The organism is Rhodovulum bhavnagarense, assembly GCF_004343505.1.
Lineage (GTDB): Bacteria > Pseudomonadota > Alphaproteobacteria > Rhodobacterales > Rhodobacteraceae > Rhodovulum > Rhodovulum bhavnagarense.
Genome location: NZ_SLXU01000016.1, coordinates 1 through 54,463 on the forward strand (window position 1 = coordinate 1; position 54,463 = coordinate 54,463).

At 64.3% G+C, this 54,463-nt stretch carries 58 protein-coding genes and 1 tRNA gene (1 of these 59 cut by a window edge); 28 read left to right on the forward strand and 31 right to left on the reverse strand.

Annotated features, from left to right (window positions below; translation table 11 throughout):
• The 3 genes from EV663_RS12925 to EV663_RS12935 all read right to left on the reverse strand — a co-directional run.
• Window positions 1-94: GTP-binding protein (locus EV663_RS12925; RefSeq protein ID WP_018590913.1), on the reverse strand; the 94-nt coding region annotated here is incomplete at its 3' end.
• 80 nt (window positions 95-174) lie between these two features.
• Window positions 175-825, reverse strand: coding sequence for a hypothetical protein (locus EV663_RS12930; RefSeq protein ID WP_165910197.1), 651 nt, complete (start codon window positions 823-825; stop codon window positions 175-177).
• 61 nt (window positions 826-886) lie between these two features.
• Entirely contained in the window at window positions 887-3,193 is a 2,307-nt protein-coding gene (locus tag EV663_RS12935; protein ID WP_132952529.1) for a DNA topoisomerase IV subunit A, read from the reverse strand.
• Between the two features lie 51 nt (window positions 3,194-3,244).
• On the opposite strand from EV663_RS12935, the gene EV663_RS12940 reads away from it, so the two are divergent.
• From EV663_RS12940 to EV663_RS12955, 4 genes are all read left to right on the forward strand, one after another.
• Complete coding sequence (locus tag EV663_RS12940) at window positions 3,245-4,075, forward strand: SDR family oxidoreductase (protein ID WP_132952531.1); 831 nt, start codon at window positions 3,245-3,247, stop codon at window positions 4,073-4,075.
• A gap of 82 nt (window positions 4,076-4,157) precedes the next feature.
• The gene (locus tag EV663_RS12945) at window positions 4,158-4,730 is read left to right on the forward strand and encodes a cob(I)yrinic acid a,c-diamide adenosyltransferase (RefSeq protein ID WP_132952534.1); all 573 of its coding nucleotides are present in this window, start codon (window positions 4,158-4,160) and stop codon (window positions 4,728-4,730) included.
• 186 nt (window positions 4,731-4,916) lie between these two features.
• Complete coding sequence (locus EV663_RS12950; protein WP_132952536.1) at window positions 4,917-5,678, forward strand: electron transfer flavoprotein subunit beta/FixA family protein; 762 nt, start codon at window positions 4,917-4,919, stop codon at window positions 5,676-5,678.
• Window position 5,679: 1 nt separating this feature from the next.
• Window positions 5,680-6,606, forward strand: coding sequence for an electron transfer flavoprotein subunit alpha/FixB family protein (locus tag EV663_RS12955; protein ID WP_132952538.1), 927 nt, complete (start codon window positions 5,680-5,682; stop codon window positions 6,604-6,606).
• Here EV663_RS12955 and EV663_RS12960 read toward each other — a convergent pair.
• Complete coding sequence (locus tag EV663_RS12960) at window positions 6,549-7,484, reverse strand: DUF6473 family protein (protein WP_207904432.1); 936 nt, start codon at window positions 7,482-7,484, stop codon at window positions 6,549-6,551. The two genes, EV663_RS12955 and EV663_RS12960, sit on opposite strands and share 58 nt — an antisense overlap.
• A gap of 151 nt (window positions 7,485-7,635) precedes the next feature.
• Here EV663_RS12960 and EV663_RS12965 point away from each other — a divergent pair, with 151 nt between their 5' ends.
• Complete coding sequence (locus EV663_RS12965) at window positions 7,636-8,511, forward strand: 3-hydroxybutyryl-CoA dehydrogenase (RefSeq protein WP_132952540.1); 876 nt, start codon at window positions 7,636-7,638, stop codon at window positions 8,509-8,511.
• Window positions 8,512-8,662: 151 nt separating this feature from the next.
• Here EV663_RS12965 and EV663_RS12970 read toward each other — a convergent pair whose 3' ends face one another.
• From EV663_RS12970 to EV663_RS13000, 7 genes are read right to left on the reverse strand one after another with little or no spacing between them, the layout of a single operon-like run.
• Window positions 8,663-9,565 carry a lysophospholipid acyltransferase family protein gene (locus EV663_RS12970; protein WP_425057142.1) on the reverse strand — a complete coding sequence of 301 codons (903 nt, stop codon included), beginning with the start codon at window positions 9,563-9,565 and terminating at the stop codon, window positions 8,663-8,665.
• 27 nt (window positions 9,566-9,592) lie between these two features.
• Window positions 9,593-9,871 carry an HPr family phosphocarrier protein gene (locus EV663_RS12975; RefSeq protein WP_132952542.1) on the reverse strand — a complete coding sequence of 93 codons (279 nt, stop codon included), beginning with the start codon at window positions 9,869-9,871 and terminating at the stop codon, window positions 9,593-9,595.
• 9 nt (window positions 9,872-9,880) lie between these two features.
• The gene (locus EV663_RS12980; RefSeq protein ID WP_132952544.1) at window positions 9,881-10,273 is read right to left on the reverse strand and encodes a PTS sugar transporter subunit IIA; all 393 of its coding nucleotides are present in this window, start codon (window positions 10,271-10,273) and stop codon (window positions 9,881-9,883) included.
• A complete protein-coding gene (rapZ, locus tag EV663_RS12985) occupies window positions 10,270-11,196 on the reverse strand; it encodes an RNase adapter RapZ (protein WP_132952545.1) in 927 nt (308 codons plus the stop codon). The genes EV663_RS12980 and rapZ overlap by 4 nt, the downstream gene beginning before the upstream one ends.
• Complete coding sequence (locus EV663_RS12990; protein ID WP_132952547.1) at window positions 11,196-11,627, reverse strand: HPr kinase/phosphorylase; 432 nt, start codon at window positions 11,625-11,627, stop codon at window positions 11,196-11,198. The genes rapZ and EV663_RS12990 overlap by 1 nt, the downstream gene beginning before the upstream one ends.
• A 15-nt stretch (window positions 11,628-11,642) precedes the next feature.
• Window positions 11,643-13,346: a sensor histidine kinase gene (locus EV663_RS12995; RefSeq protein ID WP_132952549.1), complete on the reverse strand. Its 1,704-nt coding sequence runs from the start codon at window positions 13,344-13,346 to the stop codon at window positions 11,643-11,645.
• A 23-nt stretch (window positions 13,347-13,369) separates the two neighbouring features.
• A complete protein-coding gene (locus EV663_RS13000; RefSeq protein ID WP_132952551.1) occupies window positions 13,370-14,071 on the reverse strand; it encodes a response regulator transcription factor in 702 nt (233 codons plus the stop codon).
• A gap of 295 nt (window positions 14,072-14,366) precedes the next feature.
• On the opposite strand from EV663_RS13000, the gene EV663_RS13005 reads away from it, so the two are divergent.
• Window positions 14,367-15,965: a phosphoenolpyruvate carboxykinase gene (locus EV663_RS13005; protein ID WP_132952553.1), complete on the forward strand. Its 1,599-nt coding sequence runs from the start codon at window positions 14,367-14,369 to the stop codon at window positions 15,963-15,965.
• Between the two features lie 100 nt (window positions 15,966-16,065).
• On the opposite strand, the gene EV663_RS13010 is transcribed toward EV663_RS13005, so the two are convergent.
• The 4 genes from EV663_RS13010 to EV663_RS13025 form a co-directional block, all read right to left on the reverse strand.
• The gene (locus EV663_RS13010; protein WP_132952555.1) at window positions 16,066-16,542 is read right to left on the reverse strand and encodes an Lrp/AsnC family transcriptional regulator; all 477 of its coding nucleotides are present in this window, start codon (window positions 16,540-16,542) and stop codon (window positions 16,066-16,068) included.
• A 90-nt stretch (window positions 16,543-16,632) separates the two neighbouring features.
• Complete coding sequence (locus tag EV663_RS13015; RefSeq protein ID WP_132952557.1) at window positions 16,633-17,592, reverse strand: acetyl-CoA carboxylase carboxyltransferase subunit alpha; 960 nt, start codon at window positions 17,590-17,592, stop codon at window positions 16,633-16,635.
• Window positions 17,593-17,707: 115 nt separating this feature from the next.
• Window positions 17,708-18,799, reverse strand: coding sequence for a cysteine synthase A (cysK, locus tag EV663_RS13020; protein WP_132952559.1), 1,092 nt, complete (start codon window positions 18,797-18,799; stop codon window positions 17,708-17,710).
• A 221-nt stretch (window positions 18,800-19,020) separates the two neighbouring features.
• Window positions 19,021-19,980 (reverse strand): L-malyl-CoA/beta-methylmalyl-CoA lyase, encoded by a 960-nt coding sequence (locus EV663_RS13025; protein ID WP_132952561.1) that lies wholly within the window; start codon window positions 19,978-19,980, stop codon window positions 19,021-19,023.
• 287 nt (window positions 19,981-20,267) lie between these two features.
• Between EV663_RS13025 and dgcN the strand changes: the two genes are divergently transcribed.
• The 4 genes from dgcN to EV663_RS13045 all read left to right on the forward strand — a co-directional run bounded on the left by dgcN (window position 20,268) and on the right by EV663_RS13045 (window position 23,876).
• Window positions 20,268-21,269: an N-acetyltransferase DgcN gene (gene dgcN, locus EV663_RS13030; protein ID WP_132952563.1), complete on the forward strand. Its 1,002-nt coding sequence runs from the start codon at window positions 20,268-20,270 to the stop codon at window positions 21,267-21,269.
• A 9-nt stretch (window positions 21,270-21,278) separates the two neighbouring features.
• Window positions 21,279-22,244, forward strand: coding sequence for an N-acetyl-D-Glu racemase DgcA (gene dgcA / locus EV663_RS13035; protein ID WP_132952565.1), 966 nt, complete (start codon window positions 21,279-21,281; stop codon window positions 22,242-22,244).
• 23 nt (window positions 22,245-22,267) lie between these two features.
• Window positions 22,268-23,128, forward strand: coding sequence for a D-amino-acid transaminase (locus EV663_RS13040; RefSeq protein WP_132952567.1), 861 nt, complete (start codon window positions 22,268-22,270; stop codon window positions 23,126-23,128).
• Between the two features lie 133 nt (window positions 23,129-23,261).
• On the forward strand, window positions 23,262-23,876 hold the full coding sequence (locus tag EV663_RS13045; RefSeq protein ID WP_132952569.1) for an exopolysaccharide biosynthesis protein: 615 nt from the start codon (window positions 23,262-23,264) through the stop codon (window positions 23,874-23,876).
• Window positions 23,877-23,886: 10 nt separating this feature from the next.
• Here EV663_RS13045 and EV663_RS13050 read toward each other — a convergent pair whose 3' ends face one another.
• The 3 genes from EV663_RS13050 to EV663_RS13060 form a co-directional block, all read right to left on the reverse strand.
• Entirely contained in the window at window positions 23,887-25,527 is a 1,641-nt protein-coding gene (locus EV663_RS13050) for a SulP family inorganic anion transporter (RefSeq protein WP_132952571.1), read from the reverse strand.
• Between the two features lie 253 nt (window positions 25,528-25,780).
• The gene (locus EV663_RS13055) at window positions 25,781-26,098 is read right to left on the reverse strand and encodes a DUF1244 domain-containing protein (RefSeq protein ID WP_132952573.1); all 318 of its coding nucleotides are present in this window, start codon (window positions 26,096-26,098) and stop codon (window positions 25,781-25,783) included.
• Window positions 26,099-26,121: 23 nt separating this feature from the next.
• Window positions 26,122-26,862 carry an N-formylglutamate amidohydrolase gene (locus tag EV663_RS13060; protein WP_132952575.1) on the reverse strand — a complete coding sequence of 247 codons (741 nt, stop codon included), beginning with the start codon at window positions 26,860-26,862 and terminating at the stop codon, window positions 26,122-26,124.
• Between the two features lie 138 nt (window positions 26,863-27,000).
• On the opposite strand from EV663_RS13060, the gene pyk reads away from it, so the two are divergent.
• From pyk to EV663_RS13100, 8 genes are all read left to right on the forward strand, one after another.
• Window positions 27,001-28,446: a pyruvate kinase gene (gene pyk, locus EV663_RS13065; RefSeq protein ID WP_132952577.1), complete on the forward strand. Its 1,446-nt coding sequence runs from the start codon at window positions 27,001-27,003 to the stop codon at window positions 28,444-28,446.
• A 152-nt stretch (window positions 28,447-28,598) separates the two neighbouring features.
• The gene (locus EV663_RS13070; protein WP_132952579.1) at window positions 28,599-28,823 is read left to right on the forward strand and encodes a hypothetical protein; all 225 of its coding nucleotides are present in this window, start codon (window positions 28,599-28,601) and stop codon (window positions 28,821-28,823) included.
• 116 nt (window positions 28,824-28,939) lie between these two features.
• A complete protein-coding gene (rpmI, locus tag EV663_RS13075) occupies window positions 28,940-29,140 on the forward strand; it encodes a 50S ribosomal protein L35 (protein ID WP_132952581.1) in 201 nt (66 codons plus the stop codon).
• A gap of 12 nt (window positions 29,141-29,152) precedes the next feature.
• Window positions 29,153-29,512 carry a 50S ribosomal protein L20 gene (gene rplT / locus EV663_RS13080; RefSeq protein WP_132952583.1) on the forward strand — a complete coding sequence of 120 codons (360 nt, stop codon included), beginning with the start codon at window positions 29,153-29,155 and terminating at the stop codon, window positions 29,510-29,512.
• 71 nt (window positions 29,513-29,583) lie between these two features.
• Entirely contained in the window at window positions 29,584-30,312 is a 729-nt protein-coding gene (locus EV663_RS13085) for a class I SAM-dependent methyltransferase (protein WP_132952585.1), read from the forward strand.
• A gap of 146 nt (window positions 30,313-30,458) precedes the next feature.
• Window positions 30,459-31,532, forward strand: a complete 1,074-nt coding sequence (gene pheS, locus EV663_RS13090) for a phenylalanine--tRNA ligase subunit alpha (RefSeq protein WP_132952587.1) — start codon at window positions 30,459-30,461, stop codon at window positions 31,530-31,532.
• Between the two features lie 243 nt (window positions 31,533-31,775).
• Complete coding sequence (locus tag EV663_RS13095; protein WP_132952589.1) at window positions 31,776-32,015, forward strand: hypothetical protein; 240 nt, start codon at window positions 31,776-31,778, stop codon at window positions 32,013-32,015.
• Between the two features lie 40 nt (window positions 32,016-32,055).
• Window positions 32,056-33,906 (forward strand): SLC13 family permease, encoded by a 1,851-nt coding sequence (locus EV663_RS13100; protein ID WP_132952591.1) that lies wholly within the window; start codon window positions 32,056-32,058, stop codon window positions 33,904-33,906.
• 28 nt (window positions 33,907-33,934) lie between these two features.
• On the opposite strand, the gene EV663_RS13105 is transcribed toward EV663_RS13100, so the two are convergent.
• The 4 genes from EV663_RS13105 to EV663_RS15655 form a co-directional block, all read right to left on the reverse strand.
• Window positions 33,935-35,245, reverse strand: coding sequence for a Glu/Leu/Phe/Val family dehydrogenase (locus EV663_RS13105; protein WP_243697964.1), 1,311 nt, complete (start codon window positions 35,243-35,245; stop codon window positions 33,935-33,937).
• 145 nt (window positions 35,246-35,390) lie between these two features.
• Window positions 35,391-36,839, reverse strand: coding sequence for an IMP dehydrogenase (guaB, locus tag EV663_RS13110; protein WP_132952593.1), 1,449 nt, complete (start codon window positions 36,837-36,839; stop codon window positions 35,391-35,393).
• 137 nt (window positions 36,840-36,976) lie between these two features.
• A complete protein-coding gene (gene cowN / locus EV663_RS13115) occupies window positions 36,977-37,255 on the reverse strand; it encodes a N(2)-fixation sustaining protein CowN (protein WP_132952595.1) in 279 nt (92 codons plus the stop codon).
• Window positions 37,256-37,372: 117 nt separating this feature from the next.
• Window positions 37,373-37,516 carry a hypothetical protein gene (locus EV663_RS15655; RefSeq protein WP_165910198.1) on the reverse strand — a complete coding sequence of 48 codons (144 nt, stop codon included), beginning with the start codon at window positions 37,514-37,516 and terminating at the stop codon, window positions 37,373-37,375.
• Between EV663_RS15655 and dctP the strand changes: the two genes are divergently transcribed.
• The 3 genes from dctP to EV663_RS13130 all read left to right on the forward strand — a co-directional run bounded on the left by dctP (window position 37,515) and on the right by EV663_RS13130 (window position 40,647).
• On the forward strand, window positions 37,515-38,519 hold the full coding sequence (gene dctP / locus EV663_RS13120) for a TRAP transporter substrate-binding protein DctP (RefSeq protein WP_132952597.1): 1,005 nt from the start codon (window positions 37,515-37,517) through the stop codon (window positions 38,517-38,519). The two genes, EV663_RS15655 and dctP, sit on opposite strands and share 2 nt — an antisense overlap.
• An 85-nt stretch (window positions 38,520-38,604) precedes the next feature.
• Complete coding sequence (locus EV663_RS13125) at window positions 38,605-39,237, forward strand: TRAP transporter small permease subunit (RefSeq protein WP_132952599.1); 633 nt, start codon at window positions 38,605-38,607, stop codon at window positions 39,235-39,237.
• Window positions 39,238-39,246: 9 nt separating this feature from the next.
• Entirely contained in the window at window positions 39,247-40,647 is a 1,401-nt protein-coding gene (locus EV663_RS13130) for a TRAP transporter large permease (RefSeq protein ID WP_132952601.1), read from the forward strand.
• A 62-nt stretch (window positions 40,648-40,709) separates the two neighbouring features.
• On the opposite strand, the gene EV663_RS13135 is transcribed toward EV663_RS13130, so the two are convergent.
• From EV663_RS13135 to EV663_RS13150, 4 genes are all read right to left on the reverse strand, one after another.
• On the reverse strand, window positions 40,710-41,804 hold the full coding sequence (locus tag EV663_RS13135; RefSeq protein ID WP_132952603.1) for an ABC transporter ATP-binding protein: 1,095 nt from the start codon (window positions 41,802-41,804) through the stop codon (window positions 40,710-40,712).
• Window positions 41,805-41,865: 61 nt separating this feature from the next.
• Complete coding sequence (locus EV663_RS13140) at window positions 41,866-43,014, reverse strand: carbohydrate ABC transporter permease (protein ID WP_132952605.1); 1,149 nt, start codon at window positions 43,012-43,014, stop codon at window positions 41,866-41,868.
• Complete coding sequence (locus tag EV663_RS13145; protein ID WP_132952607.1) at window positions 43,014-43,994, reverse strand: carbohydrate ABC transporter permease; 981 nt, start codon at window positions 43,992-43,994, stop codon at window positions 43,014-43,016. Before EV663_RS13145 ends, EV663_RS13140 begins: the two co-directional genes overlap by 1 nt.
• 8 nt (window positions 43,995-44,002) lie before the next feature.
• Window positions 44,003-45,355, reverse strand: coding sequence for an ABC transporter substrate-binding protein (locus tag EV663_RS13150; RefSeq protein ID WP_132952609.1), 1,353 nt, complete (start codon window positions 45,353-45,355; stop codon window positions 44,003-44,005).
• Window positions 45,356-45,585: 230 nt separating this feature from the next.
• Between EV663_RS13150 and EV663_RS13155 the strand changes: the two genes are divergently transcribed.
• From EV663_RS13155 to mtnA, 3 genes are all read left to right on the forward strand, one after another.
• Window positions 45,586-46,629, forward strand: coding sequence for a LacI family DNA-binding transcriptional regulator (locus tag EV663_RS13155; RefSeq protein WP_132952611.1), 1,044 nt, complete (start codon window positions 45,586-45,588; stop codon window positions 46,627-46,629).
• Window positions 46,630-46,720: 91 nt separating this feature from the next.
• Entirely contained in the window at window positions 46,721-47,671 is a 951-nt protein-coding gene (locus EV663_RS13160) for a glucokinase (protein ID WP_132952613.1), read from the forward strand.
• Window positions 47,672-47,743: 72 nt separating this feature from the next.
• Window positions 47,744-48,835 (forward strand): S-methyl-5-thioribose-1-phosphate isomerase, encoded by a 1,092-nt coding sequence (gene mtnA / locus EV663_RS13165; protein ID WP_132952615.1) that lies wholly within the window; start codon window positions 47,744-47,746, stop codon window positions 48,833-48,835.
• Here mtnA and aroQ read toward each other — a convergent pair.
• Window positions 48,832-49,269, reverse strand: a complete 438-nt coding sequence (gene aroQ, locus EV663_RS13170) for a type II 3-dehydroquinate dehydratase (protein ID WP_132952617.1) — start codon at window positions 49,267-49,269, stop codon at window positions 48,832-48,834. The genes mtnA and aroQ overlap by 4 nt on opposite strands.
• Window positions 49,270-49,458: 189 nt before the next feature.
• Between aroQ and EV663_RS13175 the strand changes: the two genes are divergently transcribed.
• A complete protein-coding gene (locus EV663_RS13175; protein WP_132952619.1) occupies window positions 49,459-49,941 on the forward strand; it encodes an NUDIX hydrolase in 483 nt (160 codons plus the stop codon).
• A 52-nt stretch (window positions 49,942-49,993) separates the two neighbouring features.
• Here EV663_RS13175 and EV663_RS13180 read toward each other — a convergent pair whose 3' ends face one another.
• Entirely contained in the window at window positions 49,994-51,316 is a 1,323-nt protein-coding gene (locus EV663_RS13180; protein WP_132952621.1) for an ATP-binding protein, read from the reverse strand.
• A gap of 43 nt (window positions 51,317-51,359) precedes the next feature.
• Between EV663_RS13180 and EV663_RS13185 the strand changes: the two genes are divergently transcribed.
• On the forward strand, window positions 51,360-52,250 hold the full coding sequence (locus tag EV663_RS13185) for an MBL fold metallo-hydrolase (RefSeq protein ID WP_132952623.1): 891 nt from the start codon (window positions 51,360-51,362) through the stop codon (window positions 52,248-52,250).
• A 70-nt stretch (window positions 52,251-52,320) separates the two neighbouring features.
• A tRNA-Asn gene (locus EV663_RS13190) sits at window positions 52,321-52,395 on the forward strand.
• A 219-nt stretch (window positions 52,396-52,614) separates the two neighbouring features.
• On the opposite strand, the gene EV663_RS13195 is transcribed toward EV663_RS13190, so the two are convergent.
• Window positions 52,615-52,893, reverse strand: a complete 279-nt coding sequence (locus EV663_RS13195; protein ID WP_132952625.1) for a hypothetical protein — start codon at window positions 52,891-52,893, stop codon at window positions 52,615-52,617.
• Between the two features lie 41 nt (window positions 52,894-52,934).
• On the opposite strand from EV663_RS13195, the gene EV663_RS13200 reads away from it, so the two are divergent.
• Window positions 52,935-53,381: a hypothetical protein gene (locus EV663_RS13200; protein ID WP_132952627.1), complete on the forward strand. Its 447-nt coding sequence runs from the start codon at window positions 52,935-52,937 to the stop codon at window positions 53,379-53,381.
• Here EV663_RS13200 and EV663_RS13205 read toward each other — a convergent pair.
• Both EV663_RS13205 and EV663_RS13210 read right to left on the reverse strand, forming a co-directional pair.
• A complete protein-coding gene (locus EV663_RS13205; RefSeq protein ID WP_132952629.1) occupies window positions 53,371-54,117 on the reverse strand; it encodes a hypothetical protein in 747 nt (248 codons plus the stop codon). The genes EV663_RS13200 and EV663_RS13205 overlap by 11 nt on opposite strands.
• 10 nt (window positions 54,118-54,127) lie before the next feature.
• A protein-coding gene (locus tag EV663_RS13210; RefSeq protein WP_132952631.1) for a hypothetical protein crosses the window boundary here: on the reverse strand, window positions 54,128-54,463 show its 3' portion. Its footprint extends 273 nt past the window's final position; only the last 336 of its 609 coding nucleotides appear in the window; the start codon falls outside the window, past its right edge — the gene reads right to left on this strand; the stop codon is at window positions 54,128-54,130.

A 54,463-nucleotide genomic window follows, 5' to 3' on the forward strand; every position in this document is an offset into this window, starting at 1 on the left:
TCGCCGCAGTCAGCGTCGTCTTGCCGTGGTCAACGTGACCAATCGTGCCGATGTTAACATGCGGTTTGTTGCGTTCAAACTTTGCCTTCGCCATGTCCGGGCGCCTCATGGATTAGGGGGCCCCACGGGCCCGATTCAACATCGCGCGCTCTCTAAGCCGCGCTGGGGGAGAAATCAAGCGTCTGTTGGCGCGGCCCCGGCTTCGGCGGCGCCCGTCTGAACGTCAGCCCCGACCGAGGGCCGGGCGGGTGGTGCAATCGCCGTTTCAGGATCGTGGGCAAACCAGTCCTCGCGGTTTTTCGCCAGCCAGGTCTCGACCCGCTTGGCCATGTTCTCGGCCAGGCTTTTCATCTGCTCTTCGCGGGTGCGGGTCAGGCCAGAGCCGACAACGGTATCGCCAGTCAATTCCTCGAACACGGCAAGCTGTTCGGCTTCCTGGTTCAGCTTGCCGCCCGCCGCGTCATCCCACAGGTTTGCCGAGACCACGAGGATGGATTTCGGCGCAAGAACGACCGGGATACCCGGCACGGCAAGCGCATAACCGTCCACGTTAAGGGCGATATGATAAAGCTTTTCGCCCTCGTAGCGCCCGAACCGATCCCGAAGCGCGGTTTCCAACGCAATCTGCCACTCGCCGACCTCGGCCTTGCGGCTGGGGGGCACCATCTGGGCGTTCTTGTCGACGACGATCGCATAACCAAGACGAAAATCGCCCAAGGGCTTGGGCGCCTCGTCCAGATCGCGTGCCCCCGCGCCGCAACCGGCAAGAACCGCAACCGCGGCCATGACGCCCGTGATGCGGGCGGCGGATCGGAAATTCACCATGATCCCCCCGTCAGGTTCCGCACCGGGATAGCGCAGCCCCGAATGCAGCGCAACGCCCGGCTCAGGTAAAGTGGTTGTCGCGGGGAAAGCCGCGCGGGGCCATGCGGCCCGCGCCGGCACGCTTGCCCAACCATTCGGCAAGATCGGTCTCGGTGCGGGTTCGCCCGGCCGGGTCGCGCCAGCTCAGCCCTTCCGACAAGGTAAAGGTGGTCGCATCGGACAGTCCGCCATCCTTGTATTTCTGCAACCGCACCCCCTTGCCACGCGACATTTCGGGCAGTTCCTCCAGCGCAAAGACCAGCACCTTGCGGTTCTCGCCCACGCAGGCGACGTGATCGCCCGATACAGGCTTGCACAGCCGCGCCACGGTTTCGCCGCGCACGTTCAGCACCTGCTTGCCGGCGCGGGTCTGGGCCAGAACCTCGTCGGCGAGCACCACGAACCCGTCACCCGCGCTGGAGGCTACCAGCAAGCGCGCGCCGGGGCGGTGGATCATCAGCGCCACGATCTCGGATTCGTTCGGCAGATCGACCATCAGGCGCACGGGTTCCCCCATGCCACGCCCGCCGGGCAGTTGCGCCACGGAAAGGGTATAGAACCGTCCGTTCGCGCCGAACAGGATCAGCCTGTCGGTGGTCTCGGCATGGATCAGGAACCGGCCCTCGTCGCCATCCTTGAATTTAAGCGCCGCAGCATCGGCCACGTGGCCCTTCATCGCGCGGATCCAGCCCATTTTCGAACAGACCACGGTGACCGGTTCGCGCTCGATCATCGCCTCGATCGGCACCTCTTCCACCTCGGCCGCCTCGGCAAAGCGGGTGCGGCGCGCGCCACCCGGTGCCTTGCGGCCGAATGTCTCGCGCACCTCTTTCAGTTCTTCGGCGATCTTGTCCCACTGGACTCGATCATTGGCCAGAAGGTCCTCAAGCCCGGCACGTTCTGCCATCAACCGGTCACGCTCGGCGGTCAGTTCCATCTCTTCCAGCCGCCGCAAGGAGCGCAGGCGCATGTTCAGGATCGCCTCGGCCTGAACCTCGGTCAGTTGACCCTCGCCCGAGGCAGGAAGCGGCGAGACATAGTCCTTTTCGGACATCGCCCTGACATGGTCACGGCCCCAGTCCTCGGCCATCAGCGCGGCCTTGGGATCATCGTCGTAACGGATGATGTCGATCACCCGGTCGAGGTTGAGAAAGGCGATCAGGAGCCCTTCCAGCACCTCCAGCCGGTGGTCGATCTTGTCCATCCGGTGGCGCGAGCGGCGCAGCAGCACCTCGCGACGGTGGTCGAGGAAGGCGCACAACACCTCCTTGAGGCTGCACACCCTGGGCGTGCGCCCGTCGATCAGCACGTTCATGTTCAGGCTGAACCGGATTTCCAGGTCGGAATTGCGGAACAACATGTTCATCAGGACGTCCGGGTCGACGTTACGCGAACGCGGTTCCAGCACCATGCGAACGTCATCCGCACTTTCGTCGCGGACATCGCCGAGGATCGGGATCTTCTTGGTCTGGATCAGGTCGGCGATACGCTCGATCAGCTTGGACTTCTGCACCTGGTAGGGAATCTCGGTGACAACGATCTGCCACTGGCCACGGCCCAGATCCTCGATATCGTACTTTGCCCTCAGCCGGAAACTGCCACGCCCGGTGCGATAGGCCTGCGCGATGCTCTCGGGCGGCTCGACGATCACGCCGCCGGTCGGGAAATCGGGGCCGGGAACGTATTGCAACAGCGTGTCGTCGCGCGCATCCGGCGTCTTGATCAGGTGCAGGCAGGCGCCCACCAGTTCGTCGATATTGTGCGGCGGGATGTTGGTCGCCATCCCGACCGCGATGCCACTCGACCCGTTGGCCAGCAGGTTCGGGAACGCCGCGGGCAGCACCACGGGCTCTTCCAGCGTGCCGTCGTAGTTGGGACGGAAATCGACCGCGTTCTCGGCCAGCCCCTCCATCAGCGCCTCGGCGGCGGCAGTCAGGCGCGCCTCGGTATAGCGGCTGGCCGCGGGGTTGTCGCCGTCGATATTGCCGAAATTGCCCTGCCCGTCCACCAGCGGGTACCGGACGTTGAAATCCTGCGCCAGCCGCGCCATCGCGTCATAGATCGCCGCATCCCCGTGCGGGTGATAGTTGCCCATCACGTCGCCCGAGATCTTGGCCGACTTGCGGAAACCGCCCGACGAGGCAAGCCTGAGTTCCCGCATGGCGAACAGAATCCGCCGATGCACCGGCTTCAGCCCATCGCGCGCGTCGGGCAAGGCCCGGTCCATGATCGTGGACAGCGCATAGGTCAGGTATCGCTCACCGATCGCGCGGCGCAACGGTTCGGCCAGGGGGGCGTGCATCTTGGGGCTGTCGGTAGCGTCTGTCATGGATATTGTGTAAAGCGGGGGCAAATCACGGTCCAGAGGCGAATGTGGGACATGGCGCAAAGATCGATCCTGATCACCGGGTGTTCGTCGGGCATCGGCCATGACGCGGCGCGCAGGTTGGCCGGGCGCGGCTGGCGGGTCTTCGCCACCTGCCGACAGGAAAAGGACTGCGACAGGCTTCGCGCCGAGGGATTGGAAAGCGTCCGCCTGGATTATGCCGACGAGGCCAGCATCGCGGCAGCATTAGACGAGGTGCTGTCGCGCACCGGAGGCAGGCTTGACGCGCTGTACAACAACGGCGCCTTTGCCAGCCCCGGCGCGGTCGAGGACCTGCCGCGCGGTGCGCTTCGCGAGATTTTCGAAACCAACCTCTTTGGCGTTCACGACCTGACAACGCGCGTAATCCCGGTGATGCGCGCACAAGGACATGGGCGCATCGTCAATTGTTCCTCTGTGCTGGGCTTCGTGCCCGCGAAATGGCGCGGCGCCTATGTGGCGACCAAATACGCCCTCGAAGGGCTGACCGACACGTTGCGGCTGGAAATGGCGGACACGCCGCTGCGGATCATCCTGATCGAACCTGGCCCGATCACCTCGCGCATACGGATCAACTCGATCCCGCATTTCGAGAAATGGATCGACTGGGAAAGCTCGCCCCGCGCCGAGCAATACCGCACATCCCTGCGCAGGCGGCTTTACCACGATCGCGCGCCCGACCGGTTCGAGTTGCCGCCCTCGGCGGTCAGCGCCAAGCTCGTTCACGCCCTCGAATCGCCACGCCCGAGGCCGCGCTATTTCGTGACGACACCAACCCATGTCGCCGCCGCGCTGAAACGGATTCTACCAACCCGGCTACTGGACCGGGCGACAGGCAAGGCGTGAGATCCCGGCCGGGGGTCGCCTTGTCATCCGTTCCCGCTATGTCTCGCGCAAAGACGATGACCAAGACCGAAAGGGAGACATCATGGTCGTGTTGAACAAGATATACACCAAGACCGGCGACCACGGAGAAACCACGCTTGGCGATGGTTCTCGCGTGGCCAAGCACGGGATGCGCGTGACCTCTTATGGCTCGGTAGACGAGGTCAACGCGACCGTCGGGCTGGCAAGGCTGCATGCATCCGACGAGATGGACGCCCGCCTTGCCGCGATCCAGAACGACCTATTCGATCTCGGCGCCGATCTGTGCCGCCCTGATCTGCACAAGGATGCAGAGGCGGAATACCCCCCGCTCAGGATGATCGAAACGCAGGTCAAAAGGTTGGAAACAGAAATCGACGCGATGAATGCCGGCCTGGAACCGCTGCGCAGTTTCATCCTGCCCGGCGGCTCCGCGCTGGCCGCGCATCTGCACCTGTGCCGCACCGTGTCGCGCCGGGCCGAACGTGAAACGGTGGAACTGGCCACGATGGAATCGGTAAACCCGCAAGCCGTGAAATACCTCAACCGCCTGTCCGACTGGTTCTTCGTCGCGGCCCGCGTCGCCAATGAAAATGGCACCGCCGATGTACTTTGGGTACCCGGAGCCAACCGGTAGGACAACAGGGGCGCCAAGGCACCCGGAACAAACCGCGCAACAATCGCAAAGCGGCAAAACGTGGCGTCGAAATATCCTGTCGTGTCGATTTTGGTCTGTTGTCCGGTTTCGAGACCCGCTAACACGTCGCAAACGACTGACCTGCCCCGGCCTCGCCGGGGCGCGCTAGCCTGAGGAGACACGCCGATGAAGGTTCTTGTGCCTGTAAAACGCGTGATCGACTACAACGTGAAGGTCCGCGTCAAGGCGGATGGCACGGGGGTCGATCTCGCCAACGTCAAGATGTCGATGAACCCCTTCGACGAAATCGCCGTCGAAGAGGCGATCCGCCTGAAAGAGGCCGGCAAGGCCGACGAGATCGTCGCCGTGTCGATCGGCGTGAAACAGGCGCAGGAAACCCTGCGCACGGCGCTGGCCATGGGCGCGGATCGCGCGATCCTGGTGATCGCCGCCGAGGACATCCACGACGATATCGAGCCTCTGGCGGTCGCCAAGATCCTCAAAGGTGTGATCGACGCCGAACAGCCCGGCCTGGTTCTGGCTGGCAAGCAGGCGATCGACAACGACATGAACGCCACCGGCCAGATGCTGGCCGCCCTTCTGGGCTGGAGCCAGGGCACCTTCGCCTCGGGTCTGGACATCGACGGTGATGCCGCCGTGGTGACGCGCGAGGTCGACGGCGGCCTGCAAACCATCAAGGTCAAGATGCCCGCCATCGTCACCGTGGACCTGCGCCTGAACGAACCGCGCTATGCCTCGCTGCCCAACATCATGAAGGCCAAGAAAAAGCCGCTGGAGGAAAAGACCGCCGCCGATTACGGCGTCGACACCACCCCGCGGCTGACCGTGCTGAAGACCGCCGAACCGCGCGAACGCCAGGCCGGCGTCAAGGTGGGCTCGGTCGACGAGCTGATCGCGAAACTGAAAGACGAAGCGGGGGTGATCTGAGATGGCTGTTCTGCTGCTTGCCGAAGTCACCAATGGTGAACTGCAACTCGATGCCACCGCCAAGGCCGTGACGGCCGTCAAGGGGCTGGGCGATGTCACCGCGCTGTGCGTTGGCAGTTCGGCCAAGGCCGCGGGCGACGCCGCCGCCAAGATCGACGGCGTGGCGAAAGTGCTGGTCGCCGAGGATGCGATCTATGGCCACCGCCTGGCCGAACCCACCGCCGACCTGATCGTGTCGCTGGCGGGCGACTACGACCACATCGCCGCCCCCGCCACCACGGACGCCAAGAACATCATGCCGCGCGTCGCCGCGCTGCTGGATGTCATGGTGATCTCCGACCTGGTGGGCGTGGTCGATGCCGACACGTTCGAACGCCCGATCTACGCGGGCAACGCGATCCAGACGGTGAAATCGTCCGATGGCAAGAAAGTGCTGACGATCCGCACCTCGACCTTCGAGGCCGCCGGCGAAGGCGATGCCGCCCCGGTCGAGGACCTGGCCGCCGCCGGCAACCCGGGCCTCAGCGAATGGATCGAGGACAGCGCCGCCGAAAGCGACCGCCCCGAGCTGACCTCGGCCGGGGTCATCGTGTCGGGCGGGCGCGGCGTGGGGTCCGAGGAAGACTTCGCCATGATCGAGAAACTGGCCGACAAGCTGGGCGCCGCGGTCGGCGCCTCGCGCGCCGCGGTCGATTCGGGCTTTGCGCCGAACGACTGGCAGGTGGGCCAGACCGGCAAGGTCGTGGCACCGGAACTGTACATCGCCGTCGGCATCTCGGGCGCGATCCAGCACCTTGCGGGGATGAAGGATTCCAAGGTCATCGTCGCCATTAACAAGGACGAAGAGGCCCCGATCTTCCAAGTGGCCGATTACGGGCTGGTCGCCGACCTCTTCGACGCCGTGCCGGAACTGATCGAAAAGCTCTGATTGTTCCATCCTCCACCAGCCTGGGGGCCCGCATCGTGCGGGCCCTTCTGTTTTCGCGTTGCTACAGCCAGATCGTTCACCAGCGAGGCCAGCGCCCGTGCGATCTCTTCATGCGCGGCCGGGCCAGGCATGGCCGCGGCGACCTGCGCCTCCGACTCCGGGAACACCATCCCCACCGTGCCCTGCCTCCGCGCGGCCGCGCTGACCGTGACCCGCAATACCCGGTCAAAAACGGGCGCCACCCCAGCGATCACCTCTTCTGTCACGAAAACCGGCGACGGACCCAGCACCGGATCGTCGGCCACCGCGCCACGCACCACCAACAGTACCTTGGGGCCCGGAATACGCGATGCAAGCGTCCGCATCCGGGACTGCCACGCGATCCGCAATTCCCCCTCGATCAGCGGGAAAAGCGCGGGCGCCTCGGCCTTGAGCACCCCCAGCATGTGACCGGTAAAGCTGAAGGCAGTAAAATCCACTTGTGGAAACAGTGCCTTGAGCATGGCCGAGGCACGCAGGAACCGGTCGTTGCGTCGCGGATGTACCACGTAGAACCGGTTCGACAGGTTCTGTGCCCCCATCGCCTGGATCACGCTCAGCCGCGCACCCGCCGCCACCTCCAGAACCGCGGCCTCGTTGACAAAGACATCAACCCCCGCATTCACACATCCAAGATTGACAACCGGCCAGCCAATACGCGCCTCAAGACGGGCGGCAAAGGGATTTTCCACATATTTTCCATAGGTTTCGTTACCGCCGACCACGGCGCAATAAGGGCTGTCCAACGCCCGCCTCGGCCCGCGAAACGCCAACCGCGACGCGCCGTAGCGGCAAGTTCCGTAATCCAGGGCACCAAGACCCGTATCGGCATATCCCATCTTTTCCACCCTCAGTGACACCTTACCCGGCCACCAGCGTCGGGTATGCGGGTTTCCAGGACACTAACAGGCGCATTTTACCGATCCCTTGCCCCTTGCGCGGTGACGCGCGCGGGCCTTAAGGTCGCGCCAACAGCGCGGGGGAATCTGCATGCAAATCCATAAGGTCGGAGTGATCGGCGCAGGCCAGATGGGCAACGGCATCGCCCACGTCTTCGCACTGGCAGGTTACGATGTACTGCTCAACGACATATCGCAAGATGCACTGACAAGGGCCCTCGCGCTCATCGATCGCAATCTCGGTCGCCAGGTGGTGCGCGAAAAGATCACCGAGGCAGAAAAGGCGAATGCGATCGGACGCATCTCGACCACGACGACGCTGACCGATCTCGGTGCCTCGGACCTTGTCATAGAGGCCGCAACCGAACGCGAAACCGTCAAGACCGCGATTTTCGAGGATCTCCAGCCGCATCTCAAGCCCGATACGATCCTGACTTCGAATACTTCTTCGATCTCGATCACCCGGCTGGCCAGCCGGACCGACCGGCCCGAGAAATTCATGGGACTTCATTTCATGAACCCGGTGCCGGTGATGCAACTGGTCGAACTGATCCGAGGCATCGCCACGGACGAACCTACCTACAAGACCATGCTCGGCGTGGTCGAATCGCTGGGCAAGACCGCCGCCTCGGCAGAGGATTTTCCCGCTTTCATCGTCAACCGTATTCTGATGCCGATGATAAATGAGGCTGTATACACGCTCTACGAGGGCGTGGGAAACGTGCGATCCATCGACGAATCGATGAAACTGGGGGCCAACCACCCGATGGGACCGCTGGAACTGGCCGATTTCATCGGGCTCGACACCTGCCTCGCAATCATGAACGTGCTGCATGACGGCCTGGCCGACACCAAGTACCGCCCTTGCCCGCTGCTCACGAAATACGTCGAGGCCGGTTGGCTCGGCCGAAAGACCAGCCGCGGATTTTACGACTACCGCGGTGAAACGCCTGTCCCCACGCGCTGACCTGCACCGGCGGGAGGACGGCACCGCCGGACCATGGGTATTTCAGCCAAGAAGAAGGGCGCGACGGTCTCTTCTTCTTGGTTAAAATACCCAATTCGCCCGAAGGGCGCAAAAGACGTGGTCGGCCAGGCACGCGGTTGGCTTGCCGTTTTCATGACAGCGTCAGGGTAAGCTCGCGCAGCCACGCCACGAACCCGCGCGGATTGCTTGTCCAGCCCTTGATCACGTCACGCGAGATCCGCTCCCCAATGATAGGGGCCTGCGGACGGTTCAGCGCGTGACGCACTTCGTAGAGCAGCAAGCCCTGCCGCAATGTCGGCGACAGGCGGTTGGCCATCTGGTACCATCTCGAGTTCGCGCCGGGAAACCGGACCGGCACCACCTCGGCGCCCGAGCGCAGGATCATCTTGGCGGTGAAGGGGTTCCACTCGCGCTCGATCGCAGGGCCGAACATGGTTTCCGAGGCCGCCACCACCCCCGAGGGGAACAATGCGATCACGCCGCCATCCTCGAGATGCGCCATCGCGCGGCGGCGCATTTCGAGATTTTGTTCCAGCGCGCCCTGTTCGTGCGGGAAGGGCACGGGGATCATGAAGCGTTCGATTTCGCCCACACCGGTCAGAAGCGACCGTGTCAGGATCTTGTAATCTGTTCGCACCCGCCCGATCAGTTCGGCCAGAACCATGCCGTCAACCAGCCCGTGCGGATGGTTGGCCACGATGACCAGCGGACCACGGGCGGGGATGCGGGCGATCTGCTCTTGCGGGGTGACAAGGTCGATTCCCATCACCCCAAGCGCCTGCTGCCAGAAGGCCTGTCCATCGGGGACACCCATCGCCTCGAACCGGCGGATCAGGCGCAGAAGATGCAGCTTGCCTGTCAGCAGTTCCATGGCCTGGATGGTGCGCATCTGGATCGGGTTGGAAAAGCTGTGCGCGTAGGAGAGCCGGCGCCGATCATAGCCGGTATCGGCCAGACGCGTCCCATCACCCTGCCCGACCGCTGGGGATGTACGATGCAACAAGACGGGCTGAGCTTCGGAACTGTCGACCACGCGCGCCGTCTCCTCGGGACGGTTTCGTTACATGCTTTCGCCGAAACGGCCCGCAACCAGCCGTTCCAGCGCATCCGCGAGTTCCAATGCCTGCGGACCCGCCGTTTCGACCTGAATAGTGGTTCCCTTGAAGGCTGCCAACATCAAAAGCCCCATGATCGAATCGCCCGAGGCGGTCTCGCCGTCCCGGCTTACCTCGGCGCGGGCGTCATGGGCCTCGACACATTCGACGAATTTGGCCGAAGCGCGGGCATGCAGGCCCTTCTCGTTCACGATTTCCAGGCGGCGGATCACGCGGTCATTCATTTATGGGCCCTACCTTCCGCCCGCATCAAAGCTGTCGATATATTTCCGGCCGGCCAGCAGGGCATTGGCGGTGGCCTCGGTGACGTTCAAGCGGCGCGACTTGGCCAGCTTGATCAGCATCGGCAGGTTTGCCCCGTAAAGGATACGCCGGTCCGAGGGCACGCAGGCCCGGATCGACAGGTTGGAGGGCGAGCCGCCGAACATGTCGACCACCACCACCACGCCGTCGCCTTCGTCCACCGCGTCCGCGGCAGCGCAGATCTCGGCCTGCTTGGCGAGGCGGTCGTCATCGGGGCCGATGGAAATGGCACGAATACCGGGCTGGTGGCCAACCACGTGCTCGACCGCCGCGAGATACTCGCGCGCCAAACCCCCATGTGCGACGATCACGATACCGATCACGCACCTTTCCCCGATGCCAGGGCGGGCGCGGCTTGCGTCCGCCGTTCCAGTTCTCGATGCCTTATTGACACCTGCCAACCGGCCTCTGCAAGCGTCTTTCCAAGGGCCTCTGCCACCGCGACCGAGCGGTGTTGCCCGCCCGTGCAGCCGAACCCGATGGCGATATGGCTGCGCCCCTCGTCGCGATGTCCGGGCAGAACGAACGCGGCCAGGTCCGAAAGGCGATCCACAAATCCGCAATACCGGGCGTCCCCGGCGATATGATCAAGCACCGCCGCATCGCGCCCATCAAGAGCGCGCAGATCCGGCTGCCAGTAGGGGTTGCGCAGGAACCGGCAGTCAAAGGCCATGTCCAGCCCGTGCGGCATCCCGCGCTTGTAGGAAAAGGAATTGAGCGAGACCGCAAGCGGGGCGTGACCGCCCGCGGCAAAGCGCGCCGTCATCTTGGCGCGGAAGTCATGGATCGTCAGGTCCGAACTGTCGATCAGGATGGTGGCGAGTTCGCGGATCGGCTCGAGCAGGTCCAGTTCACGTGCGACGCCGATCTCCGGGCTTTCGGCGGGCGCCATGGGATGGCGGCGGCGGGTTTCGGAAAAGCGGCGTAGCAGAACCTCGGGGCGGCAGTCGAGATAGAGCACATCCGCCTCAGTGGCCGGATCGCCAGCGAGTTGCCGGATCAGTTCGGCCAGCGCCGCGGCCGAGAAGTCGCGCGTGCGCGTGTCGACGCCCAGGGCCAGCGGCGGCGCGGCATCCGGGCCATCCATCAGGCGGGGGATCATCGACAGAGGCAGGTTGTCAATCGCCTCGAAACCCAGATCCTCAAGAACGTTCAGCGCCGTGGACCTGCCCGCACCCGAGGCGCCAGTCACCAGGACGACGCGGCGAGCGGCGGGGGGCGGGACGGTCTGGGCGGGGTCGGACATCAGTCGCTTCGGCCAAAGGTCAGTTGGTGCAGGATCGCTGAGGCGAAATATGGCTGATCCACCCGCCGAAGCAAGGGCACGGGCCGATCAAGAAACCGCGCCTCGCGCCGGGGCGGCAGGCGCTGGTCCTCGAGGCTGTCAAGATCCACGGCCAGCGCAACAGGCGCACGCGGCAGGCGCGGCGCATTCAGGATGCCGATGAACCGCGCCTCTATCCGGCCGGCAATCGTGTCGTGGGCACAGGCAACCAGCCCGCCGGTCGCAGGATCGACCGACACCACCGTTCGGTCGTCGGCCACGAGCATTGCACCCAGCGCCATCAGTTGCAGCGCAAGCCCCGACTTGCCACTACCCGAAGCGCCCAGGATCAGAACAGCCCGCCCCGCAAGCGCAACACAGCTTGAATGCAGCGTTACAGCAGTTTGCGGCATCCTCGCCTCCTCGCATCAGAGCGGCAAGCCTACGACAAAACGCGCGCCCAGCGGTTCAGAGGTCACATCGGCCTCTGTCGGGCGGATGTTCTCGGCCCAGATCACGCCGCCATGAGCTTCGACAATCTGCTTGGAAATCGCAAGCCCCAGGCCGGAATGATCGCCGAACTGGCCAGCGGGACGTTCAGAGTAGAAGCGGTTGAAGATCTTGGTCAGGGCCTGTTCGGGAATGCCGGGGCCTGTATCCTCGACCACCACGAGCACGCGGTTGTCACGGGTGCGCAACCAGACGCGCACCGCGTCGCCCTCGTCGCAGAACGACATCGCGTTGGTGATCAGGTTGACAAAAACCTGCGCCAACCGGGCCTCCAGGCCGTTCACGACGATTGCGCTCTCCGGCAGGTCCGAGATGAAATCTATCCCCTTTGCGCGGGCCTCGCCGCCCAGGTGTTCCGTCAGGCTTGCCAGCAGACGAACAAGGTCAAAGGCCTCCTCCTCTTCCTTGACCAGTTCGCTGTCCAGCCGCGAGGCGTTCGAGATATCGCTGACCAGCCGGTCCAGCCGACGCACATCATGTTCGATTACGTCCAGCAGCTTTTCACGCTGATCCGCACGCTGCGTCATACGCAGGGTACCGGTGGCCGAACGCAGGCTGGCCAGCGGGTTCTTGATTTCATGCGCGACATCCGCCGCGAACTGTTCATTCGAATCGATCCGGTCATAGAGAGCGGTCACCATCCCGCGCAACGCACCGGACAGGCGCCCGATCTCGTCGGGCCGCGCAGTCAGGTCGGGGATGCGCACGCGTGCGGGGCTCATCTTGCGGGCATTGCGCTCGCGCCCGATCTCGGCCGCGGCGGCAAGATCGGCCAGCGGGTTGGCGATGGTCGATGCCAGAACAAGGCTCAAGCCGATCGATACGAGGATCGCGATCACGAATATCTGGAGAACCTGTTCGCGTTCGGTCCGAACCAGCCAGTCGATTTCACCATTGGCCGAGGCCAGTGCCACCACGCCTACCACCTGCGTGCCTTGCAGGATCGGCGTGGTCACCGCAAAGGCGGTGTTACCGGAACCGTCCACCCCGGTCCGAAGCCGGGCGCCATCGATGAGGGTTTCGGCCACCTGGCCCTGAAGACGCTGTTCGAGTGGCGGTGTGACGGCCGGATCGGACCCGGCACCGAAAAGCGCGGCAAACCCGCCCCAGACAGCGTTCAGGAAATCGGTGATCACGGTAACGCGCTGTTCCATCTCGGCGCGGGTCCCGCTGACCGGGGCGCGCACATCGCCCGTGGCACGGGATACAAGCTTGCCCGCAGGGTCAAAGATCAACAGTTCGAGCCCCGGCGCAAGGTCGAGCCCCGCAACGATTGCCCCCACGTCCACACCGTCGCCGGCGGCAAGATCCACCGGCATATCGGCAGGCAACAGCGCCTCGAACACGTCGGCGACAAGCTCGGCCTCGGATACAAGGCCGGTTTCACGCTGGCTCACAAGACCGTCGCGCGCCGGATTGAGATACAGCACGCCCGAGATCAACAGGATCTGGGCAATCAGGTTGAAGGTGATGATCTTGCGCGCAAGAGGAGAACGGTTCAGGGAAATGACGCCCCGCTTTTCACGGCTGACACGCAAGTCGCCATCCAGCCCGCCGGCGGGTGCGACCCAATCCTCTCCCAGAACGACATTGCCCTTGTCGTGTTGACCCGCATCGCGCACGCGCGCGCCCCCTCTACCCGGCACTACTCTTCGTTATAGCGGTAGCCGATGCCATAAAGCGTTTCAATCGCGGCGAAATCGGGGTCGGCCTGCCGCATCTTCTTGCGCAGCCGCTTGATATGGCTGTCGATGGTCCGGTCGTCGACATAGACCTGGTCGTCATAGGCGACATCCATCAACTGGTCGCGGCTCTTGACGAAACCGGGCCGCTGGGCCAGCGCCTGCAACAACAGGAATTCGGTCACGGTCAAAGACACCGCCTTGCCCTTCCAGGTCACCGCATGGCGCAGGGGATCCATGCTCAACTGACCACGCACCATGACCTTGCTTTCCTCCGCCGCGGGCCCATCGTCACGGGCCACGACTTCCTGACGGCGCAGCAATGCGCGGATACGTTCGACCAGCAGGCGCTGCGAGAACGGCTTTTTCACGTAATCGTCAGCCCCCATCCGCAATCCGAGAACCTCGTCGATCTCGTCATCCTTGGAGGTCAGGAAAATAACCGGCATGTTGGTTTTCTGGCGAACGCGCTGCAACAGGTCCATGCCGTCCATCCGGGGCATCTTTATGTCCAGAACGGCCATGTCCGGCAAACGCTTGTTGAACGCGTCCAGTGCAGACTGGCCGTCATTATAGGTCTCGACCTCGAAACCCTCCGCCTCCAGCGTCATGGAAACGGAGGTCAGGATATTCCTGTCGTCATCGACAAGCGCGATCCGTGACATGGCTAAATCCTTGTGCTGCTCAATGCCTCATTTTTTCCACAAATTCCCCCTTTTTCTTTTACAATTCAACTTCTGATTTCGAATCGTCCCGTCTTACTGCCCCAGCAGAGACGAAAAATCCTGAGACATTGCTAATTTGCACCACCCGCGCCCCTTAACCTCGCGCATGATGATTGCGCTAACGTTAGCGCAAACCTCAGATGATTGCGCTAACGGTGCCCCATGGCCGGTTGTTTCATCAAACCGTCATGTTATAGCCGGGCCATCGTCAAGCGGCGGCAAGGAGCGCGCAACCATGCAAACCGGTCGGGTGAACCCCAATCAACGCCTTGAAGATCAGGGCATCACGGGCCTTGCCAAGGTCCATTACAACCTCATCGAACCCGCCCTGATAGAGGCGGCGATCACCCGCGGCGAGGGGCATCTGGGCCAGGGCGGCACCTTCCTGGTGACCACCGGCGAACACACCGGGCGGTCCCCCAAGGACAAGCACGTGGTACGCACCCCCGATGTAGAGGACAGTATCTGGTGGGAAAACAATCGCCCCCTGGCGCCCGAGGCTTTCGATCGCCTGCATGCGGACATGCTTGACCACCTCAAGGGGCGCGAGGTCTTCGTCGAGGATCTCTACGTCGGGGCAGATGCCGCAAACCGGCTTGACGTGCGTGTCATCACAGAAATGGCTTGGCACGGCCTGTTCTCGCGCCACCTGCTGCGCCGGCCCGAGGCCACGGAGCTCGACAGTTTCGTGCCCGGCTTCACGGTGATCAACTGCCCCTCGTTCAAGGCCGATCCCGAACGCCACGGCTGCCGCACGCAAACCGTGGTGGCGATGAATTTCGAAAAGAAACTGATCCTGATCGGCGATACCGAATATGCGGGCGAGATCAAGAAATCGGTCTTTACCCTTATGAACTACCTCCTGCCGGAAAAGGGTATCATGCCGATGCACTGCTCGGCCAACCATGCGCCGGGCAACCCGGTGGATACTGCCATCTTCTTCGGCCTGTCGGGCACCGGAAAGACCACGCTGTCGGCTGACCCCGCCCGCACGCTGATCGGCGATGATGAACACGGCTGGTCAGACACCGGCACCTTCAACTTCGAGGGCGGCTGCTACGCCAAGACGATCAACCTCTCCGCCGAGGCCGAGCCGGAAATCTACGCCACGACCTCCAAGTTCGGCACCGTGATCGAGAACATGGTCCATGACGAACAGACCTTCGAGCTCGACTTCGAAGACGACTCGCTGACCGCGAACACGCGCTGCGCCTACCCGCTGCACTACATCTCCAACGCGTCGGACACGGCACTTGGCGGGCATCCCAAGAACATCATCATGCTGACCTGCGACGCCTTCGGCGTGCTGCCGCCGATCGCACGGCTGACGCCCGCGCAGGCAATGTATCACTTCCTGTCGGGCTTCACCTCCAAGGTAGCGGGCACCGAAAAGGGCGTGACCGAACCCGAGCCCACCTTCTCGACCTGCTTCGGCGCCCCCTTCATGCCGCGCCGCCCCGAGGTTTACGGCAACCTCCTGCGCGGCAAGATCGCCAAGCACGGCGCGACCTGCTGGCTGGTCAATACCGGCTGGACCGGGGGGGCCTACGGCACCGGTTCGCGCATGCCGATAAAGGCCACCCGCGCCCTGCTGGCCGCAGCGCTGGACGGCTCCCTGAACGATGCAGAGTTCCGCAAGGACCCCAATTTCGGCTTCGAGGTGCCGCTGGCCGTCGAGGGCGTGGCCGAGGTCCTGCTGGACCCGCGCCGCACCTGGGCCGACCCGGCCGCCTATGACGCGCAGGCCGCCAAGCTCGTCGGCATGTTCGCCGAGAACTTCGCCCAGTACCTGCCCTTCATCGACGACGACGTGAAAGAGGCCGCGATCGGCTGACCACCCGGCCGCACAAGATGAAAAACGAGGCCCGGTTCGCGCGACCGGGCCTTCTTCTTGGGGAAAATACCCACGGCGCCACGGCAACGCCCGCGTGACCTCACAGCGGCAGCGCCGTCGTCTCCTTGATTTCCTCCATCGACAACAAGGCTGTCACGTCAAAGATCCGCACATCGCGGATCAACGCCTGGTAAAAGGCGTCATAGCCTTTTGCATCGGGGACACGCACCTTGAGGATATAGTCCACCTCGCCTGCCAGCCGGTGCGCCTCCAGTACCTCGGGGCGTTCCCGCAACGCCGCCAGGAACCGTTGCTGCCAGCCAGCCTCGTGTTCCGAGGTGCGCACAAGAACAAAGAAACAGGTGCCCAGCCCCAGCGCCTGGGGATCCAGGATCACTGTCTGCCGCCGGATGACACCTGCCTCACGCAGTTTGCGGATGCGGTTCCACACGGGTGTCTTGGACGAACCCACCTGCCGGGCGATCTCGTCCAGCGACTGGCTGGCATCGACCTGAAGCGCCCTGAGAATACGACGGTCCAGTGCGTCCAGATCGGGCAATTCGGGATGGTCGACCATTACGATTCTCCTTGAGAACCGCCCGAGGTTGGAAGTTTTTCCCTCGAATGCAACCACCAACCGCGTCAGGGCGGAAAATCCTTCCCCCGCCTATGCGGCCAGCCCGCGCGACCCCATGGCCAGGAATTTCTGGCGCCGTTCATCGATCAGCGCCGTTCGATCCCTGGCTTGCAAGTCGCGCAGCATACCCGACAGATTGCGCCCCACCGCGGCAATCGTATCCTCGCGGCCGCGCTGCGCACCGCCCAGGGGCTCGGCAATGATGCGGTCGATCACGCCCAGCTTCAGCAAGTCCTGCGCGGTCAGGCGCAACGCTTCGGCTGCCTCGCGCATCTTCTCGGCATCCTTCCACAGGATCGAGGCACACCCCTCGGGCGAGATCACCGAGTAAACCGAATGTTCCAGCATCGCCAGGCGGTTGGCGGTGGCAAAGGCCACCGCGCCGCCCGATCCGCCCTCGCCGATGATGACGCTGACCAGCGGCACACCAATCTGAAGGCATTTCTCGGTCGACCGCGCGATCGCCTCGGATTGCCCGCGTTGCTCTGCGCCCTTGCCGGGATAGGCGCCGGGCGTATCCACCAGCGTGATCACCGGCAAGCCAAAGCGGTCGGCCATGTCCATCAAGCGCACCGCCTTGCGATAGCCCTCGGGCCGAGCCATGCCGAAATTCCGGTCGAGCCGGGTCTTGGTGTCAAAGCCTTTCTCGTGGCCGATCACCACCACCGGGCGATCCTCGAACCGGGCAAGGCCACCCATCACCGCATTGTCCTCGGCAAAATTCCGGTCGCCGGCCAGCGGCGTGTACTCGGTGAACAGCGATTCGATGTAATCCTTGCAATGGGGCCGGTCGGGGTGACGCGCGACCTGGCATTTCCGCCAGGGCGTGAGATTCTTGTAAAGATCCCTCAGCATCTCGGCCGCCTTGCGGTCCAGCGCGACGGCCTCCTGTTCGACATCCATTTCCGCGTTGGCGCGCGCAAGCGCCCGCAATTCCTCGGCCTTGCCTTCGATTTCAGCCAGCGGCTTTTCGAATTCGAGGTAGTTCATGGCCAGGCTCCCGCTTGCATCGGCGCGTATATGATGGCGCCAGATGGCATTTGCAACAAGACGGCCACGGGACACAAGGCCGCGCGATGGCACGGCCTTGCGGTTTCATGATCGCTCAGCCGACGCGGAATCCCGGCGTCGAGGCTGAAATCGCGCGCTCTTCGTCGTCCATCTCCTCGGCCACGCCCTCGAATAGCGGCGTCGAGAGATACCGCTCGCCCGTGTCGGGCAGCATGGCCAGGATCACCGCGCCCGGTTCGGCGCGTTCGGCCACTTGCATCGCCACTGCGAAACTGGCACCGCCGGAAATGCCGGTCAGGATTCCCTCTTTCGCGGCCAGTTCGCGTGCCCATTTCACACCATCCGCGCCCGTGACCGGCAACAACTCGTCATAAAAGCCATTGTCGATTGTCTCTTGCAGCACCAGAGGGATGAAATCCGGGGTCCAGCCCTGGATCGGATGCGGGGAAAAGGCCGGGTGGCTCTCACTCGCCTCGCCTTGCGCGTTGCGTCCCTGTTCTTGCCCGCTGGCGATCAATTGCGCATCGGCCGGTTCGCTCAGCACGATACGGGTCTTGGGCCGCTCGGCACGCAGAACGCGCGCAACGCCCGTCACGGTGCCGCCCGTGCCATAGCCCGACACGAAATAATCCAGCCGCTGCCCCTCGAAATCGGCCAGGATTTCGCGCGCGGTGGTGGCGGCGTGAATATCGGCGTTGGCAGAGGTTTCGAACTGGTGCGCCAGGAACCAGCCATTCGCCTCGGCCAGCTCCTGCGCCTTGCGGTACATCCCCATCGCCTTGTCGGCCTTGGGGGTCAGCACCACCTTGGCGCCCATCATGCGCATCAGCTTGCGCCGCTCGACGGAAAACGCCTCGGACATGGTGATGACCAGCGGATAGCCTTTCTGCGCGCAGACCATCGCAAGCCCGATGCCGGTATTGCCACTGGTGGCCTCGACCACGGTCTGGCCGGGTTTCAACGCGCCGGACCGCTCGGCCGCCTCGATGATGTTGACGGCCAACCGGTCCTTGACCGACGCGGCGGGATTGAACGCCTCGGCCTTGACGTAGAGCGTCACTTGTTCGGGGCCGAGATTGTTGATGCGGATCGCGGGGGTATCCCCGATCGTGTCCAGCACACTGTCGAACAGGCGTCCGCGCCCCTCGGTCGACCTGATCGCCTGGATATTTCCGTCCTCTGCCATGACACCACACCCTTTCCAAGGCCCGGCACTGCCGGGTCCGATGACTCCGATTGTTGGCGCAAAGATAACATCCCTGCCGCTGTGCGCAGCGGGGGGCGCGCAATTAAGGACGAGATTGCCAGGACGTCGCCTGCCGCGAAACAGGTGTTCCCCGCACGCAGGGTCCGAAAGAAAAACGGGGCCGCGCGGGCCCCGTTCCTGCCGATGGCGTTTGCGTGTTCTTACAGGCCCGCGATCATCTCGGCCTGTTTCACGATCACCTCGGCCTGCTTGATCGAGGCGATATCGACCAGCCGGCCCTTGTAGACGGTCGCGCCCGCGCCTTCGGCCTTGGCCTTTTCCATCGCCGCCAAGATTTCCTTGGCCTCGCCCACGGCCTCTTCCGAGGGGGTGAAGACCTCGTTGGCCAGCGCCACCTGCTTGGGGTGGATCGCCCACTTACCGACCATGCCCAGCGTGGCCGAGCGGCGCGCCTGCGCGCGGAAGCCTTCATCGTCCGAGAAATCGCCGAACGGGCCATCGACCGGCAGCACACCATGGGTGCGGCAGGCGGCGACGATGGCGGCCTGCGCCCAGTGCCACGGGTCCGACCAGTATTTCTGCCCCTCGCGGTGCATGTAGTAGTTTTCCTGCGTCCCGCCGATGCCGGTGGTCGCCATCCCCATGGAGGCCGCGAAATCCGCGGCGCCCAGGCTCATCGCCTGCATGCGCGGGCTGGCGGCGGCGATCTCCTCGACATGGGCGATGCCGGCGGCCGATTCGATAATGACCTCGAAGCCGATCTGCTTGGTCCGGCCCTTGGCGCGTTCCACGGCGGTGACCAGCGCATCGACCGCATAGATGTCAGAGGCGCAGCCGGCCTTGGGGATCATGATCTGGTCCAGCCGGTCGGATGCGTTTTCCAGCAGCTCAACCACGTCCTTGTACCAATAGGGCGTGTCCAGCCCGTTGATCCGCACGCTGAGATGCTTGTTGCCCCAGTCGATATCGCCGATCGCCTGGATGACGTTCTTGCGCGCCTCGGCCTTGTCGTCGGGGGCGACCGAATCCTCCAGGTCCAGGTTGATGACGTCAGCCGCACTGGTGGCCATCTTTTCAAAGATCGCGGGGCGCGAGCCCGGGCCGAACAGCTGGCAACGGTTGGGGCGGGCGACGGGCGTGGGCTGGATGCGAAAACTCATGTCAGTCCTCTTGGTAAGGATGTGTCGTCTGGGTCGCTGCGTTTGGTAGGATGTTGCGCCCCACTCCGCAAGGCATTTCGCCGCAGTGCGGCGCGCCCGGATTTCCGGGCAAGTTCAATCCCTGGCCGCATAAATTGTGTGCAAAGATGAAAAGTCGAATATTTATTCGGAAAAGCCGTTAACATTCGGAATATCCTTCGATCAATCAGGGTGTATGCGCGCGCAATCGACAAGACATTCCCCAAGCCGCTGTTACCCTGCCTCGCGACACACAAGAGGAAGCCCCGATGATCGAAACACCGTATCTTCTGTTCCTGGGCGATGCCCCCGACCGGCTGGCCGCCAAGGTCGCGCAGGGCATCCGTGACTGGCGCCCCGAGAATGCCGTGGGTCAATACCGGATGCAGGGCTGCGAGGCCGACCTGGGTCTTCCCGACCTCGATCTCGCCGCGGCAAAGGCTGCCGGTGCGAAAACGCTGGTGATCGGGGTGGCCAATCGTGGCGGCGTCATCAGCCCGGCATGGAAGAAAATTCTCGTGGCCGCCCTGGAAGAGGGCTTTGACCTTGCCAGCGGCTTGCACAATCTTCTGCGTGACGAACCCGACCTGGCCGGCGTGGCCCAGGCCACCGGCCGGGCGCTGCATGACGTGCGCGTGCCCGAGGTCAAATACCCGATCGCCGATGGCAAGCGCCGCAGCGGCAAACGCTGCCTTGCGGTAGGAACGGATTGTTCGGTCGGCAAGATGTATACCGCGCTGGCAATGGATCGCGAGATGCAGGCACGCGGCCTGAAATCCACCTTCCGCGCCACCGGGCAGACCGGCATCCTGATCACCGGCGACGGCGTGCCGCTGGATGCGGTGGTTGCCGATTTCATGGCCGGTGCGGTGGAATGGCTGACCCCGGACAACGACCCCGACCACTGGGATTTGATCGAGGGGCAGGGCAGCCTGTTCCACGTGTCCTATTCCGGGGTGACGATGGCGCTGATCCATGGCGGGCAACCCGATGCACTGATCCTGAGCCACGAACCGACGCGTCCCCACATGCGCGGCCTGCCCGATTACCAATTGCCTACGCTAGAGGTGCTGCGCGATACGTCCCTGGCGCTGGCCCGCGTGGCCAACCCCGCCTGCCAGGTCGTCGGCATCTCGGTCAACACCGCCGCGCTGTCCGAAGACGAGGCGCTGGAGTGTCTGTCCGGGATCGAGGCACGGATGGGCCTGCCGACGGTCGATCCCTTCCGCCAGGGCGCAGGACGGCTGGTGGACGCGCTGGCCGCGATGTAGGCTGCACCCATGGATATGACCGTGATCCCCGAAAGCTTCCGCCTGGCGCAGGCTTTCACCATCTCGCGCGGCGCACGCACCGCCGCCGAGGTGCTGACCGTACACATCAAGGCCAACGGCGCCATCGCGCGCGGCGAATGCGTGCCCTACGCCCGCTACGGCGAATCGTTGGACAGCGTGACCGCCCAGATCGAAGGCTTGCCCGAACGCTTCGACCGGGCCCAGCTACAGGACTTGCTGCCGCCGGGCGCTGCGCGCAACGCTGTTGATTGCGCGCTGTGGGATCTGGCCGCGAAACGCGCGGACAAGAGGGTGTGGCAACTGCTGGGCCTGCCCACGCCGAAACCGCAGATCACCGCCTATACCCTGTCGCTGGGCACGCCCGAGGACATGCGCGAGGCGGCCGCGAAAAATGCCCATCGCCCACTTTTGAAGATCAAGCTGGGCACGCCCGAGGACATGCCCCGCCTGGAGGCCGTGCGCCAGGGCGCGCCCGATGCCCGGTTGATCGTGGATGCCAACGAGGGCTGGACCGCCGAGGTTTACGCCGACCTGGCCCCGCACCTTGTGCGGCTGGGGGTGGAAATGGTCGAACAGCCCCTGCCGGCGGATGCCGACGACATGCTGGCCGAGATCGAGCGCCCCCTGCCCGTCTGCGCCGATGAATCCTGTCACGACCGCGCCTCGCTGCCTGCGCTGAAGGGCAAGTACGACATGGTCAACATCAAGCTGGACAAGACCGGTGGCCTGACCGAGGCAATGGCGCTGGAAAAGCAGGCCAAGGCCGAGGGCTACGGCATCATGGTGGGCTGCATGATCGGCTCCAGCCTGGCGATGGCGCCCGCGGTGGTCGTGGCGCAGGGGGCGGCGGTGACGGATCTTGACGCGCCGCTGCTTCTGGCCGAAGACCGGCCTCACCCGCTGCGCTATAGCGCCAAGGGCGTACACCCGCCCGAGGCGTTCCTGTGGGGCTGAACGCCGTAACGAAAGGAAAGCCGATGAGCCGGACAGTCTATGTGAACGGGACCTACCTGCCCGAGGAAGAGGCCAAGGTCTCGGTCTTTGACCGCGGTTTCCTTTTCGCCGATGGCGTCTACGAGGTGACCAGCGTGCTGGACGGCAAGCTGATCGATTTCCCCGGCCATGCCCGGCGCTTGCAACGCTCGCTGGACGAACTTGGCATGAGCAGCCCGGTGGGTATGGACGTCTTGTTGACGATCCACCGCGACCTGATCGCCAAGAACGACCTGTCCGAAGGGATGATCTATCTCCAGATCACGCGCGGTGCGCCCTCTGATCGCGATTTCGTCTTTCCAGATCCTGAAACGACCCAGCCTACGCTGGTGCTTTTCACCCAGGCCAAGGGGCTGATCGACAGCCCCGCCGCGCGAACCGGGCTCAAGGTGATTTCCATCGACGATATCCGCTGGGGTCGGCGCGACATCAAGACGGTGCAACTTCTATATCCCTCCATGGGCAAGATGATGGCCAAGGCCGCGGGCGCGGACGACGCGTGGATGGTCGAGAACGGTTTCGTGACCGAGGGAACCAGCAACAACGCCTATATCGTCAGCGGCAACAGGATCGTCACGCGCAACCTCGGCAACGAGATCCTGCACGGCATCACCCGTGCCGCCGTGCTCCAGTTCGCGCGCGAGGCGCAGATGGAGGTAGAGGAACGCCCCTTTAGCATCGACGAGGCGAAAGAGGCCGACGAGGCATTCATCACCTCGGCTTCGACCTTCGTGATGCCGGTAGTGGCCATCGACGGGGTCAGCCTGGGGGATGGCACGCCCGGCCCGGTCGCACGGCGCCTGCGCGAAATCTACATCGAGCAAAGCCGCAAGGCCGCGATCTGACACGATGCACCGCGGCGTGGTGGCGCCCGTCGCGCATCCCGCTATAACGGCAGATGTCCATGGCCGCGCGATCGGCGCCCATATCCGGGCGCCGTCGCACGCAGACAGGCCGCGCAATGATCCCGGGGGCGTGATGACGCATCGACAGAACGACGGCAGCAAACGCAGGCCGTCGCTTTCCATGCCGATCCTGCGGCAGTCGCGCACGCATCACGCAGAGGGCACGCTGACGCTGGGCAACCTGCTGGTAGGGCTTGGCGAGCGCTCTTTCGGTTGGGCGATCGTGGTGTTCTCGCTGGTTACGATCCTGCCATTGCCGCCCGGATCGTCATTGATCACCGCCTTGCCGGTTCTGGTGACGACGGGACAGATGATCCTGGGCTTTCCCCATGTCCGGCTACCGGGCCGGCTGGCGCGGATCGGCATCGACCATCAAAAGCTGCGACGCACGCTGGTGCGGCTGCGCCCGGTCACGCGTCGGCTGGAACGCAATCTCGAACCGCGCTTTCAGGCGCTTTTCGCCCCCCGGCATGAACGCCTGCTGGGCCTTTTCCTGTTCATCATCGCGTTCACCCTGTTCCTGCCCATCCCGTTCAGTGGCTGGTTCCCGGCGATTTCGCTGTTCGTGTTCGGTGTCGGGCTGATCGAACGAGACGGGATCATCGCCATGCTGGGGCTGCTGGCGGGGGCGCTGTCGGTCATGCTGGCGGTTTTCATCGCGCTCTCGCTGGCCGCCGGCATAGATTAACCTCCGCCCGTCAGCCCGATGAACGCGCCGCCCTGGCATCGGGCGCGGTGGCGACCCCCTCGGGCAGCCCGGCACAGCGCAGCATGTCCATATGCTGTGACCGCGCCCCCGCAAGGGTCACCGACATGCCGCTATCGCGGGCCTTGCGAACAAAGCCCGCCAGGCTATGCGCCCCGGTCATGTCCAGAAGCGGGACATCGGCCAGGTCGAGAACGAGGTGACGGGGCCGCGCAGCGATGCGGTCAAGCACGTTCTCGATCACCGGCGCGGAACCGAAGAAATAGGCCCCCGTCAGACGCAGAACGACGGTTTGCCGCCCATCGCCGCGATCCTCGGGGCGGGCCTCGGTATTGGCCTCGTCCATCATCGCGTCCACGCCGCTCATCTGCGCCATGCGATGCATGAAGACCAGCGCCCCCAGCGCAAGCCCGACCACAATCGCCTCGGTCAGATCGCGCAGCACGGTAAGCACGAGGGTTGCCAGCAAAACGGCCAGTTCCGCCCGCGCGGTGCGCGCAAGACTGCGCATCGCCCGCAGGTCGATCATGTGCAACGCGACCGAAACCAGGACACCCGCCAGCGCGGCAAGCGGAATCGCCGCGGCCAACGGGGCAAACAGCAGCATCACCAGCAAAAGCGCCAGCGCATGAATCATGCCGGCCACCGGCCCGTGCGCACCGGCCCGCACGTTGGTCGCGGTGCGCGCAATCGTGCCGGTCACGCAAAACCCGCCGAAACAGGCCGAGCCCATGTTCGCCACCCCCTGCCCGATCAGTTCGGCATTGGACCGGTGCCGCCGCCCGGTCATGGAATCGGCAACCACGGCAGAAAGCAGGGATTCGATGGCCCCCAGCAGCGTGAAGGCCAGCGCGTCGGGCAGCACGGCCTGCACCTTGGCCAGCGTGAAATCAGGCAGATGCGGCGCGGGCAGGCCGGCAGCAATGCCGCCATAGGCGCTGCCGATGGTGGGCACAGGCAAATTAAGCAGCCACACGGTCAGCCCCGCCAGCACGATGGCCAGCAGCATCCCCGGCACCTGCGGGGCGATACGCCTTTGCACAGCGATCAGGCCAAAGGCGCCGAGGCCCAACGCGAGGTTCAACGGGCCGAACGTAGGCAACGCCGCCCAGAGGACCGGCAGCTTTTCGAGAAAAGGCCCGGGCTCTGGTCCCTCCAGGTTCAACCCCAGAAACGGGCGCATCTGGCTGGCCAGGATGATCACGCCGATCCCCGCCGTGAACCCAACCGTAACGGGATAGGGGATGAACTTGACGAAACCGCCCAGCCTGAGCCCCCCGGCCAGCGCCAGGAACAGGCCTGACAGGAAGGTCGCCAGCATCAACCCGTCCAGCCCATGGCGCTGAACCGTGGCCATGACGAGCACGATGAAGGCCCCCGCCGGCCCGCCGATCTGGAACCGGCTGCCACCCAGCAGCGAGACAAGGACCCCCCCCACGATGGCAGTGATCAGCCCCCGGTCCGGCGGTACGCCCGAGGCGATCGCAATGGCCAGGGACAGCGGCAGCGCCACCACCGCGACGGTCAGGCCCGCGACCAGGTCGGCGCGCAGACCGCGCAAGCCATAGCCCTCGGTCAGGACCGAGAAGATCTTGGGGGTGAATTGCTGGATCAGGGGGGCAGGTTCGTGCATGGCTGTCTCTGAGACTTGCGCCTTCCCTCCCCTGGCGCGACTGGTTGCCGGATACAGGGCCGACGCCCGGTTGTCCCTGACGCATCCTGTCGCCCCGGGGCCGAGTGGACGATTCCCGCGTGCGGTTTCGCCCCGCTATCGCGGGACGACCCGCCGGGGGCGCTGCCCCCGGACCCCCGGGGTATTTGCCCCAAGAAGAAGCGGCCGGATCAAGGGGCCTGCCCATCACGGCACATGGTTACACGGGCCTGGCTCAGGCCCCGTCCTTGCCCACGTTCTCGGCGAAGGCCTTTTCGAAGGCAGCCTGTTTCTCGGGGCTGGCCTCGGTCTGGTGGCGTGCTTTCCAGTCCTCGTAGGGCATCCCGTAAAACGCCGCCCGCGCCGCGTCCTTGGACATCGCGATGCCCCGTTCGGCGGCGGCCTCCTGCAACCAGCGCGACAGGCAGTTGCGGCAGAACCCGGCCAGGTTCATCAGGTCGATGTTCTGCACATCGGGCCGGTCCTGCATCAGGTGCTGTTGCAGGCGGCGGAAGGCAGCGGCCTCGATTTCGGTGCGGGTCGCGTCGTCCATGGTTTCCTCCCTTTTCGGTCCGGTCACAATCCGGTGGCGGCCAGCGCCTCCTCGAGGATCGGCGCCAGCCTGTCGGCCCAGGCGATCTGGTCCTGCGGCGTCGCGATCACGTCGTTACGTAGCTCGATCAGCACGTTCAGCCGCCCGTGATCCATGGCATGGCGGTCCACCGCATCGCCGGGCAGATGCCCGCCATAGGGTTCGTTCTCGCCCACGCAGAGATCGGGTTCGCGGTTCAGCCGGTCGATCAGCGGGCGGGCCAGGCGGTCGTCGGCGGCGTGCAGCACGCCGATCTGCCAGGGCCGCTCGCCCCGGCCGCGCAGGCGGGGCGCGAAGCTGTGGATCGCCAGGTAGACCGTATCGGGCCGACGCGCGGCCATCTGAGCGATCGCGCGGTGATAGGGGCGCCAGAAGGCGTCAAGCCGACGTTCCAGTTCGGTCTCGTCGACATCGCGGTTGGCCGGGATCACCGTCCCGTCATAGAGCCGCATCACCAGCGTGGGATCGTCCTCGCCACGGTTGGGGTCGATCACCAGGCGCGAGAAATTCGACATCACCAGCGGCGCGCCCAGCCGTTCCGCCAGGCGCCGCGCCACGCCCGCCGCGCCGGGATCCCAGGCGATGTGGCGTTCCATATCTTCAGGCGCAAGGCCCAGATCGCCCCCGTTCACCGAGGGCGGCACGGTGTTCGCGGCGTGGTCGCAGGTCACCAGCCAGCGCGACGCTGCCCCGGGATCGCATATCTCGAAAGGATGGTAAGTCATGCCCATGTCATCTTTGACCGTCACATCCCCTTACGGCAGGCGCGACGCAAGCACCAGTTGTCTCCGGGGATGATTTCGGCCTAGAGAGATGCATACCGGGGCATACCGCGCCGCGATCCGAACAAGAGATGGGGCAGGATGAGACGTCTACGCAACCTGAAAGTGGTGGCCACGCTGGGGCCGTCTTCCGACGATTACAACATGATAAGGGCCTTGTTCGAGGCCGGGGCCGATGTGTTCCGGCTGAACATGAGCCACGGGTCGCACGAGGAAATCGCGCGCCGTCATGCCATCATCCGGCAGATCGAGACCGATACCGGGCGCCCCATCGCGATCCTGGCCGACCTGCAAGGCCCGAAACTGCGCTGCGGGATCTTTGCCAACAAGGCCGAAGAAATCGAGGAGGGGCAGAACTTTCGCTTTGACCTGTCGTCCGAACCCGGCGATTCGACACGGGTGCAACTGCCCCACAAAGAGATATTCGCCGCCCTGGAACCGGGCGCGACACTGTTGGTCAACGACGGCAAGCTGCGGCTGACGGTCAAATCCTGCGGCCCCGATCACGCCGATTGCGAGGTCGCGGTGGGCGGTACGATTTCCGACCGCAAGGGCGTGAACGTGCCCGACGTGGTGTTGCCGGTGGCGGCCCTGTCCGAAAAGGACCGCCGCGACCTGGATGCCGTTCTGGATCTTGGGGTTGACTGGGTTGCACTTTCCTTCGTGCAGCGCCCCGAGGACGTGACCGAGGCGCGCGCGATCGTGGGTGATCGGGCGGCGATCCTGTCCAAGATCGAAAAGCCTTCGGCGGTCAAATGTTTCGACGAGATCCTCGCGGTCTCGGATGGCATCATGGTGGCGCGTGGCGATCTGGGTGTTGAAATCCCGGTTCAGAACGTGCCGCCGATCCAGAAGCGCCTTGTGCGCGCCTGCCGCGCGGCGGCCAAGCCGGTGATCGTGGCCACGCAGATGCTGGAAAGCATGATCGAAAGCCCGGTGCCCACCCGCGCCGAGGTGTCCGACGTGGCGACGGCGATCTACGAGGGCGCTGACGCCGTGATGTTGTCGGCGGAGTCGGCGGCAGGACACTACCCGATCGAGGCCGTCAAGACGATGGACAAGGTGGCCATCGAGGTCGAAAGCGACCCCACCTATCGCGACATCATCGAGGCCAGCCGCCAGGCCAATCGTTCGACCGTGGCCGATGGCATCGTGGCCGCCGCGCGCGAGATTGCCGAGACCGCCGACATCAAGGCGATCTGCTGTTTCACCGAATCGGGCACGACCGCACTGAAGACCGCACGCGAGCGGCCCCGCGTCCCGATCCTGGCGCTGACCCCCTATGCCAAGACCGGACGGCGACTGAGCCTGTCCTGGGGGATCAACTGCTTTTTCAACGACAAGGTAGAGCGTTTCAAGATGGCCGTGGTCAGCGCGGCGCGCGCCGCGCGCGAGGGCGGCTATGGCAATGGCGAGGACCAGATCATCGTGATCGCCGGCCTGCCGTTCAATATTCCCGGCTCTACCAATATCCTGCGCGTTGCGCCCTGCGAGGAGCGGCTGATTTTCAACGTCGAGCCGGAATGACGGCAGGGCGACGCCCCGGTTTCGGTGGATGAGACCGGCGCCCCGGAAGGGTGGGGGCGGCCGACGCGCATTCGCCTGCTGCGGACGGATTGAATTGATCCAGGGCGGGTTTGCGGAAATACTGCCCCCGCGGACCTGTCCGGGAGCGGCGCATGGAAGCCGATATCTATCTTGTTGTCGGTGTGATCGCCGGGGTTCTGGCGATTCCCTCACTGCTTTCGGCCTTTTCCGAGGACCGCGCCCCACGGGCCGCGGCAGTCCTTGTGTTGATTGCCGCCGGCACGATCCTTGTGGCCACGATGAAAAAACCGGGGGGCTACCGGATCGCGGATATCCCCGAGGCCTTTACCCGCGTGGCGAGCCTGATCCTGAACTGATCCGCGATTGCCTCTTGCAACGGGGCGCCGGCGCCCCTATACGACGCCTTCGTCCGCGCGACCGGCCCATGTGGCATGCCGAGTCGTGCGTCAACCGCCCGCAAGAGGAGACGGAAATGCCCAAGATGAAGACGAAGTCGAGCGCCAAGAAGCGCTTCAAGGTGACGGCGAATGGCCGCATCAAGTGCGGCCAGGCCGGCAAGCGGCACGGCATGATCAAGCGGACGACCAAGTTCATCCGCACCGCCCGCGGCACGACCACCCTGTCGGCCCCGGACGAGAAGATCGCAAAGTCCTATATGCCCTACGACCGCTGAGGAGCCTGACACATGTCCCGAGTCAAAGGTGGTACCACCACGCACGCCCGCCACAAGAAGGTCATCAAGGCAGCCAAAGGCTATTACGGTCGCCGCAAGAATACCTTCCGCACCGCAACCCAGGCCGTCGACAAGGCCAACCAGTACGCGACGCGCGACCGCAAACAGCGCAAGCGCAATTTCCGTGCGCTGTGGATTCAGCGGATCAACGCCGCCGTGCGCGCCCATGACGAGGCGCTGACCTATTCGCGCTTCATCAACGGCCTGAACAATGCCGGGATCGAGGTCGATCGCAAGGTGCTGGCCGATCTGGCCGTGAACGAGCCCGATGCCTTCGGTGCGATCGTCGCAAAGGCCAAGGCCGCGCTCTGATCCTATCGCAGGACCTTGACTTCGAAACCCCGCCGGGCAAAGCTCCGACGGGGTTTTTTCTTGGGCGCGATATGGGTTACTTTTCAAGCTTCCTTCAGCAGACCGATGACCGGCTGCTGACGAAGTGGCTGCACTATTTCGAGGTCTACGAGCGTGAACTGACGCGCTTTCGCGACCGCCCGGTGTCGTTCCTGGAAATCGGTGTCTTCAAGGGCGGCTCCATCCCGATGTGGAAGGGCTACTTCGCCGAAGGCTCGCGCCTGACCTTCGTCGATATCGACCCCGAATGCACCTGCCTTGCCGAGGACGGCACCACCGTCGAGATCGGCAACCAGGCCGACCCCGCCTTCCTGCGGGAGCTGGCCCAAAAGCACGGCCCCTTCGACGTCGTCATCGACGACGGCAGCCATATCTGCCCCCACCAGGTCGCCAGTTTCGAAGGGCTTTGGCCGCATGTCCTCGATCATGGTGTCTATATCGTGGAGGATTGCCATACCTCCTATTGGCCCGGCTTCGGCGGCGGCTATCGGAACGAAGCAAGCTTCATCGAGTATTCCAAACGGCTCGTGGACCGGATGCACAGCTGGTACACCGACCAGGACGCGCTGTTCCCCTTCGATCCGATCGCGAAGGAAATCCTGGGGGTCCGCTTCTACGACTCGATTGTCGTGGTCGAAAAGCACAACAAGAAGGAACCGCCCGCGACCCTGACCGCCCGCGACGGCCAGGTAAAGCTGTCGCGCCGCGCGCTGCAGGTGCGCGGCCGCCGGTCCGCCTTTTCGGGACGCGACGGCAGCTGAGGGCCTGATCGGGCCCGTGCCGGCGCCGACGCCCCGCTGTCCTTGCGGGCCAGCCCGTCCGGTTTCCCTTGCCCCGCTCCATCGCATTTGCATTCCCCCGCCCCTGTGCTATCGACCGCGCGGACAGCGTGATCGGAGGGCCGGCGATGGAAGAGCTGAGGCAGAAATATCTCGACGCGATTGCGGGCGCGGGCGACGAGGCGGGACTGGAAGAGTTGCGTATCGCGGCCCTTGGCAAGAAGGGCGAGATCAGCCTGAGAATGCGCGAGCTGGGCAAGATGACGCCCGAGGAACGCCAGGTCATGGGGCCGGGGCTGAACGCGCTGAAAGACGAGATAAATTCGGCGCTGGCCGCGAAAAAGGCCGCGTTGGCAGATGCCGCCCTGAACGAACGTCTGCGTGCCGAATGGCTGGATGTCACCCTGCCCGGCCGCCCGCGCCCCGAGGGCAGTATCCACCCGGTTTCCCAGGTCACCGAAGAGGTCACAGCGATCTTTGCCGATATGGGCTTTGCCGTGGCCGAAGGCCCGCAGATCGAAAGCGACTGGTTCAATTTCGACGCGCTGAACATCCCGCCCGAACACCCCGCCCGGCAGGAACATGACACCTTTTTCATGTCACGCGCGGACGGCTGTGACCGCCCGCCCCACGTTCTGCGCACTCATACCAGCCCGGTGCAGATCCGCGCGATGCAGGCCCAGGGCGCACCGATCCGGGTGATCGCGCCGGGCCGCGTCTATCGCTGCGACTACGACCAGACGCATACGCCGATGTTCCACCAGGTCGAGGGGCTGGCCATCGACCGCGACATTTCCATGGCCAACCTGAAATGGGTGCTGGAGGAATTCTGCCGCGCGTTTTTCGAGGTGGAGGGCGTCGAACTGCGCTTTCGCGCGTCACACTTCCCCTTCACAGAGCCGTCGGCCGAGGTCGACATCCGCTGTTCGTGGGAGGGCGGCACGCTGAAGATCGGCGAAGGCAACGACTGGATGGAAATTTTGGGGAGCGGGATGGTCCACCCCAATGTGCTGAAAGCCGGCGGGATCGACCCGGATGAGTGGCAGGGCTTTGCCTTCGGCATGGGCATCGACCGGCTGGCAATGCTGAAATACGGCATCCCCGATTTGCGGGCGTTCTTCGACAGCGACCTGCGCTGGCTGCGGCATTACGGGTTCAGCGCGCTGGACATGCCGACATTGCATGGCGGGTTGAGCAGATGAAGCGGGATCGAAAGCTCCAATTGAGCGTATAGAAAGCCCTGACGACTCGTTGACGCTTTTCGAGCGCTTTTTGGAAAACGGAAAGTGACTGAAACCACCATCCGCCTTCGAACCGGCACGCGTCCTGACCGGCCTTCGTAATGGGTGGGGGCAACATCATGGCCGCCCCCGCCCGGCGCATCAGACGAAGATGAAGTCTTCGACGCTGAGCTGATCGACCGACACGCCCTGCAACCCGATCATATGGCCGTCATAGCCGATGATCACGCCGATCCCGGCATGTTCGACGGTCTTGAGGGCGTCGAACCGGACGGGCCGGACGACAGCACCGACAGCTCCCTTTTATCTTTCGGTCTGGCCGGATACGGCAGGCATCTGCCGCGACGGGCCACCCGCGTCGTGGATTGCCTCGCGGTGACTGCCAATACGCTTGCCGACATTGCCCACGCGGTTCCTTTTCATCCTCGCCGCACTGCGGCATAGTCGGTCGGGACTTTCCGGTTGCAAACATGGTACCCGCGCGATGCTGCCCGACAGCCTGTTACCCCTACCCACCGATCTGGCGCTGGTGGTGGCGATCCTGATCGCCGCGGTGACGATGTTCGCGGTCAACCGCCCGCGGATGGACGTGGTGGCGGTGATGGTGATAGTTGCACTGCCGCTGACCGGGGTGATCTCCATCTCCGAGGCGCTGGCGGGGTTTTCCGACAGCAACGTCATCCTGATCGCCGCGCTGTTCGTCGTCGGCGAGGCATTGGTGCAGACCGGCGTGACCCAGCGCATCGGCGATTGGGTGGCCGCGCGGGCGGGCCGCTCAGAGGCACGGCTGATCTTTTTACTGATGGTCGGGGCGGCAGCGCTGAGTTCGATCATGTCCTCGACCGGGGTGGTGGCGATCTTCATCCCGATGGTGCTGCGGATCGCGCGCAGCGCGCAGATCGCGCCGGGCCGGTTGATGATGCCGCTATCGATGGCGGCGCTGATCTCGGGGATGCTGACGCTGATCGGAACGCCGCCCAACCTGATCGTGCATGGTGAACTGGTCCGCCGCGGCGAAGAAGGCTTCGGGTTTTTCGATTTCACGCCCTTCGGGCTACCGATCCTGGTGCTGGCGATCCTTTACATGATCGCGCTGCGTCGGTTCATCGGGGGCGCCGCGGTGATCCCGCCCGATCCGGCCCGGCGCAGCCTGGGCGACTGGGTCGATGAATTCGACCTCGCCCATCGCGTCGCCCGGCTAAGGGTGGCGCCGGGCGCGCGGGCGACCGGCCAGCCGTTATCGGCGCTTGAACTTGATGCGCCCGACCGCCCGGCCGTGTTGGCAATCGAGCGCAATGGCAGCCGCAACGCCGATATCATCCAACCCCACCCGGATACCGTCCTGCGCGCGGGCGACGTGCTGATGATCGACGTGGCGGGGCAAGAGGGCACCCCGGATGCATCCCTCAACTGCTGGGGGCTTGTACCCCTGGGCCTGTCGGGGGGCTGGTTCACCGAGCGCGCCCGCGAGATGGGGCTGGCACAGGCCATGGTGCCGCCGAACTCGCCGCTGGCAGGCCAGAGCGTGGCCGGCGCGCGTTTTCCGGCACGCCATGACCTGTCGGTGATCGGGTTGCGCCACGGTGCCCGGCCGGTGCCCGGCGCGTTGCGGGACGAACTGCTGCGCCCAGGCGATACGCTGCTGCTGATGGGGACATGGCCGGATATCCACCGTCTGCGCGATCGGCGCGGAGAGGTGGTGATGCTGGATCTGCCCGGCGAGGCCGACGATGTCGCCCCCCGGGCCCGGCGCGCGCCGCAGGCATTGCTGGTCGTGGGCCTGATGATCCTCGGCATGGTGATAGGCGTGGCGCCCAACGTGCACCTGGTGTTGCTGGCCTGCCTCGCGCTTGGGTTGTTCGGCTGTGTCACCATGACCGGGGCCTATGGAGCCATGCACATGAAAAGCTTGGTCCTGATCGTGGGCATGCTGCCCTTTGCCTTGGCCCTGGAACGCACCGGTGGCGTGGACATGGCCGCTGCCGGGCTGATCGCGCTGGCCGGCGAGGCCAGCCCGCGGGTATTGCTGGCGGCGATCTTTCTGACGACCTCGCTGTTCAGCCTGTTCATATCCAACACCGCCACGGCGGTTCTGATGGCGCCGGTCGCGATGGCGGTGGCCGATAGCCTGGGCATTTCGCCCTACCCGTTCGCGATGACCGTCGCGCTTGCGGCCTCGGCGGCGTTCATGACACCGGTCAGCAGTCCGGTGAACACGCTGGTCCTCGGGCCGGGGGGGTATCGCTTCGTGGATTTCGTGCGCATCGGTCTGCCGTTTTCGGCCATCACGCTGGCGGTGGTGATTGCGATGGTGCCCGTCATCCTGCCTTTCTGAGCCGCTGACGGGACGCGCCTGGCCCCTGTCAGGCCTCCTCGAAATAGGCCGGGGTGCCCCGCGCCTCTACCGACCCGGCGATGCGGCGCAGACCGTGTACATAGGCCGCCTCGCGCAAGGACAGACCCATCTCGGAATGCAGCGCCCAAACCGCCTGGGTTTCGGTTTCCATCACGTCGCGCAGATGGTCGCGCACCCGCGACGCATCCCAATAGAATCCCGACCGGTTCTGCACCCATTCCAGATGCGACACGGTCACACCGCCGGAATTGGCAAGGATATCGGGAATGATGATCGTACCCTTTTCAGCCAGCCATGCATCCGCGGCGGGCGAGACCGGCCCATTGGCCATCTCCAGAATGACCCGGGCCTTGATCCGGGCCTGGTTATCCGCCGTGATCTGGCGTTCCAGCGCGGCCGGAACCAGAACGTCGACATCCAGTTCCAACAACTCGGCATTGGAAATCTCGCGCGTTTCACCATGACCCGGCGCGCCGAGAATGGCGCCTGTCCTTGACTTGTGCTCCATCACCGCGAGGGGGTCGAACCCGTCGGGATCGTGAATCGCACCGCGGGAATCACTCAGCGCCACGATCCGGTAGCCATCGGCATGCAACAGCTTGGCCGCGTGATAGCCGACATTGCCAAAGCCCTGGATCGCCACCGTCGCCTTGTCGGGAGACAGGCCAAGCGGCCCATGCAACTCGCGCAAGGCGACATAGCCGCCCCGCGCGGTCGCATCGATCCGGCCCCTTGTTCCGCCAAAGGCCAGCGGCTTGCCGGTCAGCGCCGTCGGCGAGGGCTGGCCGGTGATCGCGCTGTATTCGTCCGCCATCCACGCAAGAACGATGCCATTGGTATACATGTCCGGGGCCAGAATATCGCGATCAGGCCCGATGAAGGCCGCGAAGGCCTCGACATAGGCACGGCTCAGACGTTCCAGCTCGTTCGGCGACAATTCCTTGGTATCGACGCAGACACCGCCCTTGCCGCCACCAAAGGGCAAGTTGGCCACCGCGCATTTGAACGTCATCCAGAAGGCCAGCGTCTCGACCTCGTCAAGCGAGACATTGGGATGAAACCGAACGCCCCCCTTGGTCGGCCCGCGTCGGTCGTTATAGCGGCAGCGCCACGCCTTGAAGGCCCGGCGGCTGCCGTCATCCATCCGGATCAGCAGCGTCGCGGCCAGCGTTTCGCGCGGCCATTTCAGTTCCTCGTAGACATCGGGGTGGATGCTGAGCCGGTCGCAAGCGGCGCGCAGCGTCTCGCGCGCACGATCCAGCATCGAGACCCCGGGTATCTCGGACGTGGCTGGCTTTTTCGGCTTTGGGCGGGTCATTTGAACTGTCCTTTTTTGCATCAGCTTCTGAACCGATGCAGTGTGCTGTTTTGGCATGCTCCAATCTGGTCACGGCAAGTGCGCCAAGGAAACCCGGCACGAAACACTGGTCAATGTTAAATATTTTAACAACGAAGCCAGAGTCTTACATGATCCGGTAGTTGGGCGACTCTCTCGTGATCTGCACGTCGTGGACGTGGCTTTCCTTCAGGCCCGCCCCGGTGATGCGCACGAAGCTGCAGTTGGCGCGCATCTCGTCGACCGTGGCACAGCCGGTATAGCCCATCGCGGCCCGCAGCCCCCCCACCAGTTGGTGGATCACTGCGCCCGCGGCCCCCTTGTAGGGCACCTGCCCCTCGATTCCCTCGGGCACCAGCTTGTCGCTTGCGGCATCCTTCTGGAAATAGCGGTCGGCAGAACCGCGCGCCATCGCGCCGAGGCTGCCCATGCCACGATAGGATTTGAACGAACGGCCCTGGTAAAGGATCACCTCGCCAGGCGATTCGTCGGTGCCAGCCAGCATCGAGCCCACCATCGCGCAAGAGGCGCCCGCCGCGATCGCCTTGGCGAAATCGCCCGAGAACTTGATACCGCCATCGGCGATCACCGGCACGTCGCCGGCCGCCTGCGCGCAATCCAGGATCGCTGTCAGTTGCGGAACGCCCACGCCCGCCACCATCCGTGTCGTGCAGATGGAGCCGGGACCGATGCCAACCTTGACTGCATCCGCACCCGCGTCAATCAGCGCGCGGGTTGCCTCTGCCGTGGCGACATTGCCCGCGACCACCTGCACCGAACCGGCGGCCGCCTTTATCCGTTCGACGGCGCGGGCCACACCCTCCGAATGGCCATGCGCGGTGTCGATCACCACCATGTCGACGCCAGCCTCGATAAGCGCCTGCGACCGCTCGAATCCGGCATCGCCCACGGTCGAGGCCGCAGCCACGCGCAGCCGCCCGAGGTCGTCCTTGCAAGCCTGCGGATTCATCACCGCCTGTTCGGTATCTTTCAACGTCAACAGCCCGGTCAGCTTTCCCTCGCCATCGGTGATCAACAGCTTTTCGATCCGCCGTTCCTTCATCAGGCTCAGCGCCTCGGCACGGTCGACGGGTTCACGCAGCAGGGCCAGCTTGTCCGCGGTCATCATTGCCCGAACCGGGGTCGCGTCGCTGGTGGCAAACCGCATGTCGCGGTTGGTGACGATACCGACCACGTGGCCCGCCTCGTCCACCACCGGGAAACCTGTGAAATTGTAGCGCTCGATCAGAGCCTTGGCATCGCCCAGCGTCTGGTCGGGACGCAGGGTGATCGGGCTGTAGACAACCCCCGATTCAAACCGTTTCACCCGCCGCACCTCACGCGCCTGTTCCTCGACATCAAGGTTGCGGTGGATCACCCCGATACCGCCCGCCTGCGCCATGGCGATGGCCATGCGATGCTCGGTCACGGTGTCCATGGCGGAGCTGACCAGCGGGATGTTCAGCCGGATGTCGCGGGTCACGCGGGTCCGGGTATCGGCCTGGTTGGGCAGGACCGAGCTGGCGGCGGGAACCAGAAGCACATCGTCGAAGGTAAGCGCCTCGCGAATCTCCATGGGCGGTCTCCTAGGGAGGTTTCGTCTGGCGCTTCCCTATTTCACGGCATGAGCGAAAAGGAAAGGGGGAATGCCGGGAAACGGCCTTGCGGCCGCTGGCCTCCGGCCGGGGTATTTGCACCAAGAAGAAGGCAGGCTCAGCAACAGGTCTGTTCGAGATCATCCAGCAATCCAAGCGCGGCCTGGTCATCGATCTCTTCGAAAAAGGCGCGCAGCGTGTTGACCTGCGAGCCGATGAAATGCAGGTCGTCATTTCCCATGCGCTGGCGCTGAACCAGTTTCATCTCGAAATAGGCAACCCAGCGGGAGTCGGTCGCGGCGATCTGCGCATCCAGCATTTGCATCAGCCGCGCGGCCCGCCCGTCGCAATCGATACCGGAAAAACTGACATAGCGATCGGGGCTGTGGTCGGTCATCCTGTACTCCTTGTCTTCTGCCCTGCCCGCGCATAGCGCGGCGCGGCCGGGCGCGTCTGCACCGGGCATGTCCCGACCTTGGTGCAGATCAAAAAAGTATGAAAAATCGGCGATTTTTCATAATATTGCCCAATGCACCGGCAGGCGGAGGATCGCCGCGAAGATGCGGCCGGCCAGCGCCGGAAGGGCAAATTTATCCTTTACCCGTCCGGTCGTGCCGTTACTCTGCATCGCCAATAAAACTACGGGAGGATCATCCATGAAGACGTTGCTGGGCGCCGTGACGGTTGCCGCATTTTCGCTGGGGCTTGCCACCGAGGCCATGGCCGAGGAATGGAATGTCTCGCTTTGGGGCAAGCGCCGCGCCTTTACGGAGCATGTCGAAAAGCTGGCCGAGTTGGTTTCGGAAAAGACCGGGGGCGCGTTCACCCTGAACATTTCTTATGGCGGGCTGTCACAGAATACCGAGAACCTCGACGGGATTTCGATCGGCGCCTTCGAAATGGCGCAGTTCTGCGCGGGCTATCACCGCGACAAGAACCCCTCGATCACGGTGCTGGAACTGCCCTTCCTCGGGATTTCCTCGCTGGACCAGGAGCGCGAGATCAGCATGGCGCTGTATGACCACCCGGCGGTACGGAACGACCTGGCGCGCTGGAATGCGACTCTTTTGATGCCTTCGCCGCTGCCGCAGTACAATTTCGTCGGCGTGGGCGAGGCGCCCCGCACGCTTGACGATTACAAGGGCATGACCGTGCGCGCCACCGGCGGCATTGGCGCGGCTATGGAAATGATCGGCGCGGTGCCCACCTCGATGTCGGCCACCGAGGTACGGCAAGCGCTGGATTCGGGCGTGGTCAAGGCGGTATCCTTTGCCCCGCATGCACACATGTCCTTTGGCACGATCGAGACCGGGGCGTGGTGGACCACCAACCTCAATCCCGGCACGGTGAATTGTCCCGTCGTGGTGAACACCGATGCGCTGGATGCACTGTCGGACGAACACCGCGAGGCCTTGCTGGGGTCGGTCGACGAGGCGCTGGATCACTACATCGACTATTACAACAACGAGACGATGGCCAAATGGGGCCCCGCCCTGGAAGAACGCGCGATCGAGCAGATCACCTATTCCGCCGAGGCGCTCGCCACTTTCCAGCAAGCTGCGGCAGGCCCCGCCGCCACCGCCTGGATCGGGGAAATGAATGACCGCGGCCTGCCCGCGCAGGAACTTTACGATTTCGTCATCGGCATGATCGGGCAGTAGCCCCCGCCGACAGTCCGACAGGCGTGCGCCCCGGCGATGGTCCGGGGCGCGCAGGACGGTGACGCACAGCAGATCGGAGAGCCCCATGGCCGCCCTCGCCCCGGTGCTGGAGGATACAAGCCTCTTGTCCCGCCTCGATCGTTCGCTTTACCGGCTTGAGCGTGTGCTGGCCCTTTTATCGGGACTGGCAGTGTTCGGCCTGATGGTCCTGGCGGTGGGATCGGTCGGCGGGCGCCACCTGTTCAACGCGCCGCTGCCGGGCTATGTCGACTGGATCCAGCAGGCGATGCCGTTGATCGCGTTCATGGGCATCGCCTATACCCAGCGCGACGGCGGGCATATCCGCATGGATATCCTGATCGGTGCGCTCAGGGGGCGACTGTTATGGGCGGCCGAGTTCGTCACCACATTCGCGATCCTGGGTCTCATGGTCCTTCTGGTCTGGGGAAGCTGGGCGCATTTCCAGCGCAGTTTCGATTTTACCGCGCCGATGTGGAGCCGGGATTCGAGTTTTGACATCAACCTGCCGCTCTGGCCGGCCAAGCTGTTGGCGCCAGTGGCCTTTTGCGTGCTGTGCCTTCGGCTGGCGCTGCAACTTTGGGGATATGGGCGGGCATTCGTTCTGAACCTGGCCGAGCCGGTCGCCGTGCCGCTGGTGCGATCGGCAGCCGAGATGGCCGCGGCCGAGGCCGAGCATGTTTCGGGCGCGGACAGCTAGGGGAAATGCATGGAACCTGTTGATATCGGCATCGCGGTCAGCCTGGGCCTCCTGGTCATGGTCGTTCTGGGCATGCGCGTGGCCTTTGCCGCGGCGCTTGCGGGGCTGATCGGGCTGGTCTGGATCTTCTGGTCGAAAAAGGGCTATGATCCGGCAGATTTCGGCTGGGCGCTGAGCGTCGCGGTCAAGACCGCGGGGCAAGTGCCCCATTCCAAGGTCGCCAGCCAGGCGCTGAGCCTGATCCCCACCTTCATCCTGATCGGCTATCTGGCCTATTACGCGGGTCTCACGCGGGCCCTGTTCGAGGCGGCAAAGCGTTGGTTGGGCTGGGTGCCGGGAGGTATGGCGGTGTCCACCGTCTTTGCCACCGCGGGTTTTGCCGCGGTCTCGGGCGCCTCGGTCGCCACCGCCGCCGTCTTTGCCCGCATCGCCATTCCAGAGATGCTGAAGGCCGGCTATGACAAGCGTTTCGCCGCCGGCGTGGTGGCCGCGGGCGGCACGCTGGCCAGCCTGATCCCGCCCTCGGCAATCCTGGTGATCTACGCCATCATCGTGGAACAGGACGTGGGCAAGCTGCTGCTGGCGGGGTTCATCCCCGGCGTGGTGTCGGCGCTGATCTATGCCGCGCTGATCATGGGGCTGGCCCTGACGATCAGGGGCTTTGGTCCACCAGTGCGCGGGTTCACCTGGGGCCAGCGGCTGCACGCGCTGCGGCCGGCGCTGCCGATCGTATTCGTGGTGATGACCATCGTCCTGTTCGTTTACAACCCGTTTGGCGGAGATGCCTGGGGCACGCCGACCGAGGGCGGTGCGATCGGGGCCTTCGTGGTGTTCCTGATGGCGCTGTGGCATGGCATGCGCTGGAACCAGTTCAAGGACGCGCTGCTGGAAACGGCGAAGCTGTCGGTGATGATCTTTACGATCATCTGGGGGGTACTGATCTATGTGCGCTTCCTCGGCTTTGCCGACCTGCCCGGTGCGTTCTCGGACTGGATCACCTCGCTTGAGCAGTCGCCGATGCTGACGCTGGTCATGATCCTGCTGGCCTATGCGGTGCTGGGCATGTTCATGGACGCGATCGGGATGCTGCTCTTGACGCTGCCGGTGGTCTACCCGGCGGTGATGGCGCTGAACGGGGGCGAGTTCGTATCGGCAGCCGACAGCACCTTTGGCATGTCGGGACCGATGTGCGCGATCTGGTTCGGCATCCTGGTGGTCAAGATGGCCGAGTTCTGCCTGATCACGCCACCTATCGGGCTGAACTGTTTCGTGGTGGCCGGGGTGCGCGACGATATCAGCGTGCAGGACGTGTTCCGGGGGGTCACGCCGTTCTTCGTCGCCGATGCAGTCACCATCGCGGTGCTCGTGGCGGTGCCGGGTATCGTGCTGTGGCTACCGGGCCTTGCGTGACAAGGACGATTTTTCTGTGAAAAATCGTGCCTCCGGCGGGGGTATTTGGACCAAGAAGAAGATCAGCGATAGAGCAATGAGCGCCCCTCGGCAAAGAGGTGAAGATTTTCGGGCGCGGCGGCGATGCGGAGGGTTCGGCCGTGTAATCCCGCATGGATGCCCGGCAGCCGGGCAATGACGGTTTGGCCACCCGGTCGACACGGGGCGAAATGGAGTTGCGTGACCTCGCCCAGCACCTCGACCAGTTCCACGCGGGCCGCGAGGGCATGGGTCGCAGACTCGGTGGGGTACATGTGTTCGGGCCGGATGCCGACGGTCACGCGCCGGCCCTTGTCACCGGGACAGGTGGGGACAAGCGCCGCGATGCTGCCGCCGCCACGGGCGAGCCGAAGCATCGTCACCTCGCCAGTTTGGACGATTTCTCCGGCGAGAAGGTTCATCGCGGGCGACCCGATGAACCGTGCCACGAATTCGGAACGCGGTTTTCGATAGAGGGTAAGCGGCGCGCCGACCTGCGCGATCCCCTTGCAGCCCAGCACCGCGATACGGTCGGCCAGGGTCATCGCCTCGACCTGGTCATGGGTGACGTAGATCATCGTCCTGTCGGGCATCGCCTGTTTCAGTTTCGCGATCTCGATCCGGGTAGCGACGCGCAGCGCCGCGTCGAGGTTCGATAAGGGTTCGTCGAAAAGGTAGACCCAGGGATCGCGCAGGATCGCGCGGCCGATGGCAACGCGCTGGCGCTGACCGCCCGACAATGCAGCAGGCAACCGGTCGAGACAGGAGCCAAGTTGCAGGGCGTGCGCGGTGCGCGTGACCGCGGCGTCGATCTCGGCCCGGCCTTGCCCCGCCATCCTGAGCGCAAAGCCCATATTCTGGCGCACGCTCATATGCGGGTAAAGCGCGTAGGACTGAAAGACCATCGCGATGCCGCGCCGTGCGGGAGGCACCTCGTTCATCCGCACCCCGTCGATCTCAAGCGTGCCGGCGGTGATCTGTTCCAGGCCCGCAATCATCCGCAGGAGCGTGGACTTGCCACAGCCCGAGGGGCCGACGAGGACGAACAGTTCCCCGGCCTCGATATGCAGGTTGATATTCTTCAGGATCTCGACCGCCCCGAAACTCTTGCCGATCCCCGCCAACCTCAGGTCCGCCATCGGGCTCGTTCCTTGTGTTGCTTTGGCCCGCGCGCATCCGCGGGCGATACGGGCGTCATGGTCATCGCCATTCGGGGGCTTTCGATAGCAGCCCCCGCAAGAGACATCGTTGCAGGATGAAGAAAACCAGCAACGGCAACGCCATCGAGATGAAGGCCGCCGCCGCGAGCATGCCCCAGTCACCCCCATGCGAGCCCAGCAGGTCATCGGTGATCGCAACCGTCATCACCCGGACCCCATCGGCAGGGGGCAGAAAGACCTTTGCGACCAGCAGGTCGTTCCAGACCCATACGAATTGCAAGGTCGCGCAACCGGCCAGCGCCGGATACGTGAGAGGCAGAACGATACGCGAAAAGATCTGCACCTCGCTGGCCCCGTCCATCCGGGCACAATCGATGATGTCGCGCGGCACCCCAGCCATGGCGCGATGCAGGAGATAGACCGCCAGCGGCAGGCCGAACCCGGTATGGGCCAGCCAGATTCCGACAAGGCCCTGCCCGATACCAAGCCCCTGGTGCAGTTTCAAAAGCGGGACGAAGGCAAGCTGAAGCGGCACCACCAGCAGACCCGCCGATGCCGCGATCAGAAATCCGCGGCCCCGAAACTCCATCCAGGCCAGCGCATAGGCGGCAAAGGCCGCGATCACCGTGGGCAGGACCGTGGCCGGGATCGTCACCGCGAGCGTGTTGACAAAGGGCCGCACCATGACATCGTCCGCCAGGACACGCCGGTAGTTGTCCAGCGAGAACCGCGGCGGCATGGTGGCGCGGACATAGATGGTGGGCGCGCTTTCGCCGAACGCTCGCGGGGACTCGAGGCGGTAATGGCCATCTGCGCCCACGCTCAGGCTGCCTCCGCCGACGAGATCGGCACGCAGCCCGGTGCCGAAGGCTGCCGGGGCGCGGCTGCTCACGCCAAATGCCTTTACCCGGCCTGGCATGGCCGCGTCGGCATCGTTGGCAAAGACATTGCCCGCGATGACATGGCGCCCGCCCTCGGTGACCGCCGCCCCTGCATCGGCACGGACACGAAAGGTGCGCTCGGCAGCGAGGGGGGCCTGCCACCAGCCGCTGGCCAAGATCTGGTCGCGCTCGCGGAAGGACGACACCAAAAGCCCCAGGGTCGGGATGAACCAAACCAGGGCGAGGACCAGCACCGCGATGTTTGCCGCCCGGCACGCGCGCAGGGGATGACGGGCGCGCACGCGCATCAATCGCCCCCCTTGCGCGCCTGGCCGATATTCCAGGCCAGTATCGGCAAGACAAGGATCATCAACACCATGGCCACGGCGCTGGCCCGCCCGTCATCGCGGAACATGACCCCCATCATGAAGCCCGGCAGAACCTGGGTGCCGAAATTACCTCCTGTCATGGCGTAAACGAGATCGAAAACCTTGAGCACGAGAATCGTGACCAGGGTCCAGACAACCGTGATCGTGCCCTTGATCTGTGGAACCTCGATCCGCAGGAAGATCTGGGTCGCGTCGGCCCCGTCCATGATCGCGGCCTCGATGATCTCCCGGGGGATGGCGCGCAGCGCCGCGGACAGGATCACCATGGCGAAACCTGTCTGGGTCCAGATCAGAACCGCCATCAGGAAAAAGCTGTTCCAGACCGGGATTTGCAGCACATCCAGCGGGCCAGCCGCCCCCAGGGTCGCGCGGATCGCGTTGAGCAACCCGATATCGGCATCGTTGGCATAAACGAATTTCCAGATCAGCGCAGCCCCGACCAAGGACATCGTTACAGGCATGAAGATCGCGGCTCGCGCCAGGTTGGCCCAGCGCAGCCGGTCGGTCAGCCGCGCCGCGATCAGGCCAAGGCAGGTCGCTGCGGCCGGCACGACCAACACCCAGAGCAAGCTATTGGCCAGCGCCCCCTGGAAGACGTGATCGGCACCCAGGGCGCGGTAATTGGCAAATCCGATAAACGCATCTCCCTCGCGGTCGAAAAGCGAACGCCAGAAGGCACCCGCGAACGGGAAGACGAGGTAGAGCATCGAACCGGCCAGTGCCGGGAACAGGAACAGCCATGGCCGCACCAGGTTGGCCCGACCGATATTGCGTGCGCAAGTCTGGCCGCTTGCCGGAAAGATAACCCGGTCGAGGACGAGATTGGAGAAATAGACATAGCCCACACACCCCGTGACCCCGATCAGGATCGACATCAGCGCCATGACCAGCGGCGGCATCGCACAGCCTACCTGATTGAGTCCCAGCGGGCCTGGATATCGCGCGCGACCCGTGCTGCGCCCTGGCCGGTGGTATAGGCCACCATGCCTTTCCAGAAGGCATCCGCCCCGATTTCGCCGGGCATCAGGTCGGACCCGTCGAAACGAAAGGTCGTGGCGCCAATCAGGATATCGCCCTGGGCACGCTGAAGCTCGCTGGCGTAGGCATCGCGGTTGGCGGCCTTGAACGGCGTCAGGAAACCCGCCTGCGCCATCCAGAGCTCGTGGGCGATAGGGGTCTTGAGAAACGCGATCAGGGCACGCGCCGCGGGACTGTCGCGGGTAATCGTCCAAAGCGTGCCGGACCCCAGCACGGGCGCGCCGAGGTCCATGCCGGCATAGGCGGGAAAGTAAAAGAAATCGACATCCCGGCCGATCTCGGTTCCCGACGGGAAAAAGGTCGGGATGAAACTGGCCTGCCGGTGCATGTAGCACTTGGGCGGAAAGGTGAACAGACCCTTGGGGCTGTCGCGGAAATCGGTGGTGGCGACACTGGCCGTCCCGTTTGCGACGAATGCACCATTTCGGACGAACCAGCCGTAATCCTCGATTGCATCGACCACACGCGCATCGTCAAAGGGTATCGCGTTTTCGACCCATGCATCGTAGACCCCTGGCGGCTGGCGACGCAACAACAGGTCCTCGACCCAGTCGGTCGCGGGCCAGCCCGTCGCCGCACCCGAGCCAAGCCCGATACACCACGGCGTCGCGCCGTCGGCGGCGATCATTTCGGTGAGCGCCTTCAGCTCTTCCATCGAGCGCGGGACATCATAGCCCGCCTCGGTGAAATTGTCCGGCACATACCAGACCAGCGATTTCAGCTCGACCTTGTAAAAGAATCCGAAAAGCGCGGTGTCGCCGTCCCGGTCGGCATAGCTGCCCAGCCTGACCCAGCTTTCACCCGCGGCATAGTTGGCCCGCACCCAGTCGGCGGTTTCCTCTCCCAGCGGAGCCAAATAGCCGCGTCGTGCCATGTCGGCGGCCAGTCCCGGCTGGGGAAATACCGCGATGTTCGGGGCCGATCCCGCCCGCGCCGCGATCACGATATCCTGTTCGAAACTGTCAGAGCCCGCATAGCTGACGCGCGCGCCGGTGGCCGCCTCGAAATAGGCCAGAACGTTCTCGACGAGGACCTTGTCGGGACCGGTCCATGGGCCGCTAATGGTCAAAACTTCGTCCGACAGGTCCGTTCGGGAAAAGCTTTCATAACCCTCCCAGTCAAAGCGGTCATCCACGCCCGGCGGAAAGACGAGGTCACGCGACAGCGCCGGCGCCGCACACATGACCACCGCGGCAACAAAGGCCATCCCTTTGAATTTCATTGACCCCTCCGATCGGTGCGCGACTTGACGCCGGTTGCCCGCACTTTGCCCAGCCCCTGATCGTCGGGCGGAAACGTTGCCCGAGGCTTGCCGATCATCCATCATTTGTCAACCTTGGGTGGTATTTTTTACACCAACTACCGCCAAGGACGACCCCCTTTGACGCCATCGTGGCGGGTGGTTAACCTGACAAGCAACATGTCAAAGCGCTTTGGCTCAAGGTCTAAAACATGAATCTCAAGGAACTCGCCCAGCTTCTGGGACTGTCGCAAACAACGGTCAGCCGGGCGCTGAACGGCTATCCAGAGGTGGCCGAAACCACCCGCGCACGGGTCGAGGCCGCCGCGCGCGAACATGGCTATCGGCCCAATATCAGGGCCCGGGGCCTTGCGACCGGGCGGGCCATGGCGGTGGCACAGGTCATCCCCGCCGATTGCCTGGGCCTGCTGGCCAATCCGATCCTGTCCGAAACACTGGCCGGGGCAACCGAGGTCCTGGCCGAGGCAGGCTATGAAACCACGCTCAGCCCGATGCCCGATAAGGCCGTTGAAACCGCCTATCGCGATCTTGCGGCGCGGGGCGCGGTGGACGGGGTTTTGTTCCATCTGCCACGCGTGTGCGAACCGCATATCGACGCGCTGAAAACCACCCGGTTGCCCTTTGTCGTGCAAGGCCACCCGCTGACCGTGGATGCCGATCATTGCTGGGTGGGTATCAGCGGGGTCGAAGCTGCCCGACAGGCCACCCGGATCATCCTGCGCCGGGGGCACCGTCGGATCGCACTGATCAACGGCCCGGACGGGCTGGCCTTTTCGGCCGAGCGGTTACGTGGCTACCGCATGGTGGTGCAACGGCGCTCGCTGGACGATGATCCCGACCTGATCCGGCACAGCGCGCCCTCAGAGGCCGCGGGATACGCCGCCGCCGCCGCACTTCTGGATGGCAAGGCGCCACCCACCGCGATCCTTGCCGCGACCCTGCCCCAGGCGCTGGGCGCGGCAAGGGCCTGTCGCGACCGGGGCATGGCTCCGGGGCAGGACATCGCGCTGGCCGCACATGACGATGTCTTGCAGATGATGGGCGGCGCCGAGGCCGCGCCTTTGTTCATCGGCACCCGTGCACCGCTGCGCGCGGCCGGGCGCACAGCGGCCGAAATGCTGCTGCGCCGCATCGCCGCCCCGGAGGCCACGAACGAAAGCCACCGCATCCCGCTTGAACTGAGGGGGCCGGCACCGGCACCGCCCGCCGGCGCAACGGTTTGCCGAGACACATGATGCCGTCCGCCCAGGCGCGGACAGATCCCTTGCGCGTACCGCCCACTGCATCTTACCACCGGGTCAACGCGACCCTGCAAGGAAACACACCGTGACCGGGCTTGTGGCGGATATCGGGGGAACCAATACGCGCGTCGCGCTGGCCGAGGGGCCACGCGTGGCCGCAGACAGCATGATGCGGTTTCACAATGCCGATCATGACGGCCCCTCCGACATCCTGGCCGCCTATCTTGCCCGGCATGGCGCCCCCCGGATCACGCAAGCCTGCGTGGCCCTGGCCGGGCCGGTACGCGACGGTTCGGGGCGGCTGACCAATCGCGGCTGGATCATAAACGAGCAGGGCATCGCCAAGGTCACCGGCGCCACCCAGGTAAAGCTCTTGAACGATTTGCAGGCCCAGGGTCATGCGCTGGACCACCTCGCGCGGGCAGGGCTGATCGAGGTTCTGGATGGCCCCGAATTACCCAGGGCAACACGGCTGGTGATCGGGCTGGGTACCGGGGTCAATACCAGCGTCGTGCATCGCCATGGCAGGGGCCTTTTGGTTACCGCGGCCGAGGCGGGCCATGCCAGCCTGCCCGCATCCGACGAAGACGACCTGTCCCTGGCCCGGTTCGCCGCAGGGGCAGACGGCTTTGCCTCGATCGAGGACCTGCTGTCGGGCCGGGGAATCGAAAAGATTCATGCCTGGGTCACAGGGCGGGCGGGCATGCCACGGCAGATGACGGCGGGCGATATCCTTGCCGCCGGGAATGATGACGCAGATGATCCGGCGGTTACCGAAACCTTGCGGATCTACACCCGGCTTCTGGGGCGGATCGCGGGGGATCTCGCACTGCATCACCTGCCTTTCGGCGGCATCTTCCTGGTCGGGGGCGTCGCCCGTGCGATGACACCGCACCTTGCCCGGCTCGGCTTGGCCGCTCATTTCCGCGCCAAGGGGCGGTTCTCGCCACTGATGAGAGAATTCGCGATCCGCACGGTTGTCGACGATTACGCCGCACTAAGCGGCTGTGCGGGCTATCTGGCGCGGCCCGCCTGAGACGTCCGACCGCCTTTGATCCCCAGCCACGTCACGGCAAACTGGCACCGATATGTGAAGGAACACCAGACCATGAAAATCGACGGCACCCATTACCGCTCTATCTGGCGCGAGGCGGACGGCACGGTACAGATCATTGACCAACGCTGGCTGCCGCATGAATTGCGCATCGTTGCCCTTACCAACCGCAAGGAATTCGCCGCCGCGATCCGCGACATGTGGGTGCGCGGCGCGCCGCTGATCGGGGCGACGGCGGCCTATGGGGTGGCCGTGCAGATGGCGGCCGACCCCTCGGATGCATCGCTGGCCGAGACATGGCAGGTTCTGCACGAAACCCGCCCCACCGCGATCAACCTGCGCTGGGCGCTGGACGAGATGACGCGCGTGCTGAAACCGTTGGCCCCTGCCGACCGCGCCGCGGCGGCGTTCCAGCGCGCGGCCGAAATCTGCGACGAGGATGTCGAGATCAACCACCGGATCGGGGTCAACGGGCTGGAAATCATCCGCAAGATCGCCGAGGCCAAGGGCGGCGGGCGCGTCAACGTGCTGACCCATTGCAACGCGGGCTGGCTTGCCACCGTGGACTGGGGCACCGCGACCTCGCCCATCTATCACGCGGTCGAGGCGGGCATCGACATCCATGTCTTCGTGGATGAAACCCGCCCGCGCAACCAGGGCGCGCAACTGACCGCGTGGGAAATGCTGAACCACGGGGTCAGCCACGACCTGATCGTGGACAATGCCGGCGGCCACCTGATGCAGCATGGCGAGATTGACCTGTGTATCGTGGGCACCGACCGCACCACTGCGCAGGGCGACGTGTGCAACAAGATCGGCACCTATCTCAAGGCACTGGCCGCCCAGGATAACGGCGTGCCGTTTTATGTCGCCCTGCCCTCGCCCACCATCGACTGGACGGTGCGCGATGGCGTGGCCGAAATCCCGATCGAGGAACGCGCCCAGGCCGAAGTCACCCACGTTCAGGGCAAGATGCCGGGCGGCGTAGTGGGGCAGGTTCTGATCTCGCCCGAGGGCACGCCCGCCCGCAACCCCGCCTTCGACGTGACGCCGGCGCGGCTGGTTACCGGCCTTATCACGGAACGCGGCGTTGCTCCGGCCAGTACCAAAGGTCTGGCCGCGATGTTCCCCGAGCGCGCAGGCTAATCGATCAGCCGCAACAGCCGCGCAACGGCAAGTTCGTATCCCTGCACGCCGCAACCCGCGATCACGGCATCGGCGCGCAGGGATACGTAGGAATGGTGGCGGAAGCTTTCGCGCTTGTGGACGTTGGAAATGTGGACCTCGATAACCGGGCCGTCATAGGCATTGAGCGCGTCGAGGATCGCAACCGAGGTATGGGTGAATGCCGCGGGATTGATCACGATCCCGGCGGCTTGCTCGCGGGCGAGATGGATCTGCTCGACGATCTCGCCTTCGTGGTTGGACTGGAAAAGCCGAACCTCTGCCCCCGCCTGGCCAGCCACGGCCGCGCAGGCACGTTCCACATCGGTCAGCGTTTCATGCCCGTAGATCGCCGGCTCTCGCTGGCCCAGAAGGTTCAGGTTCGGCCCGTTCAGGATAAAGATGCAGCCACTCATCGAGCCCTCCCCGCGTACAGTGTCGCTCCAGCGCCCAAAGGGCTAGCACGAAGGCCGACGCCCTGCCAGCGCCTTGGGCATCCCGGCCACATGGTATGGGAAAACGCCAGCCGCTCTTTACAGATTGCACCGGGATGCCATCTAGGAAGGACAAGTTATTCACGATCTCAGGATTTGTTTGCGCGCGCCATGGACACCCGCGTTCTTTCTGCCCCCGGCCGCCAGATCGCGGCGCTTCCGCTGCGTCGCAATGCGCGGGGGGAATTGCAGGTTCTGATGGTTACCTCGCGCGGAACCGGACGCTGGGTGATGCCCAAGGGCTGGCAGATGGACGGACGCAAACCCTGGAAAGCCGCCGAGATCGAGGCGTTGGAAGAGGCGGGCGCGCTCGGCCATGTCGGCACGACGGCCATCGGCCAGTATCACTATGACAAGGTCCTGGACGACGGTGAAATCCTGCCCTGCCGAGTAGACGTCTTTCCGATGATGGTCGACCGGTTGAAACGCAACTGGAAGGAACGCCACCAACGCAGGCGGCATTGGTTCAGTCCGCGTCAGGCGGCCAAGCGGGTGGATGAACCCGACCTCGCCGCCCTCCTTCTAGGCCTCGAAAAGAAGCCGCATAAGCGGCCCGAGCTTCGTCCGCTGTTGAAAGGCGCCAAATCGGGATAAGCCGCCACCGGGCCGCCCCGCAAACGGGTCAGTACGGACAGGGAAAAGCTGGCTAGCGCGCAACGGCAAGCTCGGCGCGCAAACCGCCCAGGGTCGGGCTCTGCCCAAGGCGCAGCTCGCCGCCATGTCCGCGCGCTATATCGGCTGCGATGGCCAGGCCCAACCCGACCCCGGTGCCAAGGTCCTGGTTGCGCGCCGCATCCAGCCGGTGAAAGGGCTGCATCGCCTCTTCGCGCCGGGCCTCGGGAATGCCGGGGCCGTCATCCTCGACGGTGAAAACAAGGTGGCGCGGGCGCCATTCCAGCCCCAGCCTGACCTGGGTGCCGTGGCGCATCGCGTTGCCGACCAGGTTTTGCAACGCACGTTCCAACGCCAGCGGGCGTAGCGTCGTGACCTCCCCCCCGGATAGCGGGCCAATGATGATCCGCCCGCCCTGTGCCCGCGCCCGCGCCGCCGCGTCACGAACAAGATCGGCGGGATCGCAGGGCGCGGGATCGTCCAGAGCCTCGGCCCGCGCGAAATCCAGGAACGTGTCGATCATCCGTTCCATCTGGGAAAGGTCGCTCAACATGGCCTCTGCCTCGGCACAATCCTCTGTCATGGCCAGTTCCAGCCGCAGCCGGGTCAAGGGCGTGCGCAGGTCATGGCTGACACCCGAAAGCATCATCGTGCGCTGTTCGATCTGCCGTTCGATGCGATCACGCATATCGACAAAGGCCCGGCCCGCCGCCCGCACCTCGGTCGCCCCCGAAGGTCGATAGGGCACGATACGCCCCTTGCCAAACGCCTCGGCCGCCGCGGCAAGCCGCTTGATCGGTTTCAACTGGTTGCGCAGGAACAGATAGGCGATCAGCGTCATCAACAGCCCTGTCAGGACCATCAGCACCAGCAATTGATGGGGTTTGGCCGCCGAAACGCGCTTGCGGTCGAAAACGACCTCGAGAACCCCGTGACGCGTCGCCATGCTGAGCCGAACGAAGCGGTCGTTCGTCGCCAGGTCGACGCCCGTCATCGCGGGCACCAGATCGTACAGCGCCTCAACCACCACCCGGCCCGAGAGATCGTAGAACAGTCGCTTTCCCCCGGACGGCTGCGGCTGCCCCGGCAACTCGGTCTCGATGGCAAGCGCCCTGCCCAGCGCCTCCAGCGCGGCGCGCGCCCGCACCGTATCGGGAGCGGCCTGGGCCGTGGCGTGCAGATGATTCAGCCCGGGCGACATGCTGAGGATCATCTGGCGGGTGACATCCTCGAAATGCCGCTGGATGAACACCACCGAAACGACAAGCTGAAGCGCGATCACCGGAACCAGCAGAATCAACGCGGCCCGGCCGTAAAGCCCCCGCGGCAGCATGCGTTTGATCCAGCGTTTCGCCATGCTAAAGGCTTAGCCCTGCAATCGCGCCAAAGGAACCCGCGAGATGTCGTTTGATCCCACGCCCGGCCAGGCCGAAACGCTGGCCCCCGGCCTGCGCCGCGTCCTGGCCCCCAACCCCTCACCGATGACCTACAGGGGAACCAATACCTATATCCTGGGCCGGGGCGCGGTCGCGGTGATCGATCCCGGGCCGGACGATCGCGCCCATTTCAAGGCGATTTTCGACGCGCTGGCCCCGAACGAACGGATCACGCATATTCTTGTCACGCATTCCCATGTCGATCATTCCCCGCTGGCCCGCCCCTTGTCGCGGGCAACCGGCGCGCCTGTGCTGGCCCATGGCGACAGCACGGCGGGACGGCGCGCAGATCTGGCACAACTGTCCGGCCTCGGTGGCGGCGAAGGGATCGATCCGGGATTCGCACCCGATCACAGGCTCGCCGACGGCGAAACGATCATCGGTGCGGACTGGCAGATCACCGCGCTGCATACCCCGGGGCACATGGGAAACCACATGTGCTTTGCCTGGCAGGGGGCGCTCTTTACCGGCGATCACGTGATGGGATGGGCAAGTTCCATGGTCTCTCCCCCCGATGGCGATCTCGCGGCGTTCATGGCATCGCTCGACCGCCTGCGCGCGCGCCCCGAGCACATCCTCTATCCCGGACATGGCGCCCCGGTGCAAGACGGACCTGCCCGCATCGCCGCCCTGGCCACCCACCGGCGCGCGCGCAGGGCGCAGATCCTCGAGGCGCTGGCTCGCGGCCCGGCCACCCCCGAGGCCCTGACCCGAGCCATCTATACCGATGCCCCCCCCGGCCTGCTGGGCGCGGCACTGCGCAACGTCCTGGCCCACCTCGTTGAATTAACAGATGAAAAACTGGCCGCCCCGCTTGGCGAGATGACCGTCACGACGCCTTGGCAAAGGATATGAACAAAGACGCGTAATTTTCTCAAAACCCTCTGGACGCGGGTAAACTCCCTTGCTATACGCCCCTCCACGTTCCGGCGTAGCTCAGCGGTAGAGCAGTTGACTGTTAATCAATTGGTCGTAGGTTCGATCCCTACCGCCGGAGCCAAATTCTCTCAATGAGATCAAGACGATAAAGGCAGTCCGACAGGGCGGCTTTTGTCGTTTTTGGCACCCTCTACAACAACTCTACAACAAAAAGACCCGGACGCGCAGACGCCCGGGCCAAGTGTCACTGTCTGCGGCAGCGGCCCCGCCCAACACAAGCGAGGGCTTCACGGCCTCGGTAAACAAGGAAACCCGAGGCCGCTAAGAGAGTGTCAGTGGATTAGGCGGCCTCCTCGCCTTCGTCTTCGCAGTTGAGGTCGTCGATCCACATTTGTGCCGCGTCCATGATACTCTCGAGCACTGCGCGCTTGTCTTCCTCGGGGATAGTCCAGAGGACGTCGCCCGTGATTTCGAGGCCGTGGAACAGCAGCTTGCCTTCACCGGTGAGCGCGAACTCGTCCATGTATTGGCACTTTGCCGCGTTGTTGACGCCGAGGCGTGCGATGTCGAGGGCTGCGCCGAAGCGGCTCGCCGCGATGGAGATTGAGGTGTCAATCATTGGTATTCACTCCTTACTGATTTGGGTTCCGCCTCATTGGCGTGCTACCTTTCTGCCAAAGGAGAAGACCGATTCCTGTTGAGCAGAATTCAGACGAACTCAACGAAATTGCCGACGCGTGGTTTGACGACGCGGGTGATGTCGCGAAGGCGTGGGAAGTCATTGCCCGCTGCATCGACGAGGAGCGCACCTTCCCCGCGTGGGTGCTGCGCTATCTGCGACGCCTTGCCGATGATCCACCGCTGCCGCCAGAACCCGACGAGCGCCCGTCGAAGGCTTACTATGATCCGGTGGAAATCTTCTCGACGGTCACACAGTGGCGGCAGGTCGAAGGCAAGAAGCCGACACTGCAAGCGTGCTTTGAGCGCTTCATCAACGAATGTTTAAACGGGCGTGGTGAAGAAGAAACCCTCAAGACGGCCTACTATCGCGGCCTGCGCATCGCCCAAAACGAGATCGCCTTCATGCAGGAAGTCATCAAGGGCTGAGGGCCAGAACTACGTTGTTGACGAGGTCAGTGATAGCGTCGTCCGCTTGCGCCTGTGTCACCACGATAGTCGAAGGATGCGCTACGGTGTTCCGCCGCTTCAATTTCGATTCCAGAATCTCGACCACGTTCTTGCCCAACAAGCGCGCTGTCCTGCAAACGGCAATAACCTCACTCTCCTTGAACTCCTCAAAGTCGTCCCGCGTGGAGATCGTGTCATTCTTCTTTGGGAAGCGCTTGGGCACCGCCGCGTTGAACTTGTCCAGACGCGCCTGATCCGCGAGCAGCCATTCCATGAGGTGGTCGTAGGCGAGGTTCCAAACCATGACGATTGCCGCCCGATACGCCTTCACCTTGTAGCAGTTCAGAGCCTCAACAAGAAAATCCCGCTCTGCCAAGGACGGTACTTTACTCGGCAGGTCTGAAAGCAGCTTAGACACCGCGACGACGGAAGGGTTGCCGCCGATTTTCGTGTCGTAGGACCGCCTGACAGAGCCTGCAAGTTTGTAACCGCCACCTGCTTTCACTAGCTGCGGCGGCTTCTTCTTCGCTAGCCGATCTAGATACTGCGTGACGTTCGGCGGATCAACACCGACCTGCTCGAAAGCCGTGCGCATGGTCGTTGAGTTGAATGACGCCTTCCCTTCGACAGCCTCCAAGTACCAGCCAAGCAGGAGCAATTGGTCAACAGCCGACTTCGAGTAGAAGCCGGAAACCGAATCCGCGAAACCGCTCAATCCGTCCAATTCATCCCTCAGCGAACTTATGCACCCGGTCGAGGCCGATGTGGTTCACAGCATAGGTGCCGCGCGACGGGCCTTGGTCGAGCAACTGGTTCGCTTTCAGGTTCCGCAGCGGTTGCGCGAAGTCCTTCGATCCCGTGGACCAGTTCAGCTTGCGAAAGCAGGTATAGACATGATCCGCCGTCACGCCCTCGACGTCCGGCCTCTCCTCGCAAAGATACGCAACGGTCATCAGGAAACGGTCCTGCTCGTTCTTTGGTGGATACTTTTCCGCATAGGTGGCGAGCGAAACGTCGGCGTCGAGGTCGATCTGCACAATCTTACGCTTCGCCGGTTTTCG

Excerpts from the sequence above, each read along its gene's own strand:
- EV663_RS12930 (WP_165910197.1), bottom strand. The coding sequence starts at position 825 with ATGGTGAATTTCCGATCCGCCGCCCGCATCACGGGCGTCATGGCCGCG.
- EV663_RS12935 (WP_132952529.1), bottom strand. The coding sequence starts at position 3,193 with ATGACAGACGCTACCGACAGCCCCAAGATGCACGCCCCCCTGGCCGAA.
- EV663_RS12940 (WP_132952531.1), top strand. The coding sequence starts at position 3,245 with ATGGCGCAAAGATCGATCCTGATCACCGGGTGTTCGTCGGGCATCGGC.
- EV663_RS12945 (WP_132952534.1), top strand. The coding sequence starts at position 4,158 with ATGGTCGTGTTGAACAAGATATACACCAAGACCGGCGACCACGGAGAA.
- EV663_RS12950 (WP_132952536.1), top strand. The coding sequence starts at position 4,917 with ATGAAGGTTCTTGTGCCTGTAAAACGCGTGATCGACTACAACGTGAAG.
- EV663_RS12955 (WP_132952538.1), top strand. The coding sequence starts at position 5,680 with ATGGCTGTTCTGCTGCTTGCCGAAGTCACCAATGGTGAACTGCAACTC.
- EV663_RS12960 (WP_207904432.1), bottom strand. The coding sequence starts at position 7,484 with ATGGGATATGCCGATACGGGTCTTGGTGCCCTGGATTACGGAACTTGC.
- EV663_RS12965 (WP_132952540.1), top strand. The coding sequence starts at position 7,636 with ATGCAAATCCATAAGGTCGGAGTGATCGGCGCAGGCCAGATGGGCAAC.
- EV663_RS12975 (WP_132952542.1), bottom strand. The coding sequence starts at position 9,871 with ATGAATGACCGCGTGATCCGCCGCCTGGAAATCGTGAACGAGAAGGGC.
- rapZ (WP_132952545.1), bottom strand. The coding sequence starts at position 11,196 with ATGTCCGACCCCGCCCAGACCGTCCCGCCCCCCGCCGCTCGCCGCGTC.
- EV663_RS12990 (WP_132952547.1), bottom strand. The coding sequence starts at position 11,627 with ATGCCGCAAACTGCTGTAACGCTGCATTCAAGCTGTGTTGCGCTTGCG.
- EV663_RS13000 (WP_132952551.1), bottom strand. The coding sequence starts at position 14,071 with ATGTCACGGATCGCGCTTGTCGATGACGACAGGAATATCCTGACCTCC.
- EV663_RS13005 (WP_132952553.1), top strand. The coding sequence starts at position 14,367 with ATGCAAACCGGTCGGGTGAACCCCAATCAACGCCTTGAAGATCAGGGC.
- EV663_RS13010 (WP_132952555.1), bottom strand. The coding sequence starts at position 16,542 with ATGGTCGACCATCCCGAATTGCCCGATCTGGACGCACTGGACCGTCGT.
- EV663_RS13015 (WP_132952557.1), bottom strand. The coding sequence starts at position 17,592 with ATGAACTACCTCGAATTCGAAAAGCCGCTGGCTGAAATCGAAGGCAAG.
- cysK (WP_132952559.1), bottom strand. The coding sequence starts at position 18,799 with ATGGCAGAGGACGGAAATATCCAGGCGATCAGGTCGACCGAGGGGCGC.
- EV663_RS13025 (WP_132952561.1), bottom strand. The coding sequence starts at position 19,980 with ATGAGTTTTCGCATCCAGCCCACGCCCGTCGCCCGCCCCAACCGTTGC.
- dgcN (WP_132952563.1), top strand. The coding sequence starts at position 20,268 with ATGATCGAAACACCGTATCTTCTGTTCCTGGGCGATGCCCCCGACCGG.
- dgcA (WP_132952565.1), top strand. The coding sequence starts at position 21,279 with ATGGATATGACCGTGATCCCCGAAAGCTTCCGCCTGGCGCAGGCTTTC.
- EV663_RS13040 (WP_132952567.1), top strand. The coding sequence starts at position 22,268 with ATGAGCCGGACAGTCTATGTGAACGGGACCTACCTGCCCGAGGAAGAG.
- EV663_RS13045 (WP_132952569.1), top strand. The coding sequence starts at position 23,262 with ATGACGCATCGACAGAACGACGGCAGCAAACGCAGGCCGTCGCTTTCC.
- EV663_RS13050 (WP_132952571.1), bottom strand. The coding sequence starts at position 25,527 with ATGCACGAACCTGCCCCCCTGATCCAGCAATTCACCCCCAAGATCTTC.
- EV663_RS13055 (WP_132952573.1), bottom strand. The coding sequence starts at position 26,098 with ATGGACGACGCGACCCGCACCGAAATCGAGGCCGCTGCCTTCCGCCGC.
- EV663_RS13060 (WP_132952575.1), bottom strand. The coding sequence starts at position 26,862 with ATGACTTACCATCCTTTCGAGATATGCGATCCCGGGGCAGCGTCGCGC.
- pyk (WP_132952577.1), top strand. The coding sequence starts at position 27,001 with ATGAGACGTCTACGCAACCTGAAAGTGGTGGCCACGCTGGGGCCGTCT.
- EV663_RS13070 (WP_132952579.1), top strand. The coding sequence starts at position 28,599 with ATGGAAGCCGATATCTATCTTGTTGTCGGTGTGATCGCCGGGGTTCTG.
- rpmI (WP_132952581.1), top strand. The coding sequence starts at position 28,940 with ATGCCCAAGATGAAGACGAAGTCGAGCGCCAAGAAGCGCTTCAAGGTG.
- rplT (WP_132952583.1), top strand. The coding sequence starts at position 29,153 with ATGTCCCGAGTCAAAGGTGGTACCACCACGCACGCCCGCCACAAGAAG.
- EV663_RS13085 (WP_132952585.1), top strand. The coding sequence starts at position 29,584 with ATGGGTTACTTTTCAAGCTTCCTTCAGCAGACCGATGACCGGCTGCTG.
- pheS (WP_132952587.1), top strand. The coding sequence starts at position 30,459 with ATGGAAGAGCTGAGGCAGAAATATCTCGACGCGATTGCGGGCGCGGGC.
- EV663_RS13095 (WP_132952589.1), top strand. The coding sequence starts at position 31,776 with ATGGCCGTCATAGCCGATGATCACGCCGATCCCGGCATGTTCGACGGT.
- EV663_RS13100 (WP_132952591.1), top strand. The coding sequence starts at position 32,056 with ATGCTGCCCGACAGCCTGTTACCCCTACCCACCGATCTGGCGCTGGTG.
- EV663_RS13105 (WP_243697964.1), bottom strand. The coding sequence starts at position 35,245 with ATGACCCGCCCAAAGCCGAAAAAGCCAGCCACGTCCGAGATACCCGGG.
- guaB (WP_132952593.1), bottom strand. The coding sequence starts at position 36,839 with ATGGAGATTCGCGAGGCGCTTACCTTCGACGATGTGCTTCTGGTTCCC.
- cowN (WP_132952595.1), bottom strand. The coding sequence starts at position 37,255 with ATGACCGACCACAGCCCCGATCGCTATGTCAGTTTTTCCGGTATCGAT.
- dctP (WP_132952597.1), top strand. The coding sequence starts at position 37,515 with ATGAAGACGTTGCTGGGCGCCGTGACGGTTGCCGCATTTTCGCTGGGG.
- EV663_RS15655 (WP_165910198.1), bottom strand. The coding sequence starts at position 37,516 with ATGGATGATCCTCCCGTAGTTTTATTGGCGATGCAGAGTAACGGCACG.
- EV663_RS13125 (WP_132952599.1), top strand. The coding sequence starts at position 38,605 with ATGGCCGCCCTCGCCCCGGTGCTGGAGGATACAAGCCTCTTGTCCCGC.
- EV663_RS13130 (WP_132952601.1), top strand. The coding sequence starts at position 39,247 with ATGGAACCTGTTGATATCGGCATCGCGGTCAGCCTGGGCCTCCTGGTC.
- EV663_RS13135 (WP_132952603.1), bottom strand. The coding sequence starts at position 41,804 with ATGGCGGACCTGAGGTTGGCGGGGATCGGCAAGAGTTTCGGGGCGGTC.
- EV663_RS13140 (WP_132952605.1), bottom strand. The coding sequence starts at position 43,014 with ATGCGCGTGCGCGCCCGTCATCCCCTGCGCGCGTGCCGGGCGGCAAAC.
- EV663_RS13145 (WP_132952607.1), bottom strand. The coding sequence starts at position 43,994 with ATGCCGCCGCTGGTCATGGCGCTGATGTCGATCCTGATCGGGGTCACG.
- EV663_RS13150 (WP_132952609.1), bottom strand. The coding sequence starts at position 45,355 with ATGAAATTCAAAGGGATGGCCTTTGTTGCCGCGGTGGTCATGTGTGCG.
- EV663_RS13155 (WP_132952611.1), top strand. The coding sequence starts at position 45,586 with ATGAATCTCAAGGAACTCGCCCAGCTTCTGGGACTGTCGCAAACAACG.
- mtnA (WP_132952615.1), top strand. The coding sequence starts at position 47,744 with ATGAAAATCGACGGCACCCATTACCGCTCTATCTGGCGCGAGGCGGAC.
- aroQ (WP_132952617.1), bottom strand. The coding sequence starts at position 49,269 with ATGAGTGGCTGCATCTTTATCCTGAACGGGCCGAACCTGAACCTTCTG.
- EV663_RS13175 (WP_132952619.1), top strand. The coding sequence starts at position 49,459 with ATGGACACCCGCGTTCTTTCTGCCCCCGGCCGCCAGATCGCGGCGCTT.
- EV663_RS13180 (WP_132952621.1), bottom strand. The coding sequence starts at position 51,316 with ATGGCGAAACGCTGGATCAAACGCATGCTGCCGCGGGGGCTTTACGGC.
- EV663_RS13185 (WP_132952623.1), top strand. The coding sequence starts at position 51,360 with ATGTCGTTTGATCCCACGCCCGGCCAGGCCGAAACGCTGGCCCCCGGC.
- EV663_RS13195 (WP_132952625.1), bottom strand. The coding sequence starts at position 52,893 with ATGATTGACACCTCAATCTCCATCGCGGCGAGCCGCTTCGGCGCAGCC.